Genomic DNA, 56,004 nt, shown 5'->3' with positions numbered 1-56,004 from the left:
CGTTCAAGGATTTGAGCCCGCATTAAAGGTACGTAACTTGTTAAGCAATCAGGAGTTTCAATATGCCAGGCAGCAACTCAACCTATTGGTTTGCCCCCTCTTTGTATACCCAGGGTTTCAGCTACCCTAATCCCTTCGTCACTCGTCGCTAAGACGAGCTGCCCCACCAGGCAGAGGCGAGAAAGCAGCAGGTGCGTGAGGTAAATCCTCCCCCTGCTATTTTTTTATCTGCGATTTGCCGCATAGCCCATTTGGACTCGGCAGCAGGGACGGCAGGTTAGTCGTTTGGCGCTCGATATGTGCCGAATGGAGAGGGTGATGCCGATTTTTCCTGTTTTTGGCATACGTTTGCCAGGCATTTTCTCTGCAAACGGTGCTATCATATCGGCCCAACAGCCTGTCCGCGGTTTGGACACATCATCTAACCGATCGCCGGATAAGCCCATCTTGCTTCCATTGTTATCAGATTTGCTGCCGAGGCTTAGCCCTGAGGCAGCCGAAGTGCAATCTGAATTCAGTCGGGCAAGGGCCGCCATTTACTGGCATCCGCAGGGATAATTGCGGATGTTTTTATTTTAAGTGATTGTTTTTAAATAACTATTCGAGATCGATAACATGCCGAAAAAGTTCTATGTGTCGTGGGACAACCTGCAACGTGAAGCTCGCCGTCTGGCCCGTCGTCAGCTGCCTGTCAGCCAGTGGAAAGGTATCATCGCGGTCAGCCGTGGTGGCTTGGTGCCCGCAGCCCTGATGGCCCGTGAACTTGGCATTCGTAATGTGGAAACCCTCTGCATCTCCAGCTATGACCATGACAGCCAGCGCGAGTTGGTGGTCGTGAAGGCTGCCACCACCGCCGGTGACGGCGAAGGCTGGCTGGTGGTGGAAGATCTGGTGGACACCGGCACTACCGCCAAAGCGATCCGCGAGCTCTACCCGAAAGCCAAGTTCATCGCGATCTTCGCCAAGCCGATGGGCGAAGCGCTGCTGGATGATTTCGAAGTGGCGATCCCGCAGGATACCTGGATCGAACAGCCATGGGATATGGCACTGGAGTTCGCCACACCGATCTGCGACGAAAAGTAACGGGATCGGGATGTGACGCTCGCGGCGTCCATTGGTCGCAACCGGCAATAATGGTTTCACAGGGCTCCAATTCGGAGCCCTGTTTTTTTGTGTATCAATCTGTTGCAGGGTGGCTGATGGGCAGTAAAAGTGGTTAAGATGAGCTATTGCCTGATATGAATGGGATACTATCTTGGACTTGAACGAAGACCTAAACCTGACCGAACAGCTCTTTACCCGCGTCAAGAAGGTATTGGAAACATCCGAGATCTCCAACTCCAGTGCGGCTGATCTGGCGCAAGCCGAGTCAGACGAGATGTTTATCGATGGCTCCATGTCAAAGAGCTGGTATCGCCTGCTGCGTCGCCCCTCCTGGACTTGGCAGGGGGCAGACCCCATCGAAGTGGAGCAGACCCTGGCCCGTATCGCCATGGCGACCGGCGAGCGCACCCATGACTGCTATCTCGATACCATCAAGGGCTATGTGCCCGGCAACTGGATCTACGAATGGAGCCAGGTGGCTGGCAACTATTTCAAGCAGGGCCGCGAACTGCGCGAGAAGGGGGATACTTCTGGCGCCCTGAAGCAGCTGCTCAAGGCGGTGCGCTACTACTCCATCGCCAGCTATCCCCATCTCAAGGATGACGAGCTGGCGGATCAGGCCCAGCTGCTTGGCAACATGGCCTATCGCGAGGCGGGTCGCCTGTTCAAGGTGCCGCTCAAAGAGATCCAGGTGCCTTTTCGCGGCAAGCATATTCAGGGTTATCTCCACCTGCCGACGACCGAAAAACCGGTGCCGCTGGTGATCATCAGCGGCGGGATCGACTCCCTGCAGCTCGATTTCCTCAACTTCTATCTCAAACGGCTCGAGCCCAACGGTATCGGCATGCTCTCCCTCGATATGCCCGGGGTTGGCTATGCCGAGCATTGGCCGCTGGTGCAGGATACGAGCCGTCTCCATCAGGCGGTGCTCCATTACCTCTCCGAAGTGGCCTGGGTCGATCATCAGCGTATCGCCATGGTGGGGATGCGTCTGGCGGGCAATATCGCAGCCAGACTGGCCTTTATCGAACCCTTCAAGCTGCGCACAGTGGTCTGTGTCGGCGCCGGTGTCAATCAGGTGTTTACCAATCAGGAGCTGTTTGCCAAGTGTCCGCGCATGATGCGGGACAGTCTGGCCAACCGGTTGGGGGCTGATGCGGCGCAGTGGGACGGCATGCGTACCAAGTGCCAGGTTTTTTCACTTAAAACACAAGGATTACTGGGGACTCGCACCTCAGTGCCGATATTGAGTATTGGACACAAGCGAGATTTTATTTGTCCCGAGCAGGATGTACGGGCATTGGCGGCGGCCAGTCGTAACGGCAAGGCCATCGTATTCGACAAACAGCCTTTGCTGGAGGTGTATGACAAGGCACTGGACGAAATCGTCGAGTGGCTGAAACAGCATTTGTGTACCTGACATTGCGCTAAAGAACTGACGCCATCCCGAGGTGGCGCGGCTTGTTTAACAGGGAGGTTAACATGTCTGAAAGAGTGACCTACAAGCGACTGCTGAGGCAGTTTGCTGCCATTGGCCCCTATTTGCGCGAAGATCTCTGCGAAGAGGGGCGTTATCGTTTCGACTGCCTGTCGGTCTGTGTCAGCGCCAAGCCGGCGCCGGACAAACGGGAGTTCTGGGGCTGGTGGCTGGTGCTGGAGCAGGACGATCACCATTTTCGTTACCACTATCAGCTCGGTTTCTACAATGCTGATGGCGAGTGGCTGGACAAGCCGATCCCCAAGAAGCACCAGGTAGAAGTGGAGCGGACCCTCAACCGTTTCTACAAGCTCATCAGCGACAAACTGACGGCTCTGGAGTGTCAGTTAGCGCCAGCGGATCAGGTCACCAATGAGTTGACCGTGACCGCTGCTTGATCCCTGATGCCCGGCGAGCAACATCCCGCTGTTTGCCGGGCCATCAGTCAGCCATCTTCCCTTCCGCCCGCAATCATCCGGGCATTTGCTTCATCTCCTCACCCCGGCGTTAATTGCCTTGCAGGGCTCCATGGCCGTGGGTATAAAGATATTCCTTACTTTTTAGCCTTTATGCTCCCATGGAAAACAGAACCATAGTCGTCAAGTTGGGCACCAGCGTGCTCACAGGGGGGTCTTCCCAGCTCAATCGTGCCCATATGGTCGAGCTGGTCAGACAGTGTGCGGCCTTGCACCGTCACGGCCACAGGGTCGTGGTGGTCACCTCGGGGGCTATCGCCGCCGGGCGTGAACATCTGGGTCACCCGCCACTGGCGCCAACCCTGCCCAACAAGCAGATGCTGGCGGCGGTTGGTCAGACCCAGCTGATTCGGGTATGGCAGGATCTGTTCAACCTCTACGGTCTGCATATCGGCCAGATGCTGCTGACCCGCGCCGATCTGGAAGATCGGGAGCGCTACCTCAACGCCCGCGACACCATGCGCACCCTGCTCGATCACCGCATCATTCCGGTCATCAACGAAAACGATGCGGTGGCGACCGCCGAGATTAAGGTCGGCGACAACGACAACCTCTCCGCACGGGCCGCCATTCTGGCGGATGCGGATCTGCTGATCCTGCTGACCGACCAGAAGGGGCTGTTTACCGCCGATCCGCGCACCAATCCCGACGCCCAGCTTATTGAAGAGGTGCAGACCATCGACGATACCTTGCGCTCGCTGGCGGGTGACAGTGTCAGCGGCCTCGGCACCGGCGGCATGGCTACCAAGCTGCAGGCCGCCGATGTGGCACGCCGCGCCGGCGTCAACGTGGTGATCGCGACCGGCCAGATGCCGGAGGTGATCGGCCGTCTCGCCAAGGGCGAGCGTATCGGTACCCTCTTCCCGGCGCTGGCCTCCCCGCTGGAAGGGCGCAAGAGCTGGATCCTGGCAGGCCCGCCCCCTCACGGAGAAGTCCATGTGGATCAGGGGGCTGTCGCCGCCATGAAGGAGAAAGGCTCCAGCCTGCTGCCCAAGGGGATCGTCGCGGTCAAGGGCGACTTTATTCGGGGCGATGTGGTGCGCATTCTTGATCCCAAGGGCGCCGAGCTGGCCCGCGGCATCTGCCGTTACGACCATCTGGAGCTGGATAAGCTGCGCGGCGTCCACTCGGACCAGATTGAGCAGGTATTGGGCTATGGCTACGGCTCTGTGGCTATCCATCGAGACGACATGGTGCTGCTCTAATCAGGGCGGCACGGCATGAACAAAGGGAAATGAGATGAGTCTGGAGAAAATGGGGCAGGCGGCCCGTGAAGCCGCCTATCAGCTGGCTACCGTCAGCACGGCGCAGAAGAACCGGGCGCTGGCCGCCATCGCCGACGAGCTGGAGGCGCGCAGTGAGCAGATCCTCGCCGCCAACGCGAAAGATATCGCCGCCGGCCGTGAAGCGGGCTTGTCAGAAGCCATGCTGGATCGCCTGCTGCTTAATCCGGCCCGGCTGGCCGGGATCGTGGCAGATGTGCGCAAGGTGATCACGCTGGATGATCCGGTCGGCGCCGAAATGGATAGCCGGGTGCTGGAAAATGGCCTGCGGCTCTCTCGTCGTCGGGTGCCCATAGGGGTTATCGGCGTCATCTACGAGGCGCGCCCCAACGTCACCATCGATATCGCCAGCCTCTGCCTCAAGACTGGCAACGCCAGCATATTGCGTGGTGGGCGCGAGACCTTCCACTCCAATCTGGAGCTGGTGCGGGTGATCCAGCATGCCTTGGCGGCCTCCGGTCTGCCCGAGGCGGCGGTGCAGTACATCGACAACCCGGATCGGGCGCTGGTCGGCGAGTTGCTGCGTCTCGACCGCTATGTGGACATGATCATCCCCCGTGGCGGTGCTGGCCTGCACAAGATGTGCAAGGAGAACAGCTCCATTCCGGTCATCATCGGCGGCTTTGGCATCAGCCACATCTTCGTCGACGAGAGCGCCGATCTGGTGCGCTCTCTGGCGGTCATCGACAACGCCAAGGTGCAACGCCCCTCCGCCTGCAATGCCCTCGATACCCTGCTGGTACACGAGAAGGTGGCAGCCACCTTCCTGCCGCAACTGGTGACGCTGATGAACGAGCGCAAGGTGACGCTGGTGGCCGCGCCCAACGCCATAGCGCTGCTGGCGGGTGCCGACAACCTGTGCGAGGCTGGGCCGGAGGATTTCGATACCGAGTGGCTCGGGCTGACCCTGGGGGTCAAGTTGGTGGCAGGCGTCAACGAAGCGCTGGCCCATATGCGCGAGCACAACGCCGGCCACTCCGATGCCATCCTGACCAACGATCTGGCCAACGCCGAGCGTTTCGTCAATGGCGCCGGTTCGGCGGCTGTCTATGTCAACGCCTCCACCCGTTTCACTGATGGTGGCCAGTTTGGTCTGGGCGCTGAAGTGGCGGTGTCGACCCAGATGCTGCATGCCCGTGGCCCCATGGGGTTGACCGAGCTCACCAGCTACAAGTGGGTAGGGCAGGCCGATTACCTCAGCCGCGCCTGATAACCGGTTGTGTCAGATACAAAAATGCCGACCACAGGGTCGGCATTTTTGTTCGCGTGCATCGCACCGATACCACGCCGTGCGCTATTCCTCGGGGTTATTCCCCGTGATAGAGCGCCTTGTCACCTGATTTGAGCACATAACCCTTCCAGATAAAGAGGGTGTAGCCGCTGCCCTGCCACGACCAGTTGCCCTCCGCACCTTGACGGGTCAGCAGGTGTTGCTCGCCGCTTGGCAGATGCAGTTCGGCCTGCGTCTGGTCAGTGTTGAACAGCACGAAGGCGCTGCTGGTCTGGCTGGCATCGGTTGGATTGAGCCGGATACCCTCTTCAAACAGGCGCACACATTTGCCAGTCAGTGTTGACCACTGATAGCCCGCACTGCCGATACAGCCGTGGCTGTCGCGATCGCTGCCAACCAGATGTTGTTCCGGTGTACTGCATGCCGCCAGCAGCAGAGAGGCGGCCATCAGGGTCAAGGTGCGCATGGTTACTCCTGCAGATCCCGTTCGATGACGATGTTGGAGAATCCCAGCTCTTTGAAGTAGTTCTCCTGGTAATCCTTCACGCTTTTCTTGTCGCGGCGACAAACCTGAGCCAGCTGGGCCTCCATGGCGTGAAAACTGGTGAGGTCCAGCCCTTCGGCAGCGGCGATGGCGTCGTAGATGCTGCGGAACTTGTCGTTCGCGTAGCCGATCTCTTTGGCCTGCTTTTTATAGGTATACGTAATCTTAAAGGCCATCTTGCCCTTCCTTCTTCGATTTGGCTTGCTTGCGCTGGACGTAGAGGTAGAGGCTTTCGACCTTCTCCCGGGCCCAGGGGGTCTTGCGCAAGAACTTCAGGCTGGACTTGATGCTGGGCTCATGGGTGAAGCAGCGGATATTGATCTGCTGCCCCAGTTCTTCCCAGCCGTAGTGTTCGACCAGCGCGGTGACGATGGCTTCCAGCGTCAGCCCGTGCAGCGGGTTGTTCTTCTGCGAGGCGTTCGGTTGCTCGCTCATGCCTGCTCCGCCAGCTTGGCAAAGGGCTGACCCATGCGGGTGGTGACCCCGTTGGCCAGATGCGGCTCGAAACCGGCCAGCATACCCGGGCCAAACAGGCAGACGACAGTACTGCCCAGTTTGAACAGCCCCATCTCGGCACCTTTTTGCAATGTAATGGCCTCGTCGCCAGTGTAGTCCCAGCGCACCACCTTTTTCTCTTTGGTCGGCGCAATGTTGCCGGCCCAGATGGTCTCGATGCTGGCCACGATAGTGGCACCGACCAGCACCAGCGCCATGGGGCCGTGCGGGGTGCGGAAGGTGGCCACCACCCGCTCGTTGCGGGCAAACAGGTTCGGCACGTTCTCGGCGGTGAGCGGGTTGACGGAGAAGAGATCCCCCGGCACGAACACCATGCTCTCCAGCACGCCGTCCAGCGGCATGTGGATGCGGTGGTAATCCTTGGGCGCCAGATAGATGGTGGCGAAGTCGCCATCCTTGAACGGCGCAACCAGATCCTCATAGCCGCCCAGCAGCTCGCGAGCGCTGTAGTCGTGGCCCTTGGCCTGGATGATGCGACCCTGCTGGATGGGGCCGAGCTGGCTGACGGTGCCATCGACCGGCAGCGCCAGAGTCATGGCATCTTCTACCACGGGGCGGATACCGGGCTTGAGCTCGCGGGTGAAGAACTCGTTGAAGCTCTTGTAGTGGGCCGGGCTCTCGTGCAGCGCCTCGCTCATGTCGACCTGATACTGCTTGATAAAGGCCTCGATCACTTTGGTGGTGATGTTGCCTGCTTCGGCGGCGGCAAACTTGCCGATCAGACGGGAGAGGGCGTGTTTGGGCAGACAGTATTGACCGGCAATTTTCAGGTTGTCAGTAATGCTCATGTTCATCATCAACGTAGGTTAAACAGGGTCACAGGCGCGCCTGTTGGCGACCGTGACGGGCTTCCTGCATGGTTTCCAGGATGCGGTGATAGTTGTGGAAGCGATCGGCGCTGATAGCGCCCGCGTCGACCGCGGCGCGCAGGGCACAGCCGGGATCGTCCTTGTGGGTACAGTCGCGAAACTTGCAGCCACCCAGATAGTCGCGGAATTCGACGAAGCACCAGGTGATGCGGTCGGCTTCCAGATGCCAGAGGGCGAACTCGCGGATCCCGGGGGAGTCGATGAGATCGCCACCGCTCGGGAAGTGGTAGAGCCGCGCCGTGGTGGTGGTGTGCTGGCCGAGTCCCGAGTTTTCGGAGATCTCGCCGGTCAGTACATCCAGCCCCGGCATCAGGGCGTTGGTGAGCGACGACTTGCCCACCCCGGACTGGCCGACGAAGATGCTGATCTTGTCGGTCAGTGCGGCTTTAAGCTCATCCAGCCCTTCACCGCTCTCGCAGCTCACCAGCAGCACCTCGTAATTGAGCTTGCGGTAGGTTTCGAGCTGGCTTTCGATGCGCGCTCTGGCGGCATCATCGAGCATATCGACCTTGTTCAGCACGATGAGGGGGCGGATCTCCACATCCTCGGCGGCCACCAGATAGCGGTCGACGATGTTGGTGGAGAACTCGGGCATCACCGCCGAGACGATGATGATCTGGTCGATATTGGCGGCGATGGGTTTGACCCCGTCGTAGAAGTCCGGCCGGGTCAGTACCGAGTGGCGCGGATGCACCGCCTCGATGACGCCCGCTGTCGCGGCATTGAGGCCGGGACGCCACACCACCTTGTCGCCGCACACCAGACTGCTGATGCTGCTGCGCCGCAGGTTGCTGCGGTGGATGGTGCCATCGACCGCTTCCACGTCTGCGTGCTGACCAAAACGACTGATCACCACCCCTTCGATGGCGGGGCCAAACAGGGTGTCATCCACCACTGTGGAGTGATCTTTTTGCAGCCGCCGTTCGCGGTTGGCCTGGACGCGCCTTTGTTGACCCAGATTGAGTTTTGCTTTCTTTGCCACTCGATTCGCCAGTTTATGAACAGATCCAAAGCCAGTATGATACATGCAAATTGGCAAAATTCCGCCATTCCTCCCAATAGAGAGAGCAATCATGACAGTCAGCGCGCAGAACCTGGTATGGATCGACATGGAGATGACGGGTCTCGACCCCGAAGAGAACGTGGTACTGGAGATTGCCACCATCGTCACCGACAAGGATCTGAACGTACTGGCCGAAGGGCCGGTCATCGCCATTCATCAGAGTGATGAAGAGCTGGCCAAGATGGACGACTGGAACGTCAACACCCATACCAAGAGCGGTCTGGTCGCTCGGGTCAAGGCGAGTCAGCACGATGAGGCGAAAGCCATTGCCGAGACCCTCGAGTTCATTCGCCAGTGGGTGCCGGAGCGCACCAGCCCGCTGTGCGGCAACAGCATCGGTCAGGATCGCCGCTTCATGGTCAAGCACATGGCCGAGCTGGAAGCCTTCTTCCACTACCGCAATGTCGACGTCAGCACCATCAAGGAGCTGGTACGCCGCTGGCAGCCGGAACTGCTGGATCAGTTCAAGAAGAGCGGCACCCACCAGGCGCTGGACGATATCCGCGAATCCATCGCCGAGCTGCAGTTCTATCGCAGCCACGTCTTCAAGATCTGATGCTCTGGCAAGGGGTTGTCATGCGCTGGCTGCTAAAATCGACAGTTCGGCCAGCTTTTGAGCGAACGCGCGCAACCAGACAAAAAAGCCCTTGCAATTGGAATGACTGCTCTTATAATTCGGCTCCCGTACAGTAGCGCAAGCAACCAAATGCTGTACGGCCTGTTTTAAGGTAGTTGCGGGAATAGCTCAGTTGGTAGAGCACGACCTTGCCAAGGTCGGGGTCGCGAGTTCGAGTCTCGTTTCCCGCTCCAAAAATCTGATGATGACACTGGTGCAAACCAGCCCGATGCGGGAATAGCTCAGTTGGTAGAGCACGACCTTGCCAAGGTCGGGGTCGCGAGTTCGAGTCTCGTTTCCCGCTCCAATCATCAGCCAGCCTTAAGACAACCAAATTGTTGCGGGAATAGCTCAGTTGGTAGAGCACGACCTTGCCAAGGTCGGGGTCGCGAGTTCGAGTCTCGTTTCCCGCTCCAAAAAATTTGTAAGTGATATTCCGATGCGGGAATAGCTCAGTTGGTAGAGCACGACCTTGCCAAGGTCGGGGTCGCGAGTTCGAGTCTCGTTTCCCGCTCCAATCACTTGCAGATGACATTCTGTTGCGGGAATAGCTCAGTTGGTAGAGCACGACCTTGCCAAGGTCGGGGTCGCGAGTTCGAGTCTCGTTTCCCGCTCCAAACATTTGTAAGTGACATTCCGTTGCGGGAATAGCTCAGTTGGTAGAGCACGACCTTGCCAAGGTCGGGGTCGCGAGTTCGAGTCTCGTTTCCCGCTCCAATCACTTGTAAATGACATTCTGTTGCGGGAATAGCTCAGTTGGTAGAGCACGACCTTGCCAAGGTCGGGGTCGCGAGTTCGAGTCTCGTTTCCCGCTCCAATCTCTTTTCAAATTCAGTATCTTTCCCCACAAGCTCACGAATTCAGTTTCTCCATACAATCGCAGCCACATTCAGTTGGTAGAGCATGATTCGCGCTTGCCAAGGCTGGGGTCGCGAGTTCGAGTCTCGTTTCCCGCTCCAATCTCTCTTCGAAGTTTTCATAATCCCTTTGAATTGCCCTTCACATCGCGCTGCGATGTTTTGTCGTATCTGGCGTTTACTCAGCGTGTCTCTGACACCTCCTGCAAACAGGAAGGCGGTACGAGTTCATTGTGCGGGTTGTACGTGGGAAAGGTGGTTGGCAGGAAGAACTGCGGGCAAAAAAGAGGAGGGGCCTTGGCTCCTCCTGCATGATTCACTGGCGCGGGCTTAAACCAGAGTAACGTTCTCAGCCTGAGGGCCTTTTTTGCCCTGGGTCACAGTGAACTGGACTTTTTGACCTTCAGCCAGGGTTTTGAAACCGGTGCTCTGGATGGAGGAGAAGTGAACGAATACGTCCGGACCCTGGGATTGTTCAATAAAGCCAAAACCCTTGGTTTCGTTGAACCATTTTACCTGGCCGGTGCGAATGTCAGACATGTGCTAAATCCTATCAATAACAAAATGAAACTAAGCCCGTGCTGGGCTGCATTTGCCTTGCAAGCAGGGGTTGGCTCATGACTGACCACGTCTCTTTGTCCCAGTAGCACGTAGAACAATCCCTGTCTAAAGCACAAACGATTGTACGTTAGCGCCGATCCTTGTCAATTTGACCCCTTTCGTTTTTTGAACAAGCTAAAAATATTGTGAAGTCAGTAGCTTATTTGAAGATATTTGACTGAAAAAAACGGGAGGCCAGCGCCTCCCGTTTTTGTTATTCCTTGAGGGCGAAGCCTTCGCCTTGCCGGTCGTAGCGGTAGACTGCCTGACCGTAGGAGCGGATCTCCACCCGTTGGATGCGGCGGGTGTCGTCCACCAGGATGAAGATAGAGCGGCCCGATTGCAGGCGGGTCAGGGGGCGATCCGGCCCCTCGATGGCGATCAGGCGGCTCAACTCGGCACCCGGCAACTCGAATTTACGCCAGATGGAGTAGAGGGTCTCACCCGCCTGCACATCGTGTTGCAGCCAGGTGCCGTTAACCTTCTCTTCGACCGGCTTGGCTGCCGCGGGGGCACTGCCTGCCGCGCTATTACCGACAGTTAGAGCTTGAGCAGGCACAGCCAGCGGCACTTCCAGCGAGCCGGAAGGGGCTGCTTTGGGGGCGGATGGTGCCGGCTCCCAGGCCAGTACCAGCAACCAGAGCGGGATCAGGATCAGCAGACCTATGGTGTTTTTGCGGGGCAGCGGGCTGGACAGCTTGAATTTGCCTGCTTTGGCATCCTGGCGGCGTTGGCCGAGGTTGCTCATCCCTTGGCCAAAACGTTGGCGCAGGGACAGGGTCGCGGCATTGATGCGATGGAGCAGGGATCCTTGTGATTCGTCTTGGCGACGCTGCTGGGCTCGTCTGTTATGGCCTCGTGGGCGACGGTCCGGGGTGGGCACGGCATTTACCTCTCACTACATTGCCTGCCATCAGGCAAATTCGTCGCCTATGGTAAACGGACTCGCCCCCGAGGGGGAGAGTCCTGAAGCGGAAAATTATCAGCTGAGACGAAATTGACCCAATAATTGCTGCAATTTGTCGGCAGCCTGACGCAAAGCCTGACTGGCTTTGGCCGTTTCGGTCGCATCCTGAGCAATGTCGTTGGCCAGTGCGTTGGTTTTTGACAGGTTGCCGGAGACGGTTTCTGAGACCGAGCTCTGCTCTTCGGCGGCGGAGGCGATCTGATAGGTCATGTCGTTGATGGTGGAGATAGCCTGGTAGATGCTGCCGAGCGCCTCTTCCGCCAGATCCGCTTCGCTCACTGCCTGATGGGTCAGCTGCTGGCTCTGGGTGATGGCGTTGACTGCATTGGTGGAGCTGAGGCGGATCTTCTCTATCAACTCCTGGGTGTTCTGTACCGCCTGCTGGGTATTGCCCGCCAGTTTGCGCACCTCGTCGGCGACTACCGCAAAGCCGCGGCCCTGTTCGCCAGCCCGGGCAGCCTCGATGGCGGCGTTGAGGGCCAGCAGGTTGGTCTGGTCGGCAATCCCCTGAATGACGGTGAGGATGCTGGTGATCTGGGCGCTGTCGTGAGCCAGCCCTTCCACCACTTCAGCCCCTTTACCGGCTTCTGCCGCGACCTTGTGCATCGACTGGATCACCTGCTGGAAGCGCTCCTTGCCCTGATCGGCAGCGCTTTGCGCCTGTTTGGCCGAGTCGGCGGTGTTGTTGGCGTGGGTGGCGACCTCCTGACTGACGTAGGACATCTCCTGTACCGCGGTCAGCATCTGCTCCATCTCCGCCTGATGATGTTGCAGGTTGTTGTCGGTCTGACCGGCAATGCGATCGGTGTCACCGGCGTAGCGGTTCACCTCGCTGGCAGTCTTGAGCACATCCCCGAGCAGCCCCTGCAGTTTGTCGATAAAGCGGTTGATCCCCTTGGCGAGATCCCCCAGCTCATCCACCGAGCGGGTCGTGAGGCGTTTGGTGAGATCCCCTTCACCATCGGCGATGTCATCCACTAGGCTGACCATCTGACGGATGGGGCCTGTGATGCTGCGTGCAATCACCAGCATGGTGGCCAGCGCCAGCACCAGCACGATAACGGCGCCCACCAATTGCTGGGTCATGGCAGCTTGGTTCATGTCGCTCAGCTGGCTCTCCAGCTGATCGGCCCCCGCCAGTACCACCTTGTAGGGCAGGGTGACGATGATGGCCCAGTTGCGGCTCATTCCCGGCACCATGATGGGGACGGAAATACGGAATGACTCGTCCAGCTCCTGACGCTGAACTTCCGGTTTCAGGTACTGTTGCCACTGGTTGCCCAGCACCTTACTTGCGCTGCTGCCGAGCAGGCTGGCATCACCGCTGGTGCCGGTGATGACACCGGCGGCGCTGACGATCAGGGTCTCCCCCTGGCCATCATAGATGTTGCTGTTGAGGCTCTTGGCCTGACGGCTGATGGAGTCCACCGCCAGATCCAGCGCGGCGATCCCCCTGAACTGACCATCCACCATGATGGGGGTGGTGATGGTGCTCACCAGCACCTGCTGACCGTTGATATCCACTTTGAAAGGATCGATCAGACAAGAGCGTCCTTCCCGCTTCGGGCAGGCGTAGTAGTCGTTGGCGGGATTGCCGAATTCGTCCGGGTCGGTTTTTTCGATGGAGAGCAGCAGATCGGTACCGATTTGATCCTTGTCGCGATAGAAGTAGGGCACGAAGCGCCCCTTGTCATCACTGCCCAGCGCACTCTGGCCAGCAAAGCTGGCATCCTGACCGTCGAAACCGTTGGGCTCGAAGCCGGCAAAGGCGCCATAGAGCTGGGGCTCCAACGCCAATTGTGCCTTGAGCAGGTCGGTGGCCTGCTGGCGATCCAGCGGCAGTTTGCCCTGTTGTTGCAGGGCGAGGGCGCTGGCCATCTGCTGGGTGTAGGAGAGCCCTTTTTGCAGCAGTTGGGTGATGGTGGCCGCCTCGGCGCGGGCATTGGCGCTGACCTTCTGCCATGCCTCCTGCTGCAGCGCTTCACGGCTGGAGCTGATGGTGAGTTGTTGGGTTTGTTTGCCGGAGTATTGGTTGAGCAGGATCAGGATGACCAGGGCTGCGGTCATGGCGATCCCGGCCATCACTAGAATGCGATTCTGGATAGAACGGAACTGCATCGTCTCTTCCTTGTTCGTGAGAAGTGTGGTGAGCGTTGTTTGGGTATCGACCGGAGGAGGCAGCTCTCCAGCATTGTGCATAGCAAATCGGAAACGGGGCTTCTGTTTTGCGATCCTCTTCAAATATCGGGCTACAGATGCAAATGGCGACAGATTTAATCCCCTACTTTAGCCCGCAATGGCGTCATGGTTTTCCCATCCGTGATTGTCGGTGCTAAAATGCGACGGTTTTTTCTAACGAATTGGCCCAAGGCCCTCTACACAAGGCTTAAAGATGAAAGTCAAAACCCGTTTTGCTCCCAGCCCGACCGGCTTTTTGCATGTCGGCGGTGCCCGTACCGCACTCTATTCCTGGTTGTTTGCAAAGAACCAGGGCGGTGAGTTCGTGCTGCGTATTGAGGATACCGACCTGGAACGTTCCACTCAGGAGGCGATCGACGCCATCATTGAGGGCATGGAATGGCTGGAGCTGAACTGGGATGAGGGCCCCTACTACCAGACCAAGCGCTTCGATCGCTACAACGGTCTGATCGACGAGATGCTGGCCGATGGCCGCGCCTACAAGTGCTACTGCTCCAAAGAGCGTCTGGAAGCGCTGCGCGAAGGCCAGATGGCCAACGGCGAGAAGCCCCGTTATGACGGCAAGTGCCGCGACCACGCCCACGATCACCCGGCCGATGCGCCGCACGTGATTCGCTTCCGCAACCCGACCGAAGGTTCTGTGGTGTTCGATGACCACGTCCGTGGCCGCATCGAGTTTGCCAACACCGAGCTGGACGATCTGATTATCCGCCGTACCGACGGCGCGCCGACCTACAACTTCTGCGTAGTGGTCGATGACTGGGATATGGAGATCACCCACGTAGTGCGTGGTGAAGATCACATCAACAACACCCCGCGCCAGATCAACATCTACAAGGCGCTGAACGCGCCGGTGCCGGAGTTTGCCCACGTATCCATGATCCTGGGTGACGACGGCGCCAAGCTCTCCAAGCGCCACGGTGCTGTCTCCGTGATGCAGTACCGCGATGACGGCTACCTGCCGGAAGCGCTGCTGAACTATCTGGTGCGTCTGGGCTGGTCCCACGGCGATCAGGAGATCTTCACCCTGGAAGAGATGATCAAGCTGTTCAGCCTGGATGCCATCTCCAAGTCCGCCTCCGCGTTCAATACCGACAAGCTGCTGTGGCTGAACAACCACTACATGCGCAGCCTGGAGCCGGCTTATGTGGCCAAGCATCTGGCATGGCACATGGAAAACCAGAAGATCGACACCAGCAATGGCCCGGCGCTGGCCGAGGTAGTCACCCTGCTGGCCGAGCGCTGCAACACCCTGGTTGAGATGGCTGCCCAGAGCCGCTATCTGTTCGAAGAGTACGAAGCCATTGACGAGGTGGCCGCCAAGAAGCACCTGCGTGGCGTCGCTGCCGAGCCGCTGGCACTGGCCAAAACCAAGCTGGCTGCACTGGACTGCTGGACTACCGAAGCGCTGCACGAGCTGATTGAAGCGACCGCTGCCGAGCTGGGTCAGGGCATGGGCAAGGTTGGTATGCCGCTGCGCGTGGCCGTCACCGGTCTGGGCCAATCCCCTGCCATCGACGCCGTGATGGCACTGGTCGGCAAAGAGCGCGTACTGGCGCGTATCGACCGCGCACTGGCTTACATCGAAGCCCGCATGGCTGCCGAGTAAGCTCTGCCGATGTGGCAGGCGATGGGATAACCCTGTTCTGCCACATGCTGAATAGCAAAAATCCGAAGCCACAGGTTTCGGATTTTTTTATGGCCAGAGCGGTGGCGGGGCATAATGGCGGTCATGCCCGACCAAGGAAAGCTGTCAGACGAGTTTGAAGGACTGGATCTGGCTGTCGAGCTCCTTGCTGTGCTGCTCGACCAGTTCGGAGGCCTCTTGCAGTTCGCGCAGCACCACGACGGAGCCTTCGGCGATCTGCTTGACCTGTTCCAGATTGCCGCGCATCTCTTCGGCGACCGAACTCTGTTGCTCGGAGGCGGCGGCGATGTGGCGGTTCATGTCGGCGACGCCCTGTACCCGCTGCACTATGGTGGCGAGCTGGGTACCGGCCTGGGTCACCTGTTCCACCCCCTTGTCGGCCTGCTGCACGCTTTGGGCCATCAGCTCGCCAGCCTGATGGGCATTGCCCTGCAGCTGCTCGATCATCTTCTGGATCTCGACGGTGGCGGCCTGAGCCCGGTTGGCCAGCTCGCGCACTTCGGAGGCCACCACGGCAAAGCCACGACCTGCTTCACCGGCGCGAGCCGCTTCGATGGCCGCGTTCAGTGCCAGCAGGTTGGTCTGTTCCGAGATGCCGCGAATGGTGTCGACTACCGAGCCAATGCGCTCGACCCCCTGCTCCACCTCGTTGACCACGGTGGCGGAGCGCTGGATGTTGCCGGAGAGGGTGTCTATGGTGCTGACGGTGTCGGCGACGCAGCGGCTCCCCTCTTCCGCCAGCTGGCTGGTTTCGGCGGTGGCGTGAGAGGCCTGATCCGCATGGGCGGCCACTTCGCGAATGGCGCCGACCATCTGGCTCATGGCGCTGGCCAGCTGTTCGATCTGGGTGAACTCTTCGTTGATCGCTTCGTTGGCCTCTTCCATGCAAAGGGTCACCTGGGAGGCGATGTCGTTGAGCTCCTTGCAGGCGGCGCGCTGGTTGCCAAACACCTCTTTGAGGTTCTCCTGCGAGTGTGAGACCGCCTTGGCGATGTCACCGAATTCGTCACGAGACTTGAGCAGTACCTTGTGGCTGAGATCCCGCTTGGCGAAGCGCTCCAGCAGGCCCACCAGATAATGCACCTGCTTGACCATCAGGCGGGAGCCGGTGAGCAGCAGGATCACGAACAGCAGCCCCATGATGGCGGTCTCCATCAGACCGGTCCAGAGCAGGCGATTGGAGATCGCATCCGCCTTGGCGGGATCGAGCCCTTCGCTGAGCAGGGTCGCTTCCAGATTGTTGGCGTCAAACCAGAGTTTTGTCAGTAGCAGGAGGGTACTGAACACCATCAGCAGCACCACTTTGGGTACCAACCGGATGTTGCTCATTCTTTTCTCCAGCAGGTTCAGCTGCATTGTCATTCTCCTTTTAAAAGCCGTTTTTTCCTTTGCCCTCAGGACTATCGGCATTATCTTCTCTTTTATTAATTTGCACTGTGCTTAAAGTTGGAAAATGTATGCGACATCACTTAACTCATCTGCGGGCGATGGATCTGCTGATGGCATTTCTGTCGATTATCTCGGTTGTGCTGGTGACGGCCCGCTGGTGGGGCCATGAGAGCCTGACACCACAGACCCTGCAGCTCTTCTATGACCTCGACAGTCTGATCTGCTACTTCTTCCTCGCGCACTTTGCTTATGGCTGGATCCGGGCCTCCGATCGCAAGGCCTATTTCAAGGCCAACTGGATCTATCTGCCGGGTAGCCTGCCGATGGCGGAGCAACTGCGCTGGGCGCGGTTGATCCAGCTGTGGCGGGTCTATCAGCTGTTCAAGGAGCACCCTGATCTCTGGGCCATGTTCCGTCGCGAGCGCAACGAAACCACCCTCTCCGGCATCCTGTTTCTGTTCTTCCTGCTGCTGGGGGTGGGCTCCGGCGTCATGTACTGGATTGAGTCAGGCCAGCCCGGCAGCCAGATTGAGACACCCTATGACGCGTTCTGGTGGACGCTGGTGACCCTCTCGACAGTGGGTTACGGCGATCTGGTGCCCAAGACCGAGGAGGGGCGGTTTGTCGCCAGCCTGCTGATCCTGTTCGGGGTCGGTCTGTTCGGTGCCATCAGCGGTTTCATGGCCAGCCTGTTTTTGCAGCCCAACAAGGGGGATGGCGAGACCGACAAGTGGCGCCATCACTACAACAACCAGCAAGAGGAGCTGTTGCGCGAGTTGCGGGCACTGCGAGACGAAGTGCGCGAGCTCAAGAGGAAGTAAGGTTGTCGCACGGGAGCGCAAGTTGCGAGCCAGCTCCCAGCTATCGGTTGTGGCTGAGTGGGGGAGGTGCTTTTTCTTTGCTTGTCCTTTAACCTGCTGGCGGCTTAACATTCAACCTCTTGTCCAAACCTGAAAAAGAGAACCGATCGACCATGCGCGCCCTTCTCGGGATTTTGATCTGCTTGTGTGCCCAACAGGCACTGGCCGATACCCGTTATGTTTCAGACAACATCTTTACCTATATCCACAATGGCCCGGGTACCCAGTACCGGATCCTTGGCAGCGTCAAGGCTGGTGAACCGCTGGAGGTAAAGGCGGTGAACAGCGAGGCCGGTTTCACCCAGGTGGTGGACGGTCGTGGCCGCGAGGGGTGGATCAAGAACAGCGAACTGCAGAGCCAGATCAGCCTGCGCGAGCGTCTGCCCCAGGTGGAAAAAGAGCGCGATGAGCTTAAAGATCGCCTGCAGAACCTCAACGGTGACAACGAGAAACGCTTCACCGAGAAGGATGGCCAGATCGCTGCCCAGAGCAAGGAGATCGCCGCCCTCAAGGCCCAGCTGGTCAGTCAGGGTGAGGAGATGAGCAATCTCAAAGAGCAGAATGATGCCCTGACCCAGAGCTACGACAACCAGGAGCACGACATGCAGATGGACTGGTTTATCCGTGGTGGTGCCATGGTAGGGGCGGGGATCCTGCTCGGCATCCTGCTGCCGATGCTGCCCCGTCGTCGCAGCCGTGGCGATCGCTGGATGAACTGACAGCCTCTGGCTGAATGAATTGCTGAGAAGGGTCGCCGTGGCGGCCCTTCTTTTTTGGGGCGCATTGGGCGGAATGCGTGACTGCTTTGCGATAGAGAGGCGGTGGCAGATCGTATACAAAATGAAGTCAGATGACCCTCACCCTTGCTGGCGTATTGGCTTCAAAAGGGAGTTCATGGGGTGAATGAGCGATCTTTGTTAAAGAGTGGCAACAAATTCATTTCATATAGGGTGCAACATTGTATACATTATCGGCGTTTCGGCGGCGCGTCCGCCTTTGTCGATATCAGCCCTAGGGCGTACAGGAAGACCCCATATGTTCAAAGCTACTCAAGTGCTTGCCGCTGACTATATCCCCTCCGATCTGGCCGCCCTGCGCGAAGCCATCACCCAGAACTACGTGGTGGATGAAAATGCCTATCTGGCCGAACTGTCGGCCATGCTGCCGGGGGATGGCGCCTCGCTGGAGCAGGTGACCCAGCGTGCCCGTACCCTGGTGACCAAGGTGCGCAAGGAGAGCGGCTCCGGTGACGGTATCGACGCCTTCCTGCAGGAGTACAGCCTGGATACCCAGGAGGGGATCATCCTGATGTGTCTGGCCGAGGCGCTACTGCGCATTCCCGATGCCGAGACCGCCGATGCCCTGATCAAGGACAAGCTCTCCGGCGCCAACTGGTCCTCCCATTTCCGCAAGAGCGACTCCACTCTGGTCAACGCCTCCACCTGGGGGCTGATGCTGACCGGCAAGATCATCAAGCTCGACAAAAAGCTCGACGGCAACCCAGCCAACCTGCTGGGGCGCATGGTCAACAAGCTGGGGGAGCCGGTGGTGCGCTCTGCCATGTATGCCGCCATGAAGATCATGGGCAAGCAGTTCGTACTGGGGCGTGACATGAAAGAGGCGCTCAAGGCGAGCCGCAAATCCCGCGAGCTGGGCTACACCCACACCTACGACATGCTGGGCGAGTCGGCGCTGACCATGCAGGATGCCGACAAGTATCTGACCGATTACCGCAACGCCATCGAGGCGGTGGGCAACGAGCGGATCAGCGACGGCGGCCCGGCCCCTTCCATCTCCATCAAACTCTCGGCGCTTCATCCGCGCTATGACGTGGCCAACCGCGAACGGGTGCTCGGCGAAATGTGCGAGCGGCTGGTGGGGCTGGTGCGTCTGGCCCGCGACAAGGATGTGGCCATCAGCATTGATGCCGAGGAGATGGACCGCCTCGAGCTGTCGCTGGATCTGTTCGAGCAGCTCTATCGCTCCGACGCCAACCGTGGCTGGGGCAAGCTCGGCATGGTAGTGCAGGCCTACTCCAAACGCGCCCTGCCGGTACTCTGCTGGCTCACCGCCCTGGCCCGCGAACAGGGTGACCTCATTCCGGTTCGCTTGGTAAAAGGCGCCTACTGGGACAGCGAACTGAAATATGCCCAGCAGGCGGGCCTGCCCGGCTACCCGCTCTTTACCCGCAAGGCGGGCACCGATATCTCCTACCTCGCCTGCGCCCGCTACCTGCTGAGCGAGCCGACTCGCGGTTTTATCGCCCCCCAGTTTGCCACCCACAATGCCAATACCGTGGTCAGCATTCTGGAGATGGCGGGCGATCGCCAGTTCGAGTTCCAGCGTCTGCACGGCATGGGGGAGGAGCTGCACAACGCCGTGCTAAACGACAATCCCGGCCTGCACTGTCGCATCTATGCGCCTGTCGGCGCGCACAAGGACTTGCTGCCCTATCTGGTGCGCCGCCTGCTGGAGAACGGGGCCAACACCTCCTTCGTTCACAAGCTGGTGGATCCCAATACCCCGGTGGACTCGCTGGCCGAGCATCCGCTGCGCACCCTCAAGCGCTACTCCGGTTTTGCCAACGACCGCATTCCCCAGCCGGTGAACCTCTTCATCGACCGCAAGAACTCCAGCGGCGTCAACATGAACATCCTCTCCATCCAGCGCCCCTTCTTCGCCCGCTTGCAAGAGCTGGAGAGCAAGCAGTGGCTGGCGGGCCCCATCGTCGATGGCGAGACCCTCAAGCGCAGCGAGGCTCGCACCGTGCTGAGCCCGCAGGATGTGAGCCTCACCGTCGGCAAGATCCACTGGGCCGACGAGCAGGCGGTGGAGCAAGCCTTGGCTTCGGCCCACGCAGCCTTCCCGCGCTGGCGCGAAACCCCGGTGAGCGAGCGTGCCGCCGCGCTGGAGAAGCTGGCGGATCTGCTGGAAGCGAACCGCGAGCAGTTTGTCTCCCTCTGTACCCGCGAGGCGGGCAAGCTGCTGCAAGATGGCATCGACGAGGTGCGTGAAGCGGTCGATTTCTGCCGCTACTACGCGGTGCAGGCCCGCAGCCTGATGGGGCAGGCGACCCTGCTGCCGGGCTACACCGGCGAGCAGAACGAGCTGTTCCTGCAGGGGCGTGGCGTCTTTGTCTGCATCAGCCCGTGGAACTTCCCGCTGGCGATCTTCCTCGGCCAAATTTCTGCTGCGCTAGCCACCGGCAACACCGTCATCGCCAAACCGGCGGAGCAGACCGGCCTTATCGCCCATCTGGCGGTGACTCTGGCCCATCAGGCTGGTATTCCGGGCGACGTGCTGCAACTGCTGCCCGGTGACGGTGCGACTGTCGGCGCCAAGCTGACAGCGGATCCGCGCATCGGCGGCGTCTGCTTCACCGGCTCCACCGAGACCGCCAAGCTCATCAACATGACCCTGGCCCAGCGCGATGGTGCCATCCTGCCGCTTATCGCCGAGACCGGCGGCCAGAACGCCATGATCGTCGACTCCACCGCCCTGCCGGAGCAGGTGGTGCGCGACGTGGTGAGCGCCGCCTTCCAGAGCGCCGGTCAGCGCTGCTCGGCCCTGCGGGTGCTCTACCTGCAGGAGGAGATCGCCGAGCGGGTGCTGGAGATCCTCACCGGCGCCATGCAGGAGCTGAAAGTGGGCAACCCGACCGAGCACAACACCGACGTCGGCCCGGTGATCGATGCCGATGCCAAGGCCGGTCTCGATGCTCACCTCGCCTACATGATCCCGCGTGCTCGCCTGATTGCCCAGGCGCCGATGCCCGCCGCGACCATGGAGGGACACTTCGTCCAGCCGACCGCGCTGGAGATCGGCTCCATCCGCGAGCTGGTGAAGGAGCAGTTCGGTCCCATCCTGCACGTGGTGCGCTACGCCACCCGGGATCTGGACAAGGTGATCAGCGACATCAACGGCACCGGCTATGGCCTGACGCTCGGGATCCACAGTCGCAACGAATCCCACGCCGAGGAGCTGGCAAGCCGCATCAATGTGGGTAACGTCTACATCAACCGTAACCAGATCGGCGCCATGGTCGGGGTGCAACCGTTCGGCGGCCAGGGGCTCTCCGGCACCGGCCCCAAGGCGGGTGGCCCCCACTATCTCGGGCGGTTTGTTACCGAGAAGACCCGCACCATCAACACCACTGCAGTGGGCGGCAACGCCTCCCTGTTGGCGATGGGCGATGCCTGATCTGCGTCGATAGAGGCCGGATACGGGATACCGGATAACAGCGGGCCGCCTTCGGGCGGCCTCTTTGTTGGTATGCTCCTCTTGCTCGCCAGTTTTGGCCCCGGCGGGGAGAAGATCGGAGACGATTTTGTTGTGGCGGCGGGGTCGTCAGTGGCGCTTGCCAGTCGTAAGATGGGGCCCATTCGCGCTATTTTGCCCCTGCTGCAGCCTGCTGTGACCGTGGCGTTGTTTAATCTGACTTAACGAGAGTGTTTATCCGATGTCATTAACCGAACAAGCCTGCTGGTTCGTGCTGGGGGGCGATCATCTGGTACTGCTCGATCAGCAGGGAGAGGTGCCACAAGGAAGTAAAGCGTGCCTGCCCACAGCGCTGGCTGACGCCCATTTCGAGCGTTTTGACGAGTGGCAGGGGCTGCCCTGCTATCTGCTCGATCTGGGTGATGAGGCTGACACGAGCGCTATGAGCCCCCTGCGCCAGTTGATGGTGGCGGGGGATGAAGAGGGGTTTCGTCTCGCGGGCCGTGCCTGGCAGCTCGTTACCTTCCGCCGCACCCACCGTTTCTGTGGTGAGTGCGGCGCCCCCATGACCCCGAAGGCGGGGGAGTGGGCGCAGGTGTGCCACCACGGCCACACGGCCTATCCGCGCATTTCACCCTGCATTATCGTGGCGGTGCGCAAGGGGGCGGAGATCCTGCTGGCGGCCCATCGCCGTCACTATCAGGCGGACGATCCTATGTATACCGTGCTGGCCGGCTTTGTGGAGGCGGGAGAGGACCTTGAGCAGTGCGTGGCACGGGAGGTGTTTGAGGAGAGCGGCATCCGGGTGCGCAATGTGCGCTATGTGGCGAGCCAGCCCTGGCCATTCCCCCACAGCCTGATGATGGGCTTTACCGCCGACTACGAGAGCGGCGAGATAATGGTGCAGGATGACGAACTGGTTGCCGCCGCTTTCTTTGTCGCCGACCGGCTGCCGCGTTTGCCGCCCCACGGCACCATTGCCCGGCGGCTGATCGAGTTGTCACTGGCGGGCGAGGGGTAACGAGGCGCTTATCTTTTCGCCAATCCTTTTGTACTTCTTGTTACAAGCGGGGCGGTCAGGTTTGCGCCCCTTCACATCTTTGCAACCGCGCGTCCATTTGCCACGTTTTGGGCAGTCCGATCCGGTGGGCAAAGTGGTATTATGGCCGCCATTTTATGCGTGATACGAACTCAGGAACTGGGATGAAAGAGCTGAAGAACGATCGATACCTGCGCGCCCTGCTGCGTCAGGACGTGGATATGACCCCGGTATGGATGATGCGCCAGGCTGGCCGTTATCTGCCGGAATACAAGGCGACTCGCGCCCAGGCGGGGGATTTCATGTCCCTGTGCCGCAATGCCGAGCTAGCCTGTGAAGTCACCCTGCAGCCGCTGCGCCGCTACCCGCTCGATGCCGCCATCCTCTTCTCCGACATCCTCACCGTGCCCGATGCCATGGGGCTGGGTCTCTACTTCGAGCAGGGTGAAGGCCCGCGCTTCGAGCGTCCGATCACCTCCATGGCCGATGTGCAGGCGCTGCCCATTCCGGATCCGGAAGATGAGCTGGGCTACGTGATGAACGCAGTGCGCACCATCCGCCGTGAGCTGAAGGGTGAAGTGCCGCTCATCGGCTTCTCCGGCAGCCCCTGGACCCTGGCCACCTACATGGTGGAGGGGGGCAGCTCCAAGGCATTTACCAAGATCAAGCAGATGATGTACGCAGAGCCGCAAACCCTGCACCTGCTGCTCGACAAGTTGGCCGACAGCGTGATTAGCTATCTCAACGCCCAGATCAAGGCGGGTGCGCAGGCGGTCATGGTGTTCGACACCTGGGGCGGCGTGCTCACCCCGCGCGATTACCGCGACTTCTCCCTGCAGTACATGCACAAGATTGTCGATGGCCTGATCCGCGAGCACGACAGTCGCCGCGTGCCGGTCACCCTGTTCACCAAGAACGGCGGTCAGTGGCTGGAGCAGATCGCCGCCACCGGTTGCGATGCGCTGGGTCTGGACTGGACCACCGACATTGCCGACGCCAAGCGCCGGGTCGGCGACAAGGTGGCGCTGCAGGGCAACATGGATCCCTCCATGCTCTACGCCACGCCGGCTCGCATCCGTGAAGAGGTAGCCTCCATTCTGGCCGGTTTCGGTCACGGTAATGGCCACGTATTCAACCTCGGCCACGGCATCCATCAGGATGTGAACCCGGAGCACGCCGGTGTGTTCGTCGACGCGGTGCACGAGCTCTCTGCCCAGTATCACAGTCGCTAAGGCTGGGGCGAGAGAAGAAGAGTGTGTTTGAAATCCGGGGCCGTCAGGCCCCGTTTTACATTAAAAAATGGCGCCGCGATGACGAGAGCGTGGCGCCCGTGCAGGAGGCAAGATGAGCAGCAAGTCACTGGATTGGGGTATCGATCTTGGCGGTACCAAGTGTGAATGCGTGGTGCTGGATGGCGACGAGGTGCTGCTGCGCCACCGCATCCCCACCGAGCGGGCCGGCGGTTATGACCATATGATCGGCCAGATCGCCAAGCTGGTAGCTGAGTGTGCCGAGAAGATTGGCCAGCGCCCGACCGTCATCGGTATGGGCACGCCGGGGGCGCGTGATCCGCAGACCGGCCTGATGAAGAACTGCAATACCACCGAGCTCAACGGCAAGCCGTTCAAGGAGGATCTGGAGCGCAAGCTGGGCGTGCCGGTGCTGATCGCCAACGACGCCAACTGCTTTGCGCTGGCAGAAACCCATCTCGGTGCAGTGCGCCAGCACCATCCCGATGCGAAAGTGGTGTTCGGCATCATCATGGGCACCGGGGTCGGCTCCGGCATCGTCATCAACGGCCAGATCCTCAACGGTCACCACGGCATCGCCGGTGAGTGGGGCCACAACGTGCTTTCCCCTGATGGCCCTGAGTGCTACTGCGGCAAGTGTGGCTGCGTCGAGACCCTGATCAGCGGTCCGGCGCTGGAGGCCTGGTACGAGGCCAAGGCCAAGCGCCACCTCTCGCTTGCCCAAATCGCGGCCGCCACGGCTCACGATCATGTGGCCAAGCTCACCATCGACCGGCTGCACCTGCTGTTTGGTCAGGCGCTGGCCAATGTGGTCAATATTCTCGACCCAGATGTGATCGTCATCGGTGGTGGGGTGGGCAATGTGCAGAGCCTTTACAGCGCCGGACGGCAGACAATTTTGCCCTTCCTCTTTAATCCCCGCTTCAGAGCCCCCATTATTGCTCCTGCCCTTGGTGACAGTGCCGGGGTATTCGGGGCCGCACTGCTGGCCCGCGGTGAATTCAAGGAGGCCCTGCTGTCGTAGCCGGGGCTCCCGGGCGGCCGGTGCGCCGCCCTGTTGCTGGTTCAAGGAAACGGATTCTCGATGATCAAGATTGCCATCAATGGTTACGGGCGGATCGGTCGCAACGTGTTGCGAGCCCTCTATGAAAGCGGGCGCGACAAGACCATCAAGATCGTCGCCATCAACGAGCTGGCGGCCCCCGAGGCCATGGTGCACCTGACCCGTTACGATACCAGTCACGGTCGGTTCCACCATCCGGTGCAACTGGCGGGCAACAGCATGCTGGTGGGGGAGGATCTTATCTCTCTGTTTGCCGAGCGGGATCCGTCAAAGCTGCCGTGGCGGGCGCTGGGGGTCGATGTGGTGCTCGATTGCACCGGGGTGTTTGGCTCGCGGGCCGATGCCGAGCTGCATCTGGCGGCGGGGGCGGGCAAGGTGCTCTTCTCCCACCCGGCGGATGCGGATGTGGATGCCACCGTGGTCTACGGGGTCAACCATCATACCCTCACCGGAGCGGAGCGGATCGTCTCCAACGCCTCCTGTACCACCAACTGCGTGGTGCCGGTGATTGAAACATTGCATCGAGAATTCGAGATAAATTGTGGTACTATTACGACAATTCATTCGGCCATGCATGATCAGCAAGTCATCGATGCCTACCACAGTGACTTGCGCCGAACCCGCGCTGCCAGTCAGTCCATCATTCCGGTGGATACCAAGCTGGCAAAGGGGCTGGAGCGTATCCTGCCCCACTTCGCCGGCAAGTTTGAGGCGATCGCGGTGCGGGTGCCGACCATCAATGTAACAGCGATGGATCTCAGTATTACTGTTCGTAAAAAAGTGACAGTTACTGACGTAAATCAAGCCCTGCAACGGGCATCCAGAGGTACATTACACGGTATTCTGGATTACACGGAAGAACCTCTGGTCTCCGTAGACTTCAATCATGATGCACACTCCTGCATCATTGATGGTACCCAGACCCGGGTGAGCGATGCCAACCTCGTCAAGATGTTGATGTGGTGCGATAACGAATGGGGCTTCGCAAACCGGATGCTGGATACCACCCGGGCCATGATGGCCGCAGGCTGAGCCTGCCCCGGGCGAAAGGTTACTGTTTTTAACATTACCTGGAAAATATAGAGGACTGAATATGTCTGTTATCAAGATGACTGACCTGGATCTGGCGGGTAAACGCGTTCTGATCCGTGCTGACCTGAACGTACCGGTAAAAGACGGCAAGGTCACCTCCGATGCACGTATCGTTGCGACTCTGCCGACCATCAAGCTGGCTCTGGAAAAGGGCGCCAAGCTGATGATCACCTCCCACCTGGGTCGTCCGACCGAGGGTGAATACAACGAAGAATTCTCCCTGGCTCCGGTTGTCAACTATCTGAAAGACGCTCTGTCCTGCCCGGTTCGCCTGGCCAAGGATTACCTGGATGGCGTAGAAGTCGCTGCCGGTGAGCTGGTTGTACTGGAAAACTGCCGCTTCAACAAAGGCGAGAAGAAGAACACCGAAGAGCTGGCCAAAAAATACGCCGCCCTGTGTGACGTCTTTGTAATGGATGCGTTCGGTACTGCTCACCGCGCCGAAGGTTCCACCTACGGTGTTGCACAGTTCGCTCCGGTCGCCTGTGCCGGTCCGCTGCTGGCGGGTGAACTGGAAGCGCTGGGCAAAGCCATGCTGAAGCCCGAGCGCCCGATGGTTGCCATCGTTGGCGGCTCCAAGGTCTCCACCAAGCTGACCGTTCTGGAGTCCCTCTCCAAGATCGCTGACCAGCTGGTTGTCGGTGGTGGCATCGCCAACACCTTCATCGCTGCTGCCGGTCACAACGTCGGCAAGTCCCTGTGCGAGCACGACCTGATCGACACCGCCAAGAAACTGGCTGCCGAGACCAACATTCCTGTGACCACCGACGTGGTTGTAGGTGCCGAGTTCTCCGAGTCCACTCCGGCGACCATCAAGTCCGTCTCTGACGTGACCGACGGCGACATGATCTTCGACATCGGCCCGGATTCTGCCAAGGCCCTGGCTGACATCATCATGAACGCCAAGACCATCCTGTGGAACGGCCCGGTTGGTGTATTCGAGTTCGACCAGTTTGCTGAAGGCACCAAGGTTATCGCTGAAGCCATCGCTGCTTCTCCGGCCTTCTCCATCGCTGGCGGTGGTGACACCCTGGCTGCTATCGACAAGTTCGGCATCGCTGACAAAGTCTCCTACATCTCCACTGGCGGCGGCGCCTTCCTGGAGTTCGTAGAAGGTAAGGTACTGCCGGCTGTTGCGATTCTGGAACAGCGCGCCAAAGCCTAATTGACCCGGAACGGGGGGCAAAAGCCTCCCGTTTCGTTTATCATGTGCCCGCTGTGCCGGTTCATGATGAACCCCCATTTTTTATTAACGGCATACGAGACAGGACGATTAAACATGTCTAAGAAAATTTTCGACTTCGTAAAACCCGGCGTGATCACTGGTGATGACGTTCAGAAAGTGTTCGCCATCGCTAAAGAGAACGGCTTTGCTCTGCCGGCCGTAAACTGCGTTGGTACCGACTCCGTTAACGCCGTACTGGAAGCTGCCGCCAAGGTTAAAGCGCCGGTTATCGTTCAGTTCTCCAACGGTGGTGCCGTGTTCACCGCCGGTAAGGGTCTGAAGCTGGAAGGTCAGAAAGCTGCCATCCTGGGTGCCATCTCTGGTGCCAAGCACGTTCACGCTGTTGCCGAAGCCTACGGCGTGCCGGTAATCCTGCACACCGACCACGCTGCCAAGAAGCTGCTGCCGTGGATCGACGGTCTGCTGGAAGCGGGCGAGAAGCACTTTGCTGAAACCGGCAAGCCGCTGTTCTCCTCCCACATGCTGGATCTGTCCGAAGAGTCTCTGGAAGAGAACATCGACATCTGCTGCGAGTACCTGACCCGCATGGCCAAGATGAACATGACTCTGGAGCTGGAACTGGGTTGCACCGGTGGCGAAGAAGACGGCGTCGACAACAGCCACATGGATCAGTCCGCTCTGTACACCCAGCCGGAAGATGTTGCTTACGCTTACGAGCGTCTGTCCAAGATCAGCCCGCGTTTCACCATCGCTGCCTCCTTCGGCAACGTACACGGTGTATACAAGCCGGGTAACGTCAAGCTGACCCCGTCCATCCTGGACGCTTCCCAGAAGTACGTTTCCGAGAAGTTTGGCGTTCCAGCCAAGTCTCTGGACTTCGTATTCCACGGTGGTTCAGGTTCCACTCTGGAAGAGATCCGCGAGTCCATCTCCTACGGCGTAGTGAAGATGAACATCGACACCGACACCCAGTGGGCAACCTGGGAAGGTCTGCTGAACTTCTACAAGAAGAACGAAGCTTACCTGCAAGGCCAGCTGGGCAACCCGGAAGGCGCCGACAAGCCGAACAAGAAGTACTACGATCCGCGCGTATGGCTGCGTGAAGGTCAGACTTCCATGATCGCTCGTCTGGAGAAAGCATTCTCCGACCTGAACGCCATCGACGTACTGTAATTCGTTACCGCACCTTGATTGCATGAAAAGGCGCCCTTCGGGGCGCCTTTTGCATTTCTGTGATCCGCACCGGTTGGTGAGTGGAGGAGGAACTGGGTATTATCGAAATAACTTTGCTTATTTTATTAAACAATTTGCAACCAAGGCAGGATGCTGAGTATGCAGGCAGGAAAGCACAACGGATATCAGGAGCACGTCGCCTCCTACTACGCGGCCACCCGCAACGACTCGCAACAGTGGCCCGAACTGGAGGGGGAGCACAAGGCTGACGTCTGCATCATCGGCGGCGGTTTTACCGGCCTCAATACCGCCATCAACCTGGCTGATGCCGGTTACAAGGTCGCCTTGCTGGAGGCCAACCGTATCGGCTGGGGGGCTTCCGGGCGCAACGGCGGCCAGCTTATTCGCGGTATCGGCCATGACACCAGCCAGTTCGCCCGCTGGATTGGTGAGGAGGGGGTCCGCGAGCTCGACCTGATGGGGCTGGAGGCGGTGCAGCTGGTGCGCGAGCGGGTCGAGCGCTTCAATATCGACTGCGATCTCACCTGGGGCTACTGCGATCTGGCCACCCGCCAGCGCCATCTGGCTGGCTTTGAAGAGGATCTAGACCATCTGGCGAGCCTCGGCTATGAGCACGAACTCAAGCTGGTACCGCGCGAGGATATCCATAGCGTGGTGGGGTCTGATCGCTATATCGGCGGTCTTATCGACATGGGCTCCGGCCATCTCCATCCCCTCAATCTGGCGCTCGGCGAGGCGCGCGCCGCCGCCAGCCTCGGGGTCTCCCTGTTTGAACATTCCCGGGTGACCCATATCGAGTACGGCAAGCAGGTAGAGGTGACCACCGCCCACGGCCGGGTTACTGCCGACTATCTGGTGATCGGCTGCAACGCCTATCTCAACGACCTCAATCCGGAGCTGGGAGGGCGGGTGCTACCGGCCGGCTCCTATATCCTCGCCACCGAAGTGCTGGATCGCCGCTTGCGCCAGCGCTTGCTGCCGCAAAACATGGCGGTGTGCGATCAGAACGTGGCGCTAGACTACTACCGCCTCTCCGCCGATGGTCGCCTGCTGTTTGGCGGAGCCTGCAACTATTCGGGGCGAGATCCGAAGGATATCAAGGCCTTTATGTTGCCCAAGCTGCTGCGAGTCTTCCCCGAGCTGGCTGGCACTGCCATCGAGTTTCAGTGGGGCGGCATGATCGGGATTGGCGCCAACCGGCTGCCGCAGATTGGCCGTCTCAAGGAACACCCCAACGTGTTCTACGCCCAGGCCTACTCGGGTCACGGCCTCAACGCTACCCATATGGCGGGCAAGCTGGTGGCCGAGGCGATCCGCGGCGAAAGCCGGGGTTTCGATCTCTTTGCCAGCGTGCCCCATATCACCTTCCCCGGCGGCCCGGCGTTGCGCTCCCCGCTGCTGGCACTGGGTATGCTGTGGCACCGGATGAAGGATATCTTCTGACCCCCATTGTCAGCCTGTGCAGTGATGGCTGAACTAAGCCCCCTTGCCAGCCCTTGTTTATAGCGGGTTAGCACTATCGTTCCGCCCGATAGACCAAAAGATGCATTCGCGCCAATCTCGTCCGATTGGCGCTATCTTTTAGGTGTGAGAGCGGTTATCTGCCAAGGGGCAAGGGGTTGTCAGATTGCCGGAATATTTGCCGAAAATGGCCAGAGGGCGGGGAGAGGAGGGCCAAGATGGAGATAAATGTAGTCGCGTCAGGCGGGCTCAGCCCGCTGTCGCAACGGCAGGGTTCTCCCGCCGTGCAGGCACCGGAGAGGGCCGCATCGTCGCCATCAACGGGCAGCGACAGCCGGATGGTACGCGATCTTGGCGCCGTGCTGGATGAGCTGGGGTTGTCGCCGAAAGGGGAGGATAGCAGCGGGAGCAGCATCTCAATCAGAGATTCGCTGGAAGCGTTCATCAACACCATGATGGGCTCCCTGCAACAGCAGCAGGAGCAACAGCTGGCATTGCAGCAACAACAGCGGCAAGAGCAGGAACAGCGCAAACTCGCCATCGCCGACAGCAGCGAAAACCCGCTCAAACGGGATCTGGAGCGCCTGCTGGAGACGCTGGATCAGCAGGGCGGACAGGGAAAAGAGAGCGAGCAAGGAGCCGAAAGCGAAGCGTTGAACCCCTTGCAGAACCAGCTGACCAAGCTGCTGGAGAGCAGTGGTGCGGCAGAGAGAGGGGTCACCCTCAAGGAGGTGCTGTCAGGGTTGGCCAGCAAGTTGCCGAGCGAAACCGCCGAGCGAAAAGGGTATCGGGTCGATACCCAGGTTTGAGCTGGTTGGCAACGGCAGTCCAGTCGTTGCAGTGCGTAAGGGGTGGGCAGCCCTTTATTGGGCCGGTTCCGCCAGCCGCCATCCCTGTTCGTCCTTCATCATCCACACCTCGGCCTCTTGTGGCAGCACCTGGCCCGCCTCGAACTCGCCATATTTTCGCTCGAGCTCCATCAGCCCCATCTCCTGCTGGAAGGGGCCAACCCGGTCGTAGACCAGGTCCTCGTCGTGCAACACCTGCAACTGATCGAGCCCCTGCTTGAAGTGGAGCTGGTAACTCACCTTGACCAGATAGACCCCCTCCATCCGCTCCTCCTTGCCGAGGATGGTGAAGTCGCTGATATCGAACAGGTTGGCGTCTGTTTCGGCCAGCAGCTTGGCGGTGACCTGCTGGCGGATATCCTCTTCACCGGGCCCTGCACTGCAGCCATAAAGCCAGAGGGCTAGCAGGGGGATGAACCACTTTTTCATCAAAACTCCGGACAAGTGCAAAACGAGAGGGGCGATTGTGCCACGCGAATGCGCGGCGGCAAACCTCGGCTCACGGTTCCAGTGAACGTTCCAGCACGATGGCCTCGGCCCGATAACCAGCCAGCTTGCGGCGATAGCACTCGGTGAACCCTCTGCGCAGCCAGAAGGATAGAGCACTCTCATTGCTGGCAATCACTGACAGGCGAAGCCGGGTAGCCCCCCATGAGCTTGCCAGCGTGCAGGCGTGAAGATAGAGCGACTGACCACGGCCACTCCCTTGCCAGGGTTCCCCCACCAGTAACAGACCCAGATAGGCGGTGTCTGGATTGGGATAGCCGCGCAGCAGATCAATGACAGCGGTGAGTTCTCCCTGCTCCCAGCGGCCGATGAGATGTTTGTCGGAGAGAGGCAGGCCGGATGGGCAGGCGACAAGTTCCTCTTCTCCTGCTTGTGCAGAGAGAGGGTCATTGCTCACCGCCGCCTGATAGGAGGGGGCCTGCTCGAACAGCCGCTGCAAGGCAGGTGCATCGCTTGTCTGCAGGCGACGCAACTCAGTGTGCATCACTTACCATCTCGAGATGTTTGGCAAAGGGGATAGGCCCCATAAAACCGGTGACCCGCTGCCCTGTCAGCTCCTTGCCCTCGCGGTCGAAGAAGATCAGGGTCGGCAGGCCCAGCACATTGAGGGTATTGAGCAGCTCGATATCGGCATCGTCGTTGGCGGTGACATCCGCCTGCAGCAGCACCATCTGGCCGAAGCGCGCCCTCACCGCCGGGTCGCTGAAGGTCTTGTGCTCGAACTCCTTGCAGGCGACGCACCAGTCGGCGTAGAGGTCAAGCAGCACCGGCTTGCCGCGGGCGGCGGCCAGCTGCACCTTGAGATCATCCAGCGTCTTGATGCGGATAAACTGCGGCTCCGTTTGACCGGCATCCGCCGTGATGGCAGCAGGGGTGGCCGGTTGCAGCAGATCCTTGCCCACTACCACGGCGCTGATCATCGCCAGCAACAGCACGAAGCCGCGTACGCTCTTGGCCACCGAGTGGGGCTGGTGCTGGTTGTGGTGATAGAGATAGCCGCACAGCAGCAGCCCCCAGCCGAGCCAGGCGAGAGTGGCAATCTGATCGCTCCAGAGCCGTGACAGCAGCAGGATCGGCACCGCCAGCAGGGCAAAGCCAAACAGCTGCTTGATCACATCCATCCAGGCGCCTGCTTTGGGCAGCAGCTTGCCACCCGAGGTGCCGAGCAGCAGCAGCGGTAGCCCCATCCCCAGTGACAGCGCATAGAGCGCCGCCCCGCCGAGCCAGAGATCGCCGCTCTGGGCCACGTAGATCAGCGCCCCCGAGAGCGGCGCCGTGGTGCAGGGGGAGCAGACCAGCCCAGAGATCATCCCCATGATGGCAACCCCGACTACCGAGCCCCCCTGCTGGCGGTTGGATAGGCCGGAGAGACGGGTTTGCAAACTGCTCGGCAGTTGCAGCGTATAGAGTCCGAACATGGAGAGGGCCAGCAGCACGAACATCACCGAGAGGGCGATCAGCACATAGGGATGTTGCAGCGCCGCCTGGAATTTCAGACCCGCCGAGGCCACTACCAGTCCGAGCAGGGTGTAGGTGACAGCCATCCCCTGCACATAGACAAAGGAGAGCAGGAAGGCGCGACCGGTGGAGAGGCGATGGCCGGCACCGGCGATGATGCCGGTCAGGATTGGGTACATGGGGAAGACGCAGGGGGTGAAGGCGAGCCCCAGCCCCAGCGCGAAGAAGGCGACGATGCTGAGCCAGAATCCCTGATGGCCGAGGGCGGCGGCCAGCTGATCCTGCTGGCTAACCGGTGCGACGCTTTGTGCCGTATCAGCAGTGGACGCTGTGGTTGCCGTGACCAGCGGGGTCACGTCGATCAGTTTGTCGGTCGGCGGGTAGCAGAGGCCGTCGGTGCAGCCCTGATAGCGCACCCGCAGGGTAGCGCCGTCGCCCACTTCTTTGAGCGGCACCGCGATGCTCACCTGCTGGTAGTAGACCCGGGTCTTGCCGAAGAAGTCATCCTCGTGCTCGGTGCCTTCCGGCAGGGTCGGCTCGCTGAAGGTGAGGTTGTTCCCCTTGAAGCGCAGGCTGTGGCGATAGAGGTAGTAATCGTCGGCGATGTGGAGGGTCAGCAGCAGCTGATCGCCACGCTGTTCGCTCTCGATCTGAAAGGCCTCATCGACCTGCAAAAATTTGGGTTTGGCATTGGCCTCAATGCCCAGCGAGCTGAGCAGATCGGTGCCGCTGGCGTGGGCTGGGGCGCTGCCCACCGCTGTCATCAGCAGGGCACAGAGCAGCAGCAGGGGAGAGAGCAAGCGGTTGAATGTCATGAGGTCTCCCCATTGAGCCAGTCCAGATAGGCGGGTAGTCCGGCACTCACCGGCAGGGCCAGCAGCTCGGGAACCTCATAAGGGTGATTGGCTTGAATACATGCCTGTAGCTCGGCAAAGCGCGATTGGCGGGATTTGATGATGAGCTGGATCTCGGTGGCGCGCTCCACCTTGCCTTGCCAACGATAGACGGAGGTGACGCCCGGCAGTTGATTGATGCAGGCGGCCAGCTGCTGGTTCAGCAGCTGTTCGCAGAGAAGGTCGGCACTGGTTTGATCTGGGCAGGTGCAGAGCACCACAATGGCGTCGGTCATAAAGCGGATCTTCACCTCATTGGGGTAAACCGGGCAGGCGCCCTTGCCGTTTCATCCCTGTCTGCGGATGAAGGTGAAAAAAGCGCCCGAAAATCAGCGGCTACTATACCCCAGAGCCGCTTCAAATAGCATCTGTAGCCATTTGTGAGCCAGCGCCAAAAATTTGTGGGGGGCATGAGATAGACGCTGTCATGGGGACAGGGCAGAATGAGCGGGCTTGTTCCCAATTGACGTAAGGAAATGTATGACCCAACAGAATGAGCAGCAGAGAAACCGCATGTTGAGCCTGCTGCGCGAAGGTGAGCGCCGCATGTTGGTTCAATTGGCCGGGCTGCTGCGCACGACCGCCGATGAAATCAATGCCGAGCTGGAGAAAGAGGAGCTGATGGCCACCCTGGAGCAGCCCATTACAGTGGAGTATCTCAACGGCGTGGTGCAGCACCATCTGTTCGAGCGCAAACACAAGGGAGATATGGCGCTTGCCCAGCAGATCCTGAGCGATTATCAGAGCGAGCTGGAAGCGCTGCAGGCTGCCCAGGCACAGCCTGAAGAGGCTGTCGCAACTGACGAGAGCGGCGAAGAACTCAAGGCCCAGGCCTGAGCGACGGGCAGGCCTGAATCCTTACCTCTGAATCAGCCGGCCTGCCAGCGCTGATCCCTGTTGCGGCCCCATCATGTCTGCCATGGTGGGGCCGTGTCGTTTCTTCTGTTGCCTTCCCTTGTTGACCTTCACTTCTCGGTTTCAATCCAACTGATTCGTGCCTTAGCGCGCCTCTTGGGGCATACCGTGCGGCACTTCGCGGGGGATGGGGAACACCTTGTCATAGCCCCAGTTGTAGACGAAGGCATAGATCAGGTAGAAGACGACGAAGCCCAGGTCCAGCACCAGCGCCTCCAGCATGCTGACGCTCAGCCACCAGGACATGACCGGCAGCGCGACGATCAGCAGACCGCCCTCAAAGCCGAAGGTATGCAGCACCCGTTGCCACAGGGTTTTGTGGGTATGGCCCTGATATTTCAGCAGCAGCTTGTCGACCCCGATGTTGTAGATGTAGTTCCAGACCGTGGCCAGCACCGAGAAGAATAGTGCCAGCGGGCCCATATGGTTTAGCCCGACCCCGGTAACCCAGCTGGCCAGCGGGGCGGCAATCAGCAGGCCAATAAATTCAAAGCCAATGGCATGGCGCAGGCGATCGTTACGGGTACGCATAAGTCACTCTCTCAATCAGATTTATTCACGGATTGCTGGTTAATCTATAGATCTTTAGCGATAGATTCATGTTGGTATCCATCGCTAAAATAGATGGATGAGAGAGCTTGCCGGAGGGCCATAAGATGACGCCATCACTGGAACAACTGAGGATCTTGCTGGCGGCCGCCGAAACCGGCTCGTTTTCCGCTGCCGCCCGCAAGCTGGGCAAGGCGCAGTCGGTGGTGAGCAGCGCCATCGCCAATCTGGAGATCGATCTGGCGCTCACCCTGTTTGACCGCAGCGGCCGCTATCCGCAACTGACGGAGGCGGGGGCCCGCATGGTGCAGGAGGCGGGGATCCTGCTGGCGCAGAGTGAACGGTTGCAATCCATTGCCGGGGAGCTGGCGGCCGGGGTGGAGACGCGGCTCACTTTGGCCATCGATGATGATTCCCACCTCCCCTGGCTCGGCACCTTGCTGGAGGAGTTCGCCACTCGCTACCCGACCGTGGAGCTGGAGCTGCTCTTCCCGCTGATGGAGGATGTGACCGAGATGCTGGTGACCGGTCGGGCCCAGCTCGGCATCAGTTATCAGAAGGTGCATCCCCAGCGGGAGATTGTCGCCCATTCGCTGGGGGAGGTGACCATGCCGCTGGTGGTGTCACCGGATCATCCGCTGGCCCGCAAGCAGCCACTGCGGGAGGTCGATCTGCAGGGGGCACGCCAGCTGATGGTCACCGGCCGACGGGAAGGGAGCGAGCGCCAGCGTTTTCGCATCTCGGCCCAGGTGTGGTGGGTCGAGGGGGATCTCGGGGTGCTGGAGCTGGTCAAGCGGGGCCTTGGCTGGTCCGCGATTCCGGAATTTCTGCTACATCAACCGTTGAAGCGGGGCGAGGTGGTGGTGCTGGAGCCGGACTTTATCGCCAGCCATGCGTTGGCGCTGGAGTTGCAGTGGCATCGCGCCCGCCCGCTGGGGCAGGCGGGGCGCTGGCTGAAGGAGGCACTGCTGGCGCGCGTGCCTCGCTAGCCGACCTTACTCGGTCAGGGCGTAAGGCAGGGGTTGCAGGGTGAGGCGGGAGCCTTCGTCCTGCTTGAGGCGGAATTGGGCGTCAGCCTCGGTATCTTTCGGCAGTACGGCGGTGAGCCACACCTGCCCGGCCTGTTGCCAGGCGTTGAGCACCATGCCGCTGCGGCGCCAGTTGTCACCCAGTTGCAGCTCCAGAGTATCGCCGCTGGCAACCGGCTCGCCGGTAGTGCCCGCCAGCAGGAACAGGGCGCGGTTGTTGGCGCCGCGATACTTGGCGCGGGCCACCGTCTCCTGCCCCATGTAGCAGCCCTTGTTGAAGCTGATGCCGTCCAGTGCCTGCAGGTTGAGCATCTGCGGGATGAACTCCCCCTGATGCACCGCCTCCATGTGTGGCAGGCCCGCCTTGATCTCGAGCCCCCACCAGAGTGACTCGTCACCTTGCGGCAGGGCGTCGGCTTGCTGATTGCTCACCAGCAGCCAGCGATCCTGCTCAATCTTCACCGCCATGCCGCCGTCGATAAGACCGCTCTGCAGAAGGCCAAACTGCGCGGCGATCCAGCCATCGCTGCCCGTACCGGCGATCCCGGTAGCGTGACGCTCATCGGCGGCGATCTCGACCTTGGAGAAGACGGCAAATTTCTTCAGCTCCGGCAACTGACGTTCCAACACTGAAGGGCTGGTCAGCAGCAGCAGGCTGTCGTCGAGGCAGAGCAGGCGGAAATTGCTCCACAGCTTGCCCTTGGGATCACAGTGGCCGCCCGGGGTCTGTTGCCCCGGTTGCAGGGCGTTGACATCACAGGTGACCTGACCTTGCAGATATTTGGCGCGATCCTGGCCGCTGATACGGGTGATGGCCAGCTTGGTCAGGGGGAAGCGGGTCGGCTCGGCAGGAAAAACAGGTGGTTGCAGGCTCACGATGGTATTCCAGAGAGAAAGTATGTGAGCTGCATGGTAAAGACGTAACTAATGTTTGTCAGCCGGAAAATCCAGCTGGTACCATCCCCCGGTCTTTGTAAGGAGAGTGCCATGTTGAGCCCAGTTGAAAAATCCCGCCTGAAGTGGGCCTGCCGTCGCGGTATGCTCGAGCTGGATGTGATCTTTATGCCCTTTTTCGAACACGAGTTCGACTCCCTGAGCGAAGCCGATCAGCAGACCTTTATCCGCCTGCTGGCGAGCGACGATCCGGATCTGTTCAAATGGTGCATGGGGCATGGTGTCCCTGCCGATCCCGCATTTGCCGCCATGATCCCGATGATCCTGGAGCGCAATCAGGCGCGCCACGACCGCCAGGGGTAATCCTGTGGAGCGGGTGATCATGACGGTTCACCCCTCCCGCCATCAGCAATATTTGCTGGTGGCCCTCTTTCTGTTGCTGCTCTGGCCGGTGGCTGGCCTGATTGCCGGTTGGCAGTGGGCGCTGTTGCTGCCCGTCTGGCTGGTGGCGCTCTACTTTAGCTGGCGTGCGCTCGACGAGCCCCCGTTCGAGCTTGTCTGGGATGGCCAGTGGCTACAGTGGCAAGGTCGTCGCTATCAGCTCGACAAGAAAAGCCGCATTCTGCCCGGCGTGCTCAGGCTGGCACTTTGTCCCGAACCGCAAGCGAGTGGAGCTGTGTCGCCACGGCAACTGTGGCTATTCTCCGACGCCCTTCCCACCGAACATTACCGCCTGCTGGCGCGAGCCATCCACTTTCTGCCGTCCCGGCGCTGACGCCTGCTTTCCGTGATGACCATGCGCTGATTTATCGCGATAAGCTGTTGCCATGTGGCTGGCGACACTCTTTTTGTGGCTGAAAAGCGGTTGAAAACAAGTGACCCCGCCGGGGCGGGGTCACTGATTGCTGTAACGTTTTGCGGGAAGGGGGATTAATCCCGCTCCGGGGTCAGCACGGTCGGTTTGGAGTCCGGCAGCATATCCGGATGATCCAGGTTGTAGTGCAGGCCACGGGACTCCTTGCGCTGCAGGGCGCAGTTGACGATAAGCTCGGCCACCTGCAGCAGGTTGCGCAGCTCCAGCAGGTTGTTGGAGACACGGAAGTTGGCGTAGTACTCCTGCACCTCCTGCTTGAGCAGGTCGATGCGGCGCTTGGCGCGAGCCAGGCGTTTGTTGGTACGCACTATCCCCACGTAGTCCCACATCATCAACCGCAACTCGTGCCAGTTGTGCTGGATCACCACCAGTTCGTCGGAATCTTCCACCTTGCTCTCGTCCCACACCGGCAGGCGCGGCGGCTCCACGCTCATCGGCAGCTTGGCCAGAATATCGGCCCCCGCCTGATGGGCATAGACCACGCATTCCAGCAGGGAGTTGGAGGCCATGCGGTTGGCGCCGTGCAGACCGGTGTAGGTCACTTCGCCGATGGCATAGAGGCCGGGAATATCGGTCTGGCCATTGTTGTCGATCATCACGCCGCCACAGGTGTAGTGGGCGGCTGGCACGATGGGCATCGGCTCCTTGGTGATGTCGATGCCGACCGCGAGGCATCGCTCATAAATGGTCGGGAAGTGCTTGATGATGAAATCGGCCGGTTTGTGGCTGATGTCCAGATACATGCAGTCCGCCCCGAGCCGCTTCATCTCGTGGTCGATGGCGCGGGCGACTATGTCCCGCGGTGCCAGCTCGGCCCGCTCGTCAAACTCCGGCATAAAGCGGCTGCCGTCCGGGCGGCGCAGATAAGCCCCCTCGCCACGCAGCGCTTCGGTCAGCAGGAAGTTGGGGTCATCGGGGTGGAACAGACTGGTGGGGTGGAACTGGTTGAACTCCAGGTTCGCCACCCGGCAGCCAGCCCGCCATGCCATGGCGATGCCATCGCCAGAGCTCACATCCGGGTTGGAAGTGTACTGGTAGACCTTGGAGGCTCCGCCGGTGGCCAGTGCCACGAAACGGGCACGGATCACCTCGACCTGCTCGGCGTTGCGGTTCCAGACGTAGGCGCCCAGCACCTTGTTGCCCGGCAGGTTGAGCTTGCGGGTGGTGATGAGGTCAACCGCGTTGAAGCGCTCCATCAGCTGGATATTGGGGTGGGCACGGACCTGATCGATCAGGGTCAGTTGCACCGCCTTGCCGGTGGCGTCGGCCGCGTGGAAGATGCGGCGATGGCTGTGGCCCCCTTCCCGGGTGAGGTGGTACTGGGACTCGCCGTCGGCGTTCTCCTCCTGATCGAAGGGGACCCCTTGCTGAATGAGCCACTGGATGGATTCGCGAGCGTGGCGAGCGGTGAACTCGACCACTGCCGGGTCACACAACCCGGCGCCCGCGTTGAGCGTGTCGCTCACATGGGATTCGATGCTGTCGGTTTCGTCGAAAACGGCAGCGATGCCTCCTTGCGCATAGAAAGTGGCCCCTTCACTGATGGGCCCCTTGCTCAGAACCAGGACTTTGGCGTGGTCTGCCAATCGCAACGCGAGGGACAAACCAGCGGCACCGCTGCCAATGATCAGTACATCGCAAAGGTATTCAACACTTGCTTTCATAAGTATCATTGGCCTGGATTAAGAACTGGCACCATGGTAGCCCAAGCGAGGGCGAGGATGCAGCCTGCATCACATTTTTTTCAATTGAAGCGAACTTTCTCTGATTCTCCCTGTCTGAACTTGTGCGCTTAGGAAGGGCCGGAAAAGAAAAACGATAACCTGATGGGGGTTTTACGGCTCTGATGAGCGACCAGAATCTACTGGACGAACAGCTGGTTGAACGGGTCCAGCGCGGCGATAAAGCAGCTTTCAACCTGTTGGTAAAAAAATACCAGCATAAGGTGGTCAACCTGGTTGCCAGGTATGTCAACAATCCCGGTGATGTGCCCGATGTGGCGCAAGAGGCCTTTATAAAAGCCTACCGTGCATTGCCGACATTCCGTGGCGAAAGTGCTTTTTACACTTGGTTGTACCGAATTGCCGTGAACACGGCGAAGAATTATCTCACCTCCCAGGGGCGCAGGCCGCCCAGCAGTGATGTGGAGGCTGACGAAGCGGAGTCTTATGGTGGTGGTGAAGCCTTGCAAGAGGTCTCAACCCCCGAAAACCTGGCGCTGACTGACGAGATCAAACGCACCGTGTTTTCAGCCATAGAGGCATTGCCGGAAGACCTGAGGACAGCTATCACCCTTCGCGAACTGGAAGGGCTGAGCTACGAAGAGATTGCCGAAATCATGGATTGCCCAGTGGGTACGGTCAGATCCCGTATCTTCCGGGCGAGGGAAGCAATCGATAAAAAGCTGCAACCTCTGATCGAGAATTAACTGGGGAAAGACGGGTTAACTTATGGCAAATAAAGAGCAAATCTCTGCCCTGATGGATGGTGACCTGAGTGACGCAGAGGTACTGAACGAGCTGGAGATGGACTCCGACTTGCAAGATACCTGGGGTCGTTACCACCTGATCGGCGATGCCATGCGGGGTGACCTGCCGGTCAATCTGCAACTGGATCTCAGTGACAGCATTATGGCTGCGCTGGAGGATGAGCCCACCATACTGGCACCCAAGCCGGTCGAGACGGCTCCCGTGCTGCAACCTGCCGTTGCACCGGTCAAGACAGATTCTAATGTGGTTCCGTTGTTCCGCCGTGTCGGTCAGCAGCTGGGTCAATATGCCATTGCGGCATCCGTGGCCGCTGCCGTTATCTTCGGGGTGCAGCAGTATCAGGGGCATGATGGCGTTCCGGCCAATCCGGTGCTCAATACCATTCCAATCGGTGGCAGTGCGGCGCCTGTGAGTGTTCATTATCCGCAACAGGATGGTGCCCGTGCCCGTCAGCAGGGGCTGACCGAACAGCAGATGCAGGAGCAGCGGGAGCGGATCAACGCCTTCCTGCGTGACCACCAGTTGCAGCAGCGCCTGTTGCAAGACAGACAGATCCAACAATAACGAATTGTCAGGGATACAAACGTGCGCCAGTCCAGCCGTATTTTGCTGGCCTCTCTCCTGCTGATCAGTGCCAAGGCCTCGGCCGACGATAAGTCGGCCGAGGCCTTGTTGCAGCAGATGCAGAGTGCCGTGCAGCAACAGAATTTCGAGTTGTCCATGGTCAAGGCCCGTCAGGGGCGTCTTGAACCGATCCGGATCAGCCATGCCGTGATCAACGGCAAGGAAGTGGCCCACCTCAGTTACCTCGACGGCAAGGCGATAGAGTATCTCCAGCGCCAGAACGAATACACCTTCTTTGAAAACAGCCACGATCCCTACACCCTGAAGGATGCCCGCTTCCCCGGTATCTGGTCGACCCTGGTCAGGATGCCGCTGGCGCAGGTGCTGGAGAGCTATGATCCTGTGCTGGCCGGCCGCAGCCGTGTCGCCGGTGTGGTGGCACAGGTGGTGAGGCTGGTGCCTAAAGAGGCCGATAAATATGGTTTCGTGCTCTGGATTGACGAGCAGAGCCACTTGCTGTTGCGGATCGACATGGTCGAGCGGGAAGGCAATCTGGTGGAGCAGGTACTCGGTGTCGAGCTGGATCTGCAGAGCAAACCGGCCCCCTGGCTGGTGAAGCTGGCCAACAGCAAGCAGCCTCCAGCGCTGGCGCTGGAGGATGCCTATCCGGCGCCGCAACAGCAGTTGAACTGGCAAATCACCTGGCTGCCCGATGGCTTCAAGGTGCTGTCGCAAGACCGGCACCAGCTGGTGACCACCAGTATGCCGGTGGATTACATGATGCTCTCCGACGGGCTGGTGGATCTCTCGGTCTACGTCTCCCGGGTCGATCCCAAGCAGGCGGTGCGCCAGCAGCTGATCCGCCAGGGGGCGACCTCCCTGGTGAGCTATGTCAACGAGGTGGGGGTCGAGATCACCGTGGTCGGCGAGGTGCCTGCCGAAACCGCCAAGCGCATCGCCGAGTCGGTCCAGCCGCTGGCCCGCAACGAAGCGGTGCAGTAACGGGGGATGCGGGGTTGTTCCCCGCTTGCCGAGCGTGGCGAGTCGTGGTCAGATCCCCTGATTGTGTGAACCCGAGGTGTTGCCGTGAATGAGATGAGTGAAGAGCTGGCGACTGTGGTGGCCATTGAGGGTGACCATGCCTGGGTGGAATGTGAGCGTCGCTCCGCCTGCAGTGGTTGTCAGCAGCAATCCAACTGCGGTACCGGCACCGTGGCCAAGGCGTTTCCCTTGAAAGCTCCCCGCTTGCGAGTCAGGCTGACCGCCGAGGTGCGGGTTGGCCAGCAAGTTAGGCTCGGTATCCCGCAAGAGAGTCTGCTGCGCGGGGCGGCGCTGGTCTATGTGTTGCCGCTTTTGTGTCTGTTGGCCGGCGCCTTGCTGGGGCAGCTCTGGCTGGCGCCGCTGCTCTCGGGCGGGGAGGGGATTACCATTCTCTGCTGCCTGCTGGGAGGCGTGCTGGGCTTTTTACTGGTTCGTTACTTTTCCAACCGCCTGGATCAGGGGCGTTACGGCCCGCAGATGCTCGGCGCTGTCGTCCCTGTCCGCATCCTCCCCTGACTGAACAGGCGCTATTTCACTGGCGCTGGCGACTAAAGAATGGCCGTCAGCCGGGTTATCCAGTAAAATCGCGCCTCCATAACTGACCTTAACTAATTTTGAGTGACTCTTGCTCGATGAAACACATTCGTAACTTTTCGATTATTGCGCACATCGACCACGGTAAATCGACCCTGTCGGACCGTCTGATCCAGACTTGCGGTGGCTTGTCCGACCGCGAGATGCAGGCTCAGGTGCTTGACTCCATGGATCTGGAGCGCGAGCGCGGCATTACCATCAAAGCACAGAGTGTGACCCTGAACTACCAGGCACAAGACGGTAACACCTACCAGCTGAACTTTATCGACACCCCGGGCCACGTTGATTTCTCCTACGAGGTCTCCCGCTCTTTGGCGGCCTGTGAAGGGGCGCTGCTGGTGGTGGATGCCGGCCAGGGGGTTGAGGCACAGACTCTGGCCAACTGCTACACCGCCATGGAAATGGATCTGGAAGTGGTGCCGGTGCTGAACAAGATTGACCTGCCGGCCGCAGAACCCGAGCGGGTTGCCGAGGAGATCGAAGACATCGTCGGTATCGACGCGGTCGATGCGGTGCGCTGCTCCGCCAAGACCGGTCTGGGTGTTGATCTTGTGCTGGAAGAGATCGTTGCCAAGATCCCGGCACCGGAAGGTGACCCGGATGCCCCGCTGCAGGCGCTGATCATCGACTCCTGGTTCGACTCCTATCTGGGGGTTGTCTCTTTGGTGCGGATCAAGAACGGTTCCCTGAAGAAGAACGACAAGATCAAGGTGATGAGCACCGGTCAGGTGTGGGGTGTCGATCGTATCGGTATCTTCACGCCCAAGCAGGTGGATACCCAAGGTCTGGGCTGTGGCGAGGTAGGTTGGGTTGTCTGCGGTATCAAGGACATCCACGGCGCGCCGGTGGGCGATACCCTGACTCAGGCCAAGAACGGTGCCGACAAGGCGCTGGCTGGCTTCAAGAAGGTGAAGCCGCAGGTTTATGCGGGTCTGTTCCCCATCTCCAGCGATGACTACGAGTCGTTCCGTGACGCCCTCGACAAGCTCTCCCTGAACGATGCCTCCCTGTTCTTCGAACCGGAGAGCTCCACTGCGCTGGGCTTCGGCTTCCGTTGCGGCTTCCTCGGCATGCTGCACATGGAGATCATTCAGGAGCGTCTGGAGCGTGAATACGATCTGGATCTGATCACCACGGCGCCGACCGTAGTGTACGAGATCGAGCTGACCGACGGTTCTACCATCCACATCGACAGCCCGGCCCAGATGCCCGCCATCACCAGCATCAAGGAGATGCGCGAGCCGATCGCCGAGTGCCACATCCTGCTGCCGCAGGAGTACATGGGCAACGTGATCACCCTCTGTATCGAGAAGCGTGGCGTGCAGACCAACATGGTCTATCACGGCAAGCAGGTGGCGCTGACCTATGAAATCCCGATGGCGGAAGTGGTGCTCGACTTCTTCGACCGTCTGAAGTCCACCAGTCGCGGTTACGCCTCGCTGGACTACGGCTTCAAGCGTTTCGAAACCTCCGACATGGTCCGTCTGGATATCATGATCAACGGTGAGCGCGTCGATGCCCTGGCTATCATCACCCACAAGGACAACGCCCAGTATCGCGGTCGTCAGGTGGTGGAGAAGATGCGCGAGCTGATCCCGCGCCAGATGTTCGATATCGCCATTCAGGCGGCCATCGGCAACCAGATCATCGCTCGCAGCACCGTCAAGGCTCTGCGTAAAGACGTAACCGCCAAGTGTTACGGTGGTGACGTGAGTCGTAAGAAGAAACTGCTGAACAAGCAGAAAGAAGGTAAGAAGCGGATGAAGTCCCTCGGCCGTGTCGACGTGCCGCAGGAAGCCTTCCTCGCGATTCTCCACGTCGGAAAGGATTAATAGATGGCAAGCACGTTTTCCCTGATCCTGGTGGTGGTCTGTGCGATCACCGGTGTTATCTGGTGTCTGGACAAGATGATTTGGTCCAAGCAGCGCGCCGCCAAGATTGCCGTGGCTCGTGCCCATGGCGGTGCACACCTGGATGAGAAGACCCTGGCCAAGGTGGCCCCCGTGCCGGTCTGGATTGAACAGACCGCCGGGGTCTTCCCGGTCATCACCTTTGTGCTGATCCTGCGTTCGTTCATTTTTGAACCGTTCCAGATCCCGTCAGGTTCCATGATGCCCACCCTGCTGGTGGGCGACTTCATCCTGGTGGAAAAATTTGCCTACGGTCTGCGGGATCCGGTGACCAACACCAAGTTTCTCGAGACTGGCGAGCCCAAGCGTGGCGACGTGGTGGTGTTCAAGTATCCCCTTGAACCGCGCGTTGACTACATCAAACGGGTGGTCGGCATGCCGGGTGATCGGGTCATCTATCGCAACAAGGAGCTGATGATCCGGCCCAAGTGCGAAGAGCAGGAAGGGAAAACGTGTCCGGGCTTCAAGAAGCTCGACGTCAAGTTTGAACAAAGAGGCGAATTTACCCAGATGGGGATCCCCCTTGATCGCTATACCGAGCAGTTGGGCGATGTCTCCCACGAGACCCTGCGCAATCCGCTGATGCCCGACATGGTTGGCCGTTACTATCGCCAGCCCGGCACCTACCCCGACGAGTGGGTGGTACCGGAAGGCCAGTATTTCGTGATGGGCGACAACCGCGACAACAGCACCGACAGCCGCTTCTGGGGCTTTGTGCCCGAGCAGAATCTGGTCGGCAAGGCGGTCGCTATCTGGATAAGTTTTGAATTCGAGCGCGAAGAAGGCTCCCTGCTGCCAAGTTGGGTACCGACAGGTGTGCGCTTCAACCGCATTGGCGGAATCAAGTAAATGAATATCAAGATGAACAGACTGCAGTCCCGTCTCGGGCATGTCTTTGCGGATCTGGAACTACTGACCCGGGCGCTGACTCACCGCAGCGCCGGCTCCCGTCACAATGAACGACTGGAATTTCTGGGTGACTCTATTTTGAGTCTGGTGATTGCCGACGATCTGTTCCACCGCTTCCCGCAAGCGGCGGAAGGGGATCTCAGCCGGATGCGCGCCACCTTGGTGCGCGAGAAGACCCTGGCCGAACTGGGCCGGGAGTTTGATCTCGGGGATCACCTGATCCTGGGCCCCGGCGAACTCAAGAGCGGCGGTTTTCGCCGCGAATCCATTCTGGCCGACACGGTCGAGGCGGTGATCGGTGCCGTCTATCTGGATACCAATCTTGAGACGGTGCGGACACTGCTGCTGAGCTGGTACGCCAGCCGCCTGGAAGAGATCAAGCCTGGCATCGAGCAGAAAGATCCCAAGACCCGTCTGCAAGAAATTTTGCAGGGAAGCCGCAAATCCCTGCCGACCTACACCGTGACCAACGTCAAGGGCGAGGCCCACAACCAGGAGTTCACTGTCCAGTGTGACGTGGAAGGTCTGGATGGTCCCCTCGTCGGGGTCGGCACCAGCCGTCGCAAGGCCGAACAGGCCGCGGCGCAGCAAGCATTGGAAAAACTGTCATGACAGATACCACCTACTGCGGCTTTGTCGCCATCGTGGGCCGCCCGAATGTGGGCAAGTCCACCCTGCTCAACAAGCTGCTTGGCCAGAAGGTCAGCATCACCTCGAAGAAGCCCCAGACCACCCGTCACCGGATTTTGGGGATCGACACCGAGGATAACTACCAGACCATCTATGTGGATACCCCGGGTCTGCACATTGAAGAGAAACGGGCCATCAACCGCCTGATGAACCGTGCCGCCACCAGTTCGCTGGGTGATGTGGCCATGGTGGTGTTCATGGTCGACGGTACCCACTGGACCAAAGACGACGAGATGGTGCTGGGCAAGCTGCGCAATCTCAAGTGCCCTGTGGTGCTGGCGGTCAACAAGATCGACAACGTCAAAGAGAAAGAAGATCTGCTGCCCCACCTCGAGTGGCTGGGCCAACAGATGAACTTCGCCCATATTCTGCCCATCAGTGCCGAAAAGGGCACCAACGTGGAGAAGATCCGCGAGTGGGCCAAGGAGCTGCTGCCGGAAAACGTCCATTTCTTCCCGGAAGATTACGTGACCGACCGCTCGTCCCGCTTTATGGCCTCCGAAATCATCCGCGAGAAGCTGATGCGCTTCACCGGCGAGGAGCTGCCCTACTCGGTGACGGTGGAGATCGAGCGATTCAAGGTGGAAGAGAACGGCCTCTATCACATCCACGGCCTGATCCTGGTCGAGCGCGATGGCCAGAAGAAGATGGTCATCGGTAACAAGGGCGAGAAGATCAAGACCATCGGCACCGAAGCGCGCCTCGATATGGAGCGTCTGTTCCAGAACAAGGTGCACCTCGAGCTGTGGGTCAAGGTCAAGTCGGGCTGGGCTGATGATGAGCGCGCCCTGCGCAGCCTCGGGTATGGTGACGACTGATTGCTGACCCCGGCTTTCGTCATCCACAGTCGGCCCTATCGGGAGACCAGCCAGCTGGTCGAGGTCTTCACCCAGGATAGTGGCCGATTTACTCTGGTGGCTCGCGGTTCTCGCGGGCCACGCTCGCCTCTCAAGGGGCTGCTGCAACCCTTTACCCTGCTCACCATCGCCTGGCGCGGCAAGGGCGATCTCAAGAACCTCACCCAGGTCGAATGCCCGGATCACTCCCTGCGTCTCGGTGGCGATCGCCTCTTCTACGGCCTCTATCTCAACGAGCTGGTCTACTACCTGCTGGAAGCGCACACCCCGTTCCCCGAAGTGTTCGATGCCTATGCCCGTGCCATCATGGCGCTGGCCGACGGCGAGACGCCGGAGCTGCCGCTGCGCCGCTTCGAGTTCCTGCTGTTGCAGGCGCTCGGCTATGCGGTGGATTTCGAATACACGGCGGACGACGAGTCGCCCATCGAGCCGACCCTGCTCTATGGCTTTGAGCGTGAATTGGGCTTTGTTGCTTGCGAGCGGGCGCCGGATCCCCGTACCCTGTTTCTCGGTGCCCACCTGCTCGCCTTTGCCGAGGGACGTTTCGATACCCCTCCCTTGCTGCAGGCGGCCAAACGTTTCAGCCGATTGGCACTGCAACCCTATCTGGGCAAGCGCCAGCTAAAGAGCCGGGAGCTGTTTTTAAAACGCAAAGCCAGTATGCAAGGCTGACACAGATTACAGACATACGGATATTGGCGCGGTGTGATTCGCTGACCGCGCAGTCAACAGATGAAGCCTTTCAAGGAGTTCTCAATGAGTGAAATCTATCTGGGTGTGAACATCGACCATATCGCCACCCTGCGCAACGCCCGTGGCACCCAGTATCCTGATCCGGTACAGGCCGCATTCGTGGCCGAGCAGGCGGGGGCCGATGGCATTACCGTGCATCTGCGTGAAGATCGTCGCCACATCACCGACCGCGATGTGGATATCCTGCGCCAGACTATCCAGACGAGGATGAACCTGGAGATGGCAGTGACCGAAGAGATGATCGGCATCGCCTGCCGCATCAAGCCCCACTTCGTCTGTCTGGTGCCGGAGAAGCGTACCGAGGTGACCACCGAGGGCGGTCTGGATGTGGCCGGTCAGCTGGACAAGGTGACTGATGCCGTTGCCCGTCTCTCCGCGGTGGGTGCCCAGGTTTCCCTCTTTATCGATGCCGATCCCATCCAGATCGATGCGGCCGCCGAGAGTGGCGCCCCCTTTATCGAGATCCATACCGGTCGTTACGCCGATGCCACCACCGATGCCGAGCGCAACGCCGAGTTCAAGCGCATCGCCGCCGGTGCCTCCTATGCCGCTGGCAAGGGGCTCAAGGTCAATGCCGGCCACGGCCTGCACTACCACAACGTCAAGGCCATCGCCGCCATCCCCGAGCTCTATGAGCTCAACATCGGCCACGCCATCATTGGCCGTGCCGCCTTCGATGGTCTGGCCAAGGCCGTGAGCGATATGCGCCTGCTGATGCAGGAAGCCCGTCAGGGGATCTGAGTTGCAAAATAGGCCCGCGGCCTGAGACCGGTCGCTAGAAATAACAAGGGACGCCACGGCGTCCTTTGTTATTTCAGGTGTTGTTCAAGTGAGGGCAATGGGCTGGCGGCCACCGAGCTGTAATAACCCAGCACAATCGGCTATAAGCAGTTGATGTCAAAAGGGTTACACTGGTTGACCCTGTGAGCTGGACGAGATTGTTATGGATCATCCCCTGTACCACCCCGATATCACCGAACTTGAACCTGTCGCCCGCGCGGCGGGAGCGGCCATCATGGCCATCTACAGCCAGCCCTTCGCGGTAGAGTACAAGAGCGACGAGAGTCCCCTGACCGCGGCCGACAAGGGGGCTCATGAGGTGATCGTTCAGGGGTTGGCACGGCTGACTCCTGATATCCCTGTACTGTCGGAGGAGTCGGGGTCCGAGGTAATGGCGGCGCGCCACGGCTGGTCCCGCTACTGGCTGGTGGATCCCCTCGACGGCACCAAGGAGTTTGTCTCGCGCAACGGCGAGTTCACCGTCAATATCGCGCTGATTGAAAAGGGGACGCCGCGCTGGGGGATGGTCTATGCCCCTGTGCTGGATAAGCTCTGGTATGGCGGAAAGGGGCTCGGTGCCTGGCGAATCGCCGATGGCAAGCGCGAGCCTATCCAGACCCGGCCTCATCGTGAAGGAGCGGCGTGGCGAGTGGTGGGCAGTCGCAACCACCTGTCGCAGGAGACCCTCGATTTCTTGGCTCCTTTTGGCGAGATCGAGCTGGTCTCCATGGGCAGCTCCCTCAAGTTCTGCATCATTGCCGAGGGGGGCGCCGAGCTCTATCCACGCCTCGCCCCCACCTGCGAGTGGGATACCGGCGCTGCGCAGGCGGTGCTGGAGGGGGCGGGGGGCAGCGTCGCCCAACTCGATGGCTCGCCGCTGCGTTACAACAAGCCCGACATCCTTAACCCCTGGTTTGTCGCCAGGGCATAAACGAGATATCGGGATGCAAAAAGGCCGGACTGGAGTGAACTTCCAGTCCGGCCTTTTTTATTTCGCTATTCGCTTCGGGTCAGAAGACCTTTTTGAACGGCTTGATGGTGACCTTGGCGTAAACACCGGCGGTCACATAAGGGTCGGCATCAGCCCAGGCTTTGGCGTCAGCTTGCGAGGCAAACTCGGCGATAACGGTGCTGCCGGTAAAGCCTGCATCTGCTGGATCCTCGGCATCGATGGCCGGGTTGGGACCGGCGGTCAGCAGGCGCCCTTCATCCTGCAGGGCTTGCAGGCGAGCCAGATGGGCAGGGCGAACCTGCTTGCGAAGTGGCAGGCTATCGGGGACATCTTCGGCGTAGATGAGATACCACATGAGACAATCCTTTTCTGATGAGGGTTATTTTTTTGGTTCGTCTTTTTGCTGGGACAACTGCTCGGCAGGGATGTGGCGATAGAGATAGACGCCGCTCAGCAGGGTAAAGACCAGCGTCATCCCCAGCAGGCCGAACACCTTGAAGTTGACCCACATCTCCTGCGGCATGTTGAATGCCACGTAGAGGTTGAGCAGGCCACAGACGGTAAAGAAGCCGACCCAGCCGAGATTGACAGTGTCCCAGACCTTATCGGGCGCTTGCAGTTCCTTGGCCAACATCTGTTTGATCAGGTTCTTGCCAAAGCCGTAGCGGCTGATGAGCAGACCCAGTGCGAACAGTACGTTGATGACAGTCACTTTCCACTTGATGAAGGTGTCATCGTGGAAGAAAACCGTGAGGCCGCCAAAGAAGCCAACCAGCAGGAAGGTAAAGAGCTGCATCTTCTCGACTTTGCGATAGCGGATCCAGCTATAGGCGAGCTGCAGACCGGTGACTACCACCAGTGCGCCGGTAGCCATGTAGATGTCGTAGAACTTGTAGACCGCGAAGAAAACGATAAGTGGAATAAATTCAATAAATTGCTTCATTGTTGGCGCCTAGTCCTCAAAGATGGCCTGCAAATTTTGCCCAGTCTACCTGCACGGTGGACAACGGCAAATGAATAAGACCGCTCATTTTTACGCCGGTTCCGCGCTGTCGCCAAACAGTTGGCGAGCAATGGTGAGCCCCAGTCGCTGCTGATCGGCCAGCAGGTCGCGAATATGGCGCTCTTCAATCAGGGGATTGAGCAGCACGGCGCGCAGCAGGGTAAGCGGCTGGGCACCGTAGCGCACCACGGCGCGCTGGGTACGGGAGACAAAGCTGTGTCCCTCGGCCCGCTGGGCTTTTTGTAGCGCCACGTTGAAGGCGTTGATCTGCTCGTTGGCCGCTTCGTCCAGCACCTTGCCCTGCAGATGGGGCGGGATGCAGCGGTAGGAGAGCAGGTTCATCACCGGAGTAGACATCAACTCGAAGGCAGGATCGCTTTCGATGAGCTCTGCCATCAGTCGGGCACGGTCGTAGTTGGCTTCAATAAGTTGGGCATAACCCTGCTGGCCAAACAGCTGGAAGGCGGCGTCCAGATAGAGGGCATTGGCCGGGCGGGTGCCCTCCAGGGTAAAGCGGCCCTGATCGAATGAGGTAGCGCGAATGGCGTAGGGGGCCTCTCGCTTGACCGCCATCATCAGGTCGGGCTGGCGGCAGAGCAGCATGCCAGTACCGAGCGGCACCAGCAGTTGCTTGTGGCCATCGAGGGTGACGGTGTCGGCCTGCTCTATTCCGGCCAGCAGACCTTGATAGCGGGGGGAGAAGAGGGTCGGGCCGCCCCAGGCGGCATCCACGTGGAAGTGGATCTGCTCGCGCTCGGCGATGGCGGCCAGCTCAGGCAGGGGGTCGATGGAGCCAAAGTCGGTACTGCCTGCCACGCCGACCAATGCCAGTACTTTCAATTTTTGCTCTTTGCACTGGATCAGAGCCTGTTCCAGCGCCGCCAGACTGAGCCGGTTCTGCTCGTCGGTCTCGAGGCGCCAAACGCTGCGGGCGCCCAGCCCCAGCAGATCCATCCCCTTGTCGAAGGAGTAGTGCATCAGGCGGGAGCCCAGAATGACGGCGCCGCGATAGCCCTGCTCGTAGAGGGCAAACAGGTTGTCGCCACAGGCGCGGTTGCGAGCCAGCCAGAGGGCGGTGACGTTGGCGATGGTGCCGCCGCTGGTCATGACACCGAGGGCGGCATCCTTGGCATGCATCTGCTCGCCGTAGAAGGCATCGTCCATGCCGTAGATGAGGCGGTGCAGCTTGGCCAGCACCTCCCGCTCCAGAAAGCTGAGCAGGCGGGAGGACTCCATCTTCATCGGATTCTGGTTGAGCATCACCAGCAGGCGCGACAGCTCGGCGGTATAGGCTGGCAGGGGCGCCGTCATGTGGCCCATGTAGCGTGGCGAGGTGAGGTGAGAGGCGCCGGGCACCAGAGTAGCCAGCCGCGCTAGATACTCCTCGATAGGTTGGCCGACCGCAGGCATGCGGGATTGATCGAGCTGGTGGGTGAACAGGTCGCGCTGATAGGGGGCTTGACTGTCGTCGGAGTGGTGGAAGCTCTCCAGCAAGGTGTTCATCGCCTCGCCAAAGGCGGGATCCGCTTGTGCAAACAGCTCAGTCAACTTCATCAGGTTCTCCAGACCAGGTCACCGGGGTAGGTGTCTATGCCGCTTGTCTCGGGCATCGGCGGCAGAGCATACACCAAAGGTTGGCAGGTGACAGCCACTCCATTTTTTAAGCGAACACTTGTACTCCGAAATGGCGCTGGGTAGAGTGAGCCACAGTTATTGTGGAGTCGATGTTATGAGTGGTGTGATGGATTACTCCCCCCGGGAGGAGCTGGCAAACCGGCTGAGTCACGGTGCGGGATTGTTGCTGGGGATTGTCGGGCTGGTGCTGTTGCTCATCAAGGGATGGGGGCAGGGTACGCAGGCGCTGGTGAGCTACAGCCTTTATGGCGGCAGTCTGGTGCTGCTCTATCTCGCCTCGACCCTCTACCACAGCATGGCGGAAGGGCGGGCCAGACGCTGGTGCAAGGTGTTTGATCACTGCGCCATCTATCTGCTGATTGCCGGCACCTATACCCCCTTCCTGCTAGTCGCGTTAGACACGCCGCTGGCGAAGGGGTTGATGGTGGTGATCTGGGCCCTGGCGCTGGCTGGCGTGGTGTTCAAGCTGGTGTTTATCAACCGCTTCAAGAAGTTGTCGCTGTTCACCTATCTGATGCTTGGCTGGCTGTCGCTGGTGGTCATCTATCAGCTCTACATCCATCTGGCGGGTGAGGGGCTGCTGCTGCTCGGGCTTGGCGGCCTTATCTACAGCCTCGGGGTCATCTTCTATGTGGCCAAGCAGATCCCCTATAACCACGCCATCTGGCATCTCTTTGTGCTGGGTGGCAGCGTTTGTCACTTTATGGCCATTTACGGCTACGTCGCCTAACGTCTTGCAACTAGCCCTTAATTGGTATTTTTAGCGCGTAAAAGGATAAATTCGTGCGGTATCACACAGTTGGCATCAGCGTTTGCTGACAAGCTAGGGCCAGTTCAATTCGCAAAGGATGCACGAAATGAGTGAAATCGCGCTTTCCATCAGCATGTTGTCGCTGGTGGCAGTGCTAGGACTCTGGCTGGGAAACTGGCGAGTCTATGGCGTTGGCTTGGGAATAGGGGGGGTGCTGTTCGGCGGCATCATAGTGGGTCACTTTGCAGGCGCCTCCGATCTCGCGCTGGATGCACAAACGCTTCACTTTATTCAAGAATTTGGCCTGATCCTGTTTGTCTATACCATCGGCATCCAGGTCGGGCCGGGTTTCTTCTCGTCATTGCGCAGTTCAGGTCTCAAACTCAACGCCTTTGCCGCTTTGCTGGTCATCCTTGGCTGCGTGGTGGCTGCTGGCTTGCATCAATTTTTCGATGTGCCGTTGCCGGTCATTCTGGGGGTCTTCTCCGGTGCCGTCACCAATACGCCATCCCTCGGTGCGGGCCAGCAGATCTTGGCCGAGCTGGGCGCCGCGCCCGGTTCTACCGGCCTGATGGGGATGGGCTATGCGGTTGCCTATCCGTTTGGTATCTGTGGCATTTTGCTCACCATGTGGCTGGTCAGGGTCTTCTTTCGCATCAAGATCGACGATGAAGCCGCCCAGTTCGAGCTACAAACCGGTAAAACCAAAGAGAGCTTGCAGACCATCAACATCGCGGTGCGCAATCCCAACATGCACGGCCTGATGCTGAGCGAGATCCCGAGTCTCGACGAGTCTGATGTCATCTGTTCACGGCTCAAACGGGGCGACGAGCTGATGGTGCCACGGCCGGAATCCCGTATCGAACTGGGTGACTTGCTGCATCTGGTGGGTGAGCGCCACGCGCTGCACAAGGTGTTGCTGGTGTTGGGGGAGGAGGTGGAGACCTCGCTCTCGACCCGCGGCACCGATCTGCGCGTCGAGCGGGTAGTGGTGACCAACGAGCAGGTTCTTGGCAAGAAGATCCGCGATCTGGATATCAAACAGCGCTATGACGTGGTGATCTCCCGCCTCAATCGGGCTGGTATCGAGCTGGTACCGACCAGCCAGACCAGCCTGCAGTTTGGCGACATTCTCAACCTGGTGGGGCGCCTCGATGCTATCGAAGCGGTGACCAATGTGGTCGGCAACGTGCAGCAAAAACTGCAGCAGGTGCAGATGTTGCCGGTATTTATCGGGATTGGCCTTGGCGTATTGCTCGGCTCCATCCCCTTCTATCTGCCCGGTTTCCCGGCCGCCCTCAAATTGGGTCTGGCGGGTGGGCCGCTGGTGGTGGCGCTGATCCTGTCGCGGATCGGCAGCATCGGCAAGCTTTACTGGTTCATGCCCCCCAGTGCCAACCTTGCGCTGCGGGAGATCGGCATCGTGCTGTTTCTGGCGGTGGTCGGCTTCAAGTCGGGGGCGGGTTTCGTCGATACCCTTATCAACGGTGATGGCCCGGCCTGGATGCTCTACGGTATGGCGATCACCCTGATCCCGCTGCTGGTGGTCGGTGTGCTGGCACGCCTCTACGGCAAGATGAACTATCTGACCCTTTGCGGCTTGCTGGCCGGCTCTATGACTGATCCTCCCGCGCTGGCCTTTGCCAACGCCATGCACCCGACCAGTGGCGCCAGTGCGCTCTCATACGCCACTGTCTACCCGCTGGTGATGTTCCTGCGGATCATCTCGCCACAGCTGCTGGCTATCATCCTCTGGGCGGGAGCCTAGGGTTAATCCTGACGGGAGCATGCCTTGTCATGCTCCCGTCATCATTCTGTAATCTATTGATAATTTTGGTTTTTGCCATTCTCGCAACCTCGTTTTATACACTTCTGTCTGGCTGAACAGTTCAGCCTCAAATCGGTCTATCCTTTCGAATTTTCGAGCTGGTTATTTTTCCCCTCAGTCTGCAAAGTAGGCTGTGGCTTATTGCATTCAAATCAGGATTCAGGAGAGAACATGATCACCAATGCCGTTACCTTGGAACAGGGCGTAACCGTAACCCAACTCAAAGGACAAATTTATCTGGTTGCCGCTGATGGCAGCCGGAAGCTGTTGGCTGAAGGTGATGTGCTGCCGAAAGGGGCAGTGATCGTGTCGCCGGATGGCGCCAGTTTCATGGGCGGCGGACAGTCATTCAATGTGCAACCAGCCAGCGAGCAGAGTGAGCCTGCCGAAGAGGGAGATGCTCCCCAGCTGGCTCAAAATGGTGCCGCTGGCACTCCTGATGATATCAATGCCCTGCAACAGGCCATTTTGGGTGGCGCTGACCCGACCCAGGCCTTTGAAGCCTCTGCAGCAGGCGGTGCACCTGCCGCCGGTGGTGGCGGTATTGGGGGCGTCGCCGGTGCCAGTGGCAACGGCGGTTTTGTCACCATCGACCGTACCGGTTCCGCAACCATTGCTGAAGCCACTTTCGATACCACCTACAACACCAATGGCGAGCCACCGCTGGGTGCTGCTGGCGAAGATGAAGTATTCGACCTGACGCCGCCCACCATTTCCGTGGTTGCGCCAGATAACACCAATGACACTACTCCGACCCTGACCGGGACCACGGATGCTCCTGCTGGCAGCACCGTCACCCTGCTGGTCACCGATGCAAACGGTAATCAACAAACTCTGACCGCTATCGTCGCACCCAGCGGTACCTTCACCGTGGATGTGGTGATCCCTTTGGCTGAAGGCTCTTATACCGTCACTGCCGCAGTGACAGATCCTGCGGGGAATACAGGTAGTGCGACTGATTCAGGGAGTGTGGACACCAAGATTGACCAGGATGGCGACGGCAACACCGTGGCCATCACCGGCATCACCCAGGACACCGGCAGCTCGGGCAGTGACTTCATCACCAACGACAACACCCTG

At 59.7% G+C, this 56,004-nt stretch carries 55 protein-coding genes and 7 tRNA genes; 43 read left to right on the top strand and 19 right to left on the bottom strand.

All coding sequences use genetic code 11. The annotated features are described in order from the left end of the window. Positions 1 to 615 precede the first annotated feature (615 nt). The 5 genes from gpt to ACB042_RS16225 all read left to right on the top strand — a co-directional run bounded on the left by gpt (position 616) and on the right by ACB042_RS16225 (position 5,550). Positions 616 to 1,083 (top strand): xanthine phosphoribosyltransferase, encoded by a 468-nt coding sequence (gene gpt / locus ACB042_RS16245; RefSeq protein WP_005339007.1) that lies wholly within the window; start codon positions 616 to 618, stop codon positions 1,081 to 1,083. Positions 1,084 to 1,255: 172 nt separating this feature from the next. Beyond that, positions 1,256 to 2,524, top strand: coding sequence for an esterase FrsA (frsA, locus tag ACB042_RS16240; protein WP_064338704.1), 1,269 nt, complete (start codon positions 1,256 to 1,258; stop codon positions 2,522 to 2,524). 62 nt (positions 2,525 to 2,586) lie between these two features. Continuing rightward, positions 2,587 to 2,979: a sigma factor-binding protein Crl gene (gene crl, locus ACB042_RS16235; RefSeq protein WP_005339003.1), complete on the top strand. Its 393-nt coding sequence runs from the start codon at positions 2,587 to 2,589 to the stop codon at positions 2,977 to 2,979. Between the two features lie 179 nt (positions 2,980 to 3,158). Beyond that, positions 3,159 to 4,262: a glutamate 5-kinase gene (gene proB / locus ACB042_RS16230; protein WP_033114873.1), complete on the top strand. Its 1,104-nt coding sequence runs from the start codon at positions 3,159 to 3,161 to the stop codon at positions 4,260 to 4,262. Positions 4,263 to 4,296: 34 nt separating this feature from the next. Next, positions 4,297 to 5,550, top strand: coding sequence for a glutamate-5-semialdehyde dehydrogenase (locus ACB042_RS16225; RefSeq protein ID WP_371178723.1), 1,254 nt, complete (start codon positions 4,297 to 4,299; stop codon positions 5,548 to 5,550). A gap of 97 nt (positions 5,551 to 5,647) precedes the next feature. Here ACB042_RS16225 and ACB042_RS16220 read toward each other — a convergent pair whose 3' ends face one another. Genes ACB042_RS16220 through rsgA form a run of 5 tightly spaced genes read right to left on the bottom strand, consistent with a single transcriptional unit; the run spans position 5,648 to position 8,482 of the window. Further along, complete coding sequence (locus tag ACB042_RS16220) at positions 5,648 to 6,037, bottom strand: hypothetical protein (RefSeq protein WP_371178722.1); 390 nt, start codon at positions 6,035 to 6,037, stop codon at positions 5,648 to 5,650. Positions 6,038 to 6,039: 2 nt separating this feature from the next. Further along, positions 6,040 to 6,291 (bottom strand): DUF2960 domain-containing protein, encoded by a 252-nt coding sequence (locus tag ACB042_RS16215; protein ID WP_005338984.1) that lies wholly within the window; start codon positions 6,289 to 6,291, stop codon positions 6,040 to 6,042. Beyond that, a complete protein-coding gene (locus ACB042_RS16210) occupies positions 6,281 to 6,550 on the bottom strand; it encodes a VF530 family DNA-binding protein (RefSeq protein ID WP_371178721.1) in 270 nt (89 codons plus the stop codon). The genes ACB042_RS16215 and ACB042_RS16210 overlap by 11 nt, the downstream gene beginning before the upstream one ends. Next, entirely contained in the window at positions 6,547 to 7,419 is an 873-nt protein-coding gene (gene asd, locus ACB042_RS16205) for an archaetidylserine decarboxylase (protein WP_026034874.1), read from the bottom strand. The genes ACB042_RS16210 and asd overlap by 4 nt, the downstream gene beginning before the upstream one ends. Before the next feature lie 28 nt (positions 7,420 to 7,447). Continuing rightward, positions 7,448 to 8,482 carry a small ribosomal subunit biogenesis GTPase RsgA gene (gene rsgA / locus ACB042_RS16200; RefSeq protein WP_204356848.1) on the bottom strand — a complete coding sequence of 345 codons (1,035 nt, stop codon included), beginning with the start codon at positions 8,480 to 8,482 and terminating at the stop codon, positions 7,448 to 7,450. Positions 8,483 to 8,573: 91 nt separating this feature from the next. Between rsgA and orn the strand changes: the two genes are divergently transcribed. The 8 genes from orn (at position 8,574) to ACB042_RS16160 (ending at position 9,996) form a co-directional block, all read left to right on the top strand. Next, the gene (gene orn, locus ACB042_RS16195) at positions 8,574 to 9,119 is read left to right on the top strand and encodes an oligoribonuclease (RefSeq protein WP_042080584.1); all 546 of its coding nucleotides are present in this window, start codon (positions 8,574 to 8,576) and stop codon (positions 9,117 to 9,119) included. A 178-nt stretch (positions 9,120 to 9,297) separates the two neighbouring features. Beyond that, positions 9,298 to 9,373, top strand: a tRNA-Gly gene (locus ACB042_RS16190). Between the two features lie 37 nt (positions 9,374 to 9,410). Then, positions 9,411 to 9,486: transfer RNA gene (locus ACB042_RS16185), tRNA-Gly, on the top strand. Positions 9,487 to 9,519: 33 nt separating this feature from the next. Further along, positions 9,520 to 9,595, top strand: a tRNA-Gly gene (locus ACB042_RS16180). 25 nt (positions 9,596 to 9,620) lie between these two features. Then, positions 9,621 to 9,696 (top strand) — tRNA-Gly (locus ACB042_RS16175). A gap of 24 nt (positions 9,697 to 9,720) precedes the next feature. Next, positions 9,721 to 9,796: transfer RNA gene (locus ACB042_RS16170), tRNA-Gly, on the top strand. Positions 9,797 to 9,820: 24 nt separating this feature from the next. After that, positions 9,821 to 9,896, top strand: a tRNA-Gly gene (locus ACB042_RS16165). A gap of 24 nt (positions 9,897 to 9,920) precedes the next feature. Beyond that, positions 9,921 to 9,996: transfer RNA gene (locus tag ACB042_RS16160), tRNA-Gly, on the top strand. 370 nt (positions 9,997 to 10,366) lie between these two features. Here ACB042_RS16160 and ACB042_RS16155 read toward each other — a convergent pair. The 3 genes from ACB042_RS16155 to ACB042_RS16145 form a co-directional block, all read right to left on the bottom strand. Then, positions 10,367 to 10,576 (bottom strand): cold-shock protein, encoded by a 210-nt coding sequence (locus ACB042_RS16155; RefSeq protein ID WP_005338972.1) that lies wholly within the window; start codon positions 10,574 to 10,576, stop codon positions 10,367 to 10,369. 274 nt (positions 10,577 to 10,850) lie between these two features. After that, positions 10,851 to 11,519 carry a LysM-like peptidoglycan-binding domain-containing protein gene (locus tag ACB042_RS16150; RefSeq protein ID WP_150998060.1) on the bottom strand — a complete coding sequence of 223 codons (669 nt, stop codon included), beginning with the start codon at positions 11,517 to 11,519 and terminating at the stop codon, positions 10,851 to 10,853. 99 nt (positions 11,520 to 11,618) lie between these two features. Beyond that, complete coding sequence (locus tag ACB042_RS16145; protein WP_252656521.1) at positions 11,619 to 13,721, bottom strand: methyl-accepting chemotaxis protein; 2,103 nt, start codon at positions 13,719 to 13,721, stop codon at positions 11,619 to 11,621. A gap of 274 nt (positions 13,722 to 13,995) precedes the next feature. Between ACB042_RS16145 and gltX the strand changes: the two genes are divergently transcribed. Then, the gene (gene gltX / locus ACB042_RS16140; RefSeq protein ID WP_371178720.1) at positions 13,996 to 15,411 is read left to right on the top strand and encodes a glutamate--tRNA ligase; all 1,416 of its coding nucleotides are present in this window, start codon (positions 13,996 to 13,998) and stop codon (positions 15,409 to 15,411) included. Between the two features lie 144 nt (positions 15,412 to 15,555). Here gltX and ACB042_RS16135 read toward each other — a convergent pair whose 3' ends face one another. Next, positions 15,556 to 16,806: a methyl-accepting chemotaxis protein gene (locus tag ACB042_RS16135; protein WP_005335445.1), complete on the bottom strand. Its 1,251-nt coding sequence runs from the start codon at positions 16,804 to 16,806 to the stop codon at positions 15,556 to 15,558. Between the two features lie 101 nt (positions 16,807 to 16,907). Between ACB042_RS16135 and ACB042_RS16130 the strand changes: the two genes are divergently transcribed. From ACB042_RS16130 to ACB042_RS16080, 11 genes are all read left to right on the top strand, one after another. Continuing rightward, entirely contained in the window at positions 16,908 to 17,660 is a 753-nt protein-coding gene (locus ACB042_RS16130; RefSeq protein WP_005335444.1) for a potassium channel family protein, read from the top strand. A 152-nt stretch (positions 17,661 to 17,812) separates the two neighbouring features. Beyond that, positions 17,813 to 18,418, top strand: coding sequence for a TIGR04211 family SH3 domain-containing protein (locus ACB042_RS16125; protein WP_005335443.1), 606 nt, complete (start codon positions 17,813 to 17,815; stop codon positions 18,416 to 18,418). 316 nt (positions 18,419 to 18,734) lie between these two features. After that, positions 18,735 to 21,899, top strand: a complete 3,165-nt coding sequence (gene putA / locus ACB042_RS16120; protein WP_371178719.1) for a bifunctional proline dehydrogenase/L-glutamate gamma-semialdehyde dehydrogenase PutA — start codon at positions 18,735 to 18,737, stop codon at positions 21,897 to 21,899. Between the two features lie 259 nt (positions 21,900 to 22,158). Beyond that, positions 22,159 to 22,938, top strand: a complete 780-nt coding sequence (gene nudC / locus ACB042_RS16115; RefSeq protein ID WP_227342008.1) for an NAD(+) diphosphatase — start codon at positions 22,159 to 22,161, stop codon at positions 22,936 to 22,938. A gap of 182 nt (positions 22,939 to 23,120) precedes the next feature. Next, entirely contained in the window at positions 23,121 to 24,188 is a 1,068-nt protein-coding gene (gene hemE / locus ACB042_RS16110) for a uroporphyrinogen decarboxylase (protein WP_371178718.1), read from the top strand. Between the two features lie 112 nt (positions 24,189 to 24,300). Then, complete coding sequence (locus ACB042_RS16105) at positions 24,301 to 25,230, top strand: ROK family protein (RefSeq protein ID WP_371178717.1); 930 nt, start codon at positions 24,301 to 24,303, stop codon at positions 25,228 to 25,230. Positions 25,231 to 25,290: 60 nt separating this feature from the next. Then, positions 25,291 to 26,301, top strand: coding sequence for an erythrose-4-phosphate dehydrogenase (gene epd, locus ACB042_RS16100; RefSeq protein WP_005335438.1), 1,011 nt, complete (start codon positions 25,291 to 25,293; stop codon positions 26,299 to 26,301). A 61-nt stretch (positions 26,302 to 26,362) separates the two neighbouring features. Next, on the top strand, positions 26,363 to 27,526 hold the full coding sequence (locus ACB042_RS16095) for a phosphoglycerate kinase (RefSeq protein WP_005335436.1): 1,164 nt from the start codon (positions 26,363 to 26,365) through the stop codon (positions 27,524 to 27,526). Positions 27,527 to 27,640: 114 nt separating this feature from the next. Continuing rightward, on the top strand, positions 27,641 to 28,720 hold the full coding sequence (gene fbaA / locus ACB042_RS16090; RefSeq protein WP_005340963.1) for a class II fructose-bisphosphate aldolase: 1,080 nt from the start codon (positions 27,641 to 27,643) through the stop codon (positions 28,718 to 28,720). Between the two features lie 159 nt (positions 28,721 to 28,879). Then, positions 28,880 to 30,184, top strand: coding sequence for an FAD-binding oxidoreductase (locus tag ACB042_RS16085; RefSeq protein ID WP_139461851.1), 1,305 nt, complete (start codon positions 28,880 to 28,882; stop codon positions 30,182 to 30,184). A 236-nt stretch (positions 30,185 to 30,420) separates the two neighbouring features. Beyond that, positions 30,421 to 31,011 (top strand): hypothetical protein, encoded by a 591-nt coding sequence (locus ACB042_RS16080; RefSeq protein ID WP_139461852.1) that lies wholly within the window; start codon positions 30,421 to 30,423, stop codon positions 31,009 to 31,011. A 54-nt stretch (positions 31,012 to 31,065) separates the two neighbouring features. Here ACB042_RS16080 and ACB042_RS16075 read toward each other — a convergent pair whose 3' ends face one another. The 4 genes from ACB042_RS16075 to cutA form a co-directional block, all read right to left on the bottom strand. After that, positions 31,066 to 31,479 carry a hypothetical protein gene (locus tag ACB042_RS16075; protein ID WP_042080037.1) on the bottom strand — a complete coding sequence of 138 codons (414 nt, stop codon included), beginning with the start codon at positions 31,477 to 31,479 and terminating at the stop codon, positions 31,066 to 31,068. A 70-nt stretch (positions 31,480 to 31,549) separates the two neighbouring features. Beyond that, positions 31,550 to 32,041, bottom strand: a complete 492-nt coding sequence (locus ACB042_RS16070) for an N-acetyltransferase (RefSeq protein WP_139461853.1) — start codon at positions 32,039 to 32,041, stop codon at positions 31,550 to 31,552. Then, positions 32,031 to 33,830: a protein-disulfide reductase DsbD gene (locus ACB042_RS16065; RefSeq protein ID WP_335833024.1), complete on the bottom strand. Its 1,800-nt coding sequence runs from the start codon at positions 33,828 to 33,830 to the stop codon at positions 32,031 to 32,033. Before ACB042_RS16065 ends, ACB042_RS16070 begins: the two co-directional genes overlap by 11 nt. Further along, a complete protein-coding gene (gene cutA, locus ACB042_RS16060; RefSeq protein WP_144713771.1) occupies positions 33,827 to 34,144 on the bottom strand; it encodes a divalent-cation tolerance protein CutA in 318 nt (105 codons plus the stop codon). Before cutA ends, ACB042_RS16065 begins: the two co-directional genes overlap by 4 nt. A gap of 244 nt (positions 34,145 to 34,388) precedes the next feature. Between cutA and ACB042_RS16055 the strand changes: the two genes are divergently transcribed. Further along, positions 34,389 to 34,745, top strand: coding sequence for a hypothetical protein (locus tag ACB042_RS16055; protein WP_144713773.1), 357 nt, complete (start codon positions 34,389 to 34,391; stop codon positions 34,743 to 34,745). Between the two features lie 162 nt (positions 34,746 to 34,907). Here ACB042_RS16055 and ACB042_RS16050 read toward each other — a convergent pair whose 3' ends face one another. Then, positions 34,908 to 35,354 (bottom strand): PACE efflux transporter, encoded by a 447-nt coding sequence (locus tag ACB042_RS16050; RefSeq protein WP_005335423.1) that lies wholly within the window; start codon positions 35,352 to 35,354, stop codon positions 34,908 to 34,910. A 125-nt stretch (positions 35,355 to 35,479) separates the two neighbouring features. Between ACB042_RS16050 and ACB042_RS16045 the strand changes: the two genes are divergently transcribed. Then, positions 35,480 to 36,361, top strand: a complete 882-nt coding sequence (locus ACB042_RS16045) for a LysR family transcriptional regulator (RefSeq protein WP_005335421.1) — start codon at positions 35,480 to 35,482, stop codon at positions 36,359 to 36,361. A 6-nt stretch (positions 36,362 to 36,367) separates the two neighbouring features. Here the strand turns inward: ACB042_RS16045 and ygfZ are convergent, their stop codons facing one another. Continuing rightward, the gene (gene ygfZ / locus ACB042_RS16040; RefSeq protein ID WP_216952961.1) at positions 36,368 to 37,276 is read right to left on the bottom strand and encodes a tRNA-modifying protein YgfZ; all 909 of its coding nucleotides are present in this window, start codon (positions 37,274 to 37,276) and stop codon (positions 36,368 to 36,370) included. Between the two features lie 111 nt (positions 37,277 to 37,387). Here ygfZ and ACB042_RS16035 point away from each other — a divergent pair, with 111 nt between their 5' ends. Then, positions 37,388 to 37,657, top strand: coding sequence for a succinate dehydrogenase assembly factor 2 (locus ACB042_RS16035; RefSeq protein ID WP_005335417.1), 270 nt, complete (start codon positions 37,388 to 37,390; stop codon positions 37,655 to 37,657). A gap of 19 nt (positions 37,658 to 37,676) precedes the next feature. Next, entirely contained in the window at positions 37,677 to 38,069 is a 393-nt protein-coding gene (locus ACB042_RS16030; protein ID WP_371178716.1) for a protein YgfX, read from the top strand. 155 nt (positions 38,070 to 38,224) lie between these two features. On the opposite strand, the gene nadB is transcribed toward ACB042_RS16030, so the two are convergent. After that, positions 38,225 to 39,832, bottom strand: a complete 1,608-nt coding sequence (gene nadB / locus ACB042_RS16025) for an L-aspartate oxidase (RefSeq protein WP_005335413.1) — start codon at positions 39,830 to 39,832, stop codon at positions 38,225 to 38,227. Positions 39,833 to 40,014: 182 nt separating this feature from the next. Between nadB and rpoE the strand changes: the two genes are divergently transcribed. From rpoE to cysQ, 11 genes are all read left to right on the top strand, one after another. Further along, complete coding sequence (gene rpoE / locus ACB042_RS16020) at positions 40,015 to 40,596, top strand: RNA polymerase sigma factor RpoE (protein ID WP_005335411.1); 582 nt, start codon at positions 40,015 to 40,017, stop codon at positions 40,594 to 40,596. A gap of 22 nt (positions 40,597 to 40,618) precedes the next feature. Next, positions 40,619 to 41,221, top strand: coding sequence for a sigma-E factor negative regulatory protein (locus ACB042_RS16015; protein ID WP_144713777.1), 603 nt, complete (start codon positions 40,619 to 40,621; stop codon positions 41,219 to 41,221). A 21-nt stretch (positions 41,222 to 41,242) separates the two neighbouring features. Then, a complete protein-coding gene (locus ACB042_RS16010; RefSeq protein WP_181269695.1) occupies positions 41,243 to 42,223 on the top strand; it encodes a MucB/RseB C-terminal domain-containing protein in 981 nt (326 codons plus the stop codon). A gap of 93 nt (positions 42,224 to 42,316) precedes the next feature. Further along, the gene (locus tag ACB042_RS16005; RefSeq protein WP_323931105.1) at positions 42,317 to 42,778 is read left to right on the top strand and encodes a SoxR reducing system RseC family protein; all 462 of its coding nucleotides are present in this window, start codon (positions 42,317 to 42,319) and stop codon (positions 42,776 to 42,778) included. Positions 42,779 to 42,894: 116 nt separating this feature from the next. Further along, complete coding sequence (lepA, locus tag ACB042_RS16000) at positions 42,895 to 44,688, top strand: translation elongation factor 4 (RefSeq protein ID WP_005335396.1); 1,794 nt, start codon at positions 42,895 to 42,897, stop codon at positions 44,686 to 44,688. Positions 44,689 to 44,691: 3 nt separating this feature from the next. Next, positions 44,692 to 45,615 carry a signal peptidase I gene (gene lepB, locus ACB042_RS15995; protein ID WP_005335395.1) on the top strand — a complete coding sequence of 308 codons (924 nt, stop codon included), beginning with the start codon at positions 44,692 to 44,694 and terminating at the stop codon, positions 45,613 to 45,615. After that, positions 45,616 to 46,287 carry a ribonuclease III gene (rnc, locus tag ACB042_RS15990; protein ID WP_005335394.1) on the top strand — a complete coding sequence of 224 codons (672 nt, stop codon included), beginning with the start codon at positions 45,616 to 45,618 and terminating at the stop codon, positions 46,285 to 46,287. Beyond that, entirely contained in the window at positions 46,284 to 47,183 is a 900-nt protein-coding gene (gene era / locus ACB042_RS15985) for a GTPase Era (protein WP_323925448.1), read from the top strand. Before rnc ends, era begins: the two co-directional genes overlap by 4 nt. Next, on the top strand, positions 47,184 to 47,894 hold the full coding sequence (recO, locus tag ACB042_RS15980; protein WP_005335391.1) for a DNA repair protein RecO: 711 nt from the start codon (positions 47,184 to 47,186) through the stop codon (positions 47,892 to 47,894). 84 nt (positions 47,895 to 47,978) lie between these two features. Beyond that, on the top strand, positions 47,979 to 48,716 hold the full coding sequence (gene pdxJ / locus ACB042_RS15975; protein ID WP_201944399.1) for a pyridoxine 5'-phosphate synthase: 738 nt from the start codon (positions 47,979 to 47,981) through the stop codon (positions 48,714 to 48,716). A 202-nt stretch (positions 48,717 to 48,918) separates the two neighbouring features. After that, the gene (gene cysQ, locus ACB042_RS15970; protein WP_371178715.1) at positions 48,919 to 49,686 is read left to right on the top strand and encodes a 3'(2'),5'-bisphosphate nucleotidase CysQ; all 768 of its coding nucleotides are present in this window, start codon (positions 48,919 to 48,921) and stop codon (positions 49,684 to 49,686) included. A gap of 79 nt (positions 49,687 to 49,765) precedes the next feature. Here cysQ and ACB042_RS15965 read toward each other — a convergent pair whose 3' ends face one another. The 3 genes from ACB042_RS15965 to ACB042_RS15955 form a co-directional block, all read right to left on the bottom strand. Further along, positions 49,766 to 50,062, bottom strand: a complete 297-nt coding sequence (locus ACB042_RS15965) for a YciI family protein (RefSeq protein ID WP_144713785.1) — start codon at positions 50,060 to 50,062, stop codon at positions 49,766 to 49,768. 24 nt (positions 50,063 to 50,086) lie between these two features. Beyond that, complete coding sequence (locus ACB042_RS15960) at positions 50,087 to 50,650, bottom strand: septation protein A (RefSeq protein ID WP_021229465.1); 564 nt, start codon at positions 50,648 to 50,650, stop codon at positions 50,087 to 50,089. Positions 50,651 to 50,740: 90 nt separating this feature from the next. Beyond that, complete coding sequence (locus ACB042_RS15955; protein ID WP_144713786.1) at positions 50,741 to 52,264, bottom strand: aminotransferase class V-fold PLP-dependent enzyme; 1,524 nt, start codon at positions 52,262 to 52,264, stop codon at positions 50,741 to 50,743. A gap of 175 nt (positions 52,265 to 52,439) precedes the next feature. On the opposite strand from ACB042_RS15955, the gene ACB042_RS15950 reads away from it, so the two are divergent. From ACB042_RS15950 to ACB042_RS15940, 3 genes are all read left to right on the top strand, one after another. Next, the gene (locus ACB042_RS15950; RefSeq protein WP_005335337.1) at positions 52,440 to 53,075 is read left to right on the top strand and encodes a hemolysin III family protein; all 636 of its coding nucleotides are present in this window, start codon (positions 52,440 to 52,442) and stop codon (positions 53,073 to 53,075) included. A gap of 127 nt (positions 53,076 to 53,202) precedes the next feature. Continuing rightward, complete coding sequence (locus ACB042_RS15945; protein ID WP_005335335.1) at positions 53,203 to 54,864, top strand: putative transporter; 1,662 nt, start codon at positions 53,203 to 53,205, stop codon at positions 54,862 to 54,864. 231 nt (positions 54,865 to 55,095) lie between these two features. Beyond that, positions 55,096 to 56,004, top strand: a 909-nt coding sequence (locus tag ACB042_RS15940) for a retention module-containing protein (RefSeq protein ID WP_371178714.1), incomplete at its 3' end; no start/stop codon positions are given.

Source organism: Aeromonas sp. S13(2024) (genome assembly GCF_041402405.1).
Classification (GTDB): domain Bacteria; phylum Pseudomonadota; class Gammaproteobacteria; order Enterobacterales; family Aeromonadaceae; genus Aeromonas; species Aeromonas veronii.
Note: the sequence above shows the minus strand (reverse complement) of the source record. Positions and strands in the feature narration are given on the sequence as shown.

Bases quoted from the DNA above. Each gene is read 5' to 3' on its own strand.
- gpt (WP_005339007.1), top strand. From the start codon at position 616: ATGCCGAAAAAGTTCTATGTGTCGTGGGACAACCTGCAACGTGAAGCT.
- crl (WP_005339003.1), top strand. From the start codon at position 2,587: ATGTCTGAAAGAGTGACCTACAAGCGACTGCTGAGGCAGTTTGCTGCC.
- proB (WP_033114873.1), top strand. From the start codon at position 3,159: ATGGAAAACAGAACCATAGTCGTCAAGTTGGGCACCAGCGTGCTCACA.
- ACB042_RS16225 (WP_371178723.1), top strand. From the start codon at position 4,297: ATGAGTCTGGAGAAAATGGGGCAGGCGGCCCGTGAAGCCGCCTATCAG.
- ACB042_RS16220 (WP_371178722.1), bottom strand. From the start codon at position 6,037: ATGCGCACCTTGACCCTGATGGCCGCCTCTCTGCTGCTGGCGGCATGC.
- ACB042_RS16215 (WP_005338984.1), bottom strand. From the start codon at position 6,291: ATGGCCTTTAAGATTACGTATACCTATAAAAAGCAGGCCAAAGAGATC.
- ACB042_RS16210 (WP_371178721.1), bottom strand. From the start codon at position 6,550: ATGAGCGAGCAACCGAACGCCTCGCAGAAGAACAACCCGCTGCACGGG.
- asd (WP_026034874.1), bottom strand. From the start codon at position 7,419: ATGAGCATTACTGACAACCTGAAAATTGCCGGTCAATACTGTCTGCCC.
- orn (WP_042080584.1), top strand. From the start codon at position 8,574: ATGACAGTCAGCGCGCAGAACCTGGTATGGATCGACATGGAGATGACG.
- ACB042_RS16155 (WP_005338972.1), bottom strand. From the start codon at position 10,576: ATGTCTGACATTCGCACCGGCCAGGTAAAATGGTTCAACGAAACCAAG.
- ACB042_RS16145 (WP_252656521.1), bottom strand. From the start codon at position 13,721: ATGCAGTTCCGTTCTATCCAGAATCGCATTCTAGTGATGGCCGGGATC.
- gltX (WP_371178720.1), top strand. From the start codon at position 13,996: ATGAAAGTCAAAACCCGTTTTGCTCCCAGCCCGACCGGCTTTTTGCAT.
- ACB042_RS16135 (WP_005335445.1), bottom strand. From the start codon at position 16,806: ATGCAGCTGAACCTGCTGGAGAAAAGAATGAGCAACATCCGGTTGGTA.
- ACB042_RS16130 (WP_005335444.1), top strand. From the start codon at position 16,908: ATGCGACATCACTTAACTCATCTGCGGGCGATGGATCTGCTGATGGCA.
- ACB042_RS16125 (WP_005335443.1), top strand. From the start codon at position 17,813: ATGCGCGCCCTTCTCGGGATTTTGATCTGCTTGTGTGCCCAACAGGCA.
- putA (WP_371178719.1), top strand. From the start codon at position 18,735: ATGTTCAAAGCTACTCAAGTGCTTGCCGCTGACTATATCCCCTCCGAT.
- nudC (WP_227342008.1), top strand. From the start codon at position 22,159: ATGTCATTAACCGAACAAGCCTGCTGGTTCGTGCTGGGGGGCGATCAT.
- hemE (WP_371178718.1), top strand. From the start codon at position 23,121: ATGAAAGAGCTGAAGAACGATCGATACCTGCGCGCCCTGCTGCGTCAG.
- ACB042_RS16105 (WP_371178717.1), top strand. From the start codon at position 24,301: ATGAGCAGCAAGTCACTGGATTGGGGTATCGATCTTGGCGGTACCAAG.
- epd (WP_005335438.1), top strand. From the start codon at position 25,291: ATGATCAAGATTGCCATCAATGGTTACGGGCGGATCGGTCGCAACGTG.
- ACB042_RS16095 (WP_005335436.1), top strand. From the start codon at position 26,363: ATGTCTGTTATCAAGATGACTGACCTGGATCTGGCGGGTAAACGCGTT.
- fbaA (WP_005340963.1), top strand. From the start codon at position 27,641: ATGTCTAAGAAAATTTTCGACTTCGTAAAACCCGGCGTGATCACTGGT.
- ACB042_RS16085 (WP_139461851.1), top strand. From the start codon at position 28,880: ATGCAGGCAGGAAAGCACAACGGATATCAGGAGCACGTCGCCTCCTAC.
- ACB042_RS16080 (WP_139461852.1), top strand. From the start codon at position 30,421: ATGGAGATAAATGTAGTCGCGTCAGGCGGGCTCAGCCCGCTGTCGCAA.
- ACB042_RS16075 (WP_042080037.1), bottom strand. From the start codon at position 31,479: ATGAAAAAGTGGTTCATCCCCCTGCTAGCCCTCTGGCTTTATGGCTGC.
- ACB042_RS16070 (WP_139461853.1), bottom strand. From the start codon at position 32,041: ATGCACACTGAGTTGCGTCGCCTGCAGACAAGCGATGCACCTGCCTTG.
- ACB042_RS16065 (WP_335833024.1), bottom strand. From the start codon at position 33,830: ATGACATTCAACCGCTTGCTCTCTCCCCTGCTGCTGCTCTGTGCCCTG.
- cutA (WP_144713771.1), bottom strand. From the start codon at position 34,144: ATGACCGACGCCATTGTGGTGCTCTGCACCTGCCCAGATCAAACCAGT.
- ACB042_RS16055 (WP_144713773.1), top strand. From the start codon at position 34,389: ATGACCCAACAGAATGAGCAGCAGAGAAACCGCATGTTGAGCCTGCTG.
- ACB042_RS16050 (WP_005335423.1), bottom strand. From the start codon at position 35,354: ATGCGTACCCGTAACGATCGCCTGCGCCATGCCATTGGCTTTGAATTT.
- ACB042_RS16045 (WP_005335421.1), top strand. From the start codon at position 35,480: ATGACGCCATCACTGGAACAACTGAGGATCTTGCTGGCGGCCGCCGAA.
- ACB042_RS16035 (WP_005335417.1), top strand. From the start codon at position 37,388: ATGTTGAGCCCAGTTGAAAAATCCCGCCTGAAGTGGGCCTGCCGTCGC.
- ACB042_RS16030 (WP_371178716.1), top strand. From the start codon at position 37,677: ATGACGGTTCACCCCTCCCGCCATCAGCAATATTTGCTGGTGGCCCTC.
- nadB (WP_005335413.1), bottom strand. From the start codon at position 39,832: ATGAAAGCAAGTGTTGAATACCTTTGCGATGTACTGATCATTGGCAGC.
- rpoE (WP_005335411.1), top strand. From the start codon at position 40,015: ATGAGCGACCAGAATCTACTGGACGAACAGCTGGTTGAACGGGTCCAG.
- ACB042_RS16015 (WP_144713777.1), top strand. From the start codon at position 40,619: ATGGCAAATAAAGAGCAAATCTCTGCCCTGATGGATGGTGACCTGAGT.
- ACB042_RS16005 (WP_323931105.1), top strand. From the start codon at position 42,317: ATGAGTGAAGAGCTGGCGACTGTGGTGGCCATTGAGGGTGACCATGCC.
- lepA (WP_005335396.1), top strand. From the start codon at position 42,895: ATGAAACACATTCGTAACTTTTCGATTATTGCGCACATCGACCACGGT.
- lepB (WP_005335395.1), top strand. From the start codon at position 44,692: ATGGCAAGCACGTTTTCCCTGATCCTGGTGGTGGTCTGTGCGATCACC.
- rnc (WP_005335394.1), top strand. From the start codon at position 45,616: ATGAATATCAAGATGAACAGACTGCAGTCCCGTCTCGGGCATGTCTTT.
- era (WP_323925448.1), top strand. From the start codon at position 46,284: ATGACAGATACCACCTACTGCGGCTTTGTCGCCATCGTGGGCCGCCCG.
- pdxJ (WP_201944399.1), top strand. From the start codon at position 47,979: ATGAGTGAAATCTATCTGGGTGTGAACATCGACCATATCGCCACCCTG.
- cysQ (WP_371178715.1), top strand. From the start codon at position 48,919: ATGGATCATCCCCTGTACCACCCCGATATCACCGAACTTGAACCTGTC.
- ACB042_RS15965 (WP_144713785.1), bottom strand. From the start codon at position 50,062: ATGTGGTATCTCATCTACGCCGAAGATGTCCCCGATAGCCTGCCACTT.
- ACB042_RS15960 (WP_021229465.1), bottom strand. From the start codon at position 50,650: ATGAAGCAATTTATTGAATTTATTCCACTTATCGTTTTCTTCGCGGTC.
- ACB042_RS15955 (WP_144713786.1), bottom strand. From the start codon at position 52,264: ATGAAGTTGACTGAGCTGTTTGCACAAGCGGATCCCGCCTTTGGCGAG.
- ACB042_RS15950 (WP_005335337.1), top strand. From the start codon at position 52,440: ATGAGTGGTGTGATGGATTACTCCCCCCGGGAGGAGCTGGCAAACCGG.
- ACB042_RS15945 (WP_005335335.1), top strand. From the start codon at position 53,203: ATGAGTGAAATCGCGCTTTCCATCAGCATGTTGTCGCTGGTGGCAGTG.